At 65.5% G+C, this 56,167-nt stretch carries 58 protein-coding genes (2 of these 58 only partly in view); 26 read left to right on the top strand and 32 right to left on the bottom strand.

The window, feature by feature from the left end; genetic code table 11:
- Positions 1-627: the 5' end (the start) of an AsmA family protein gene (locus M2335_RS10825; protein WP_264594682.1), read on the bottom strand. 1,236 nt of this gene lie to the left of the window's left edge; the window shows 627 of its 1,863 coding nt (coding positions 1-627); its start codon is at positions 625-627; its stop codon lies beyond the left edge, outside the window.
- 186 nt (positions 628-813) lie between these two features.
- Between M2335_RS10825 and M2335_RS10820 the strand changes: the two genes are divergently transcribed.
- Positions 814-2,337, top strand: coding sequence for a proline--tRNA ligase (locus tag M2335_RS10820; RefSeq protein WP_264595402.1), 1,524 nt, complete (start codon positions 814-816; stop codon positions 2,335-2,337).
- 130 nt (positions 2,338-2,467) lie between these two features.
- Here M2335_RS10820 and moaB read toward each other — a convergent pair whose 3' ends face one another.
- Genes moaB through M2335_RS10805 form a run of 3 tightly spaced genes read right to left on the bottom strand, consistent with a single transcriptional unit; the run spans position 2,468 to position 5,563 of the window.
- On the bottom strand, positions 2,468-2,995 hold the full coding sequence (moaB, locus tag M2335_RS10815) for a molybdenum cofactor biosynthesis protein B (RefSeq protein WP_264594681.1): 528 nt from the start codon (positions 2,993-2,995) through the stop codon (positions 2,468-2,470).
- Positions 2,985-4,760 carry a lytic transglycosylase domain-containing protein gene (locus M2335_RS10810; RefSeq protein ID WP_264572582.1) on the bottom strand — a complete coding sequence of 592 codons (1,776 nt, stop codon included), beginning with the start codon at positions 4,758-4,760 and terminating at the stop codon, positions 2,985-2,987. The genes moaB and M2335_RS10810 overlap by 11 nt, the downstream gene beginning before the upstream one ends.
- The gene (locus M2335_RS10805; RefSeq protein WP_264594680.1) at positions 4,757-5,563 is read right to left on the bottom strand and encodes a hypothetical protein; all 807 of its coding nucleotides are present in this window, start codon (positions 5,561-5,563) and stop codon (positions 4,757-4,759) included. The genes M2335_RS10810 and M2335_RS10805 overlap by 4 nt, the downstream gene beginning before the upstream one ends.
- Positions 5,564-5,702: 139 nt before the next feature.
- Between M2335_RS10805 and M2335_RS10800 the strand changes: the two genes are divergently transcribed.
- Entirely contained in the window at positions 5,703-7,355 is a 1,653-nt protein-coding gene (locus M2335_RS10800; protein WP_264594679.1) for an electron transfer flavoprotein-ubiquinone oxidoreductase, read from the top strand.
- Between the two features lie 77 nt (positions 7,356-7,432).
- Here M2335_RS10800 and M2335_RS10795 read toward each other — a convergent pair whose 3' ends face one another.
- A complete protein-coding gene (locus M2335_RS10795) occupies positions 7,433-7,579 on the bottom strand; it encodes a lmo0937 family membrane protein (protein ID WP_181559368.1) in 147 nt (48 codons plus the stop codon).
- Positions 7,580-7,731: 152 nt separating this feature from the next.
- Between M2335_RS10795 and M2335_RS10790 the strand changes: the two genes are divergently transcribed.
- The 5 genes from M2335_RS10790 to M2335_RS10770 all read left to right on the top strand — a co-directional run bounded on the left by M2335_RS10790 (position 7,732) and on the right by M2335_RS10770 (position 13,912).
- A complete protein-coding gene (locus M2335_RS10790; protein ID WP_264594678.1) occupies positions 7,732-8,556 on the top strand; it encodes a 4-(cytidine 5'-diphospho)-2-C-methyl-D-erythritol kinase in 825 nt (274 codons plus the stop codon).
- A 45-nt stretch (positions 8,557-8,601) separates the two neighbouring features.
- Positions 8,602-9,318 (top strand): N-formylglutamate amidohydrolase, encoded by a 717-nt coding sequence (locus M2335_RS10785; protein ID WP_264594677.1) that lies wholly within the window; start codon positions 8,602-8,604, stop codon positions 9,316-9,318.
- A 92-nt stretch (positions 9,319-9,410) separates the two neighbouring features.
- Entirely contained in the window at positions 9,411-11,135 is a 1,725-nt protein-coding gene (gene ilvD, locus M2335_RS10780) for a dihydroxy-acid dehydratase (RefSeq protein ID WP_264594676.1), read from the top strand.
- 195 nt (positions 11,136-11,330) lie between these two features.
- Complete coding sequence (locus M2335_RS10775; protein ID WP_264594675.1) at positions 11,331-12,701, top strand: NAD(P)H-hydrate dehydratase; 1,371 nt, start codon at positions 11,331-11,333, stop codon at positions 12,699-12,701.
- Positions 12,698-13,912, top strand: coding sequence for a class I SAM-dependent RNA methyltransferase (locus M2335_RS10770; protein ID WP_264594674.1), 1,215 nt, complete (start codon positions 12,698-12,700; stop codon positions 13,910-13,912). The genes M2335_RS10775 and M2335_RS10770 overlap by 4 nt, the downstream gene beginning before the upstream one ends.
- Here the strand turns inward: M2335_RS10770 and M2335_RS10765 are convergent.
- The 6 genes from M2335_RS10765 to M2335_RS10740 all read right to left on the bottom strand — a co-directional run bounded on the left by M2335_RS10765 (position 13,902) and on the right by M2335_RS10740 (position 20,160).
- Positions 13,902-14,339: an MAPEG family protein gene (locus M2335_RS10765; protein WP_264594673.1), complete on the bottom strand. Its 438-nt coding sequence runs from the start codon at positions 14,337-14,339 to the stop codon at positions 13,902-13,904. The two genes, M2335_RS10770 and M2335_RS10765, sit on opposite strands and share 11 nt — an antisense overlap.
- A 64-nt stretch (positions 14,340-14,403) precedes the next feature.
- Complete coding sequence (locus M2335_RS10760) at positions 14,404-15,597, bottom strand: type III PLP-dependent enzyme (protein WP_181559376.1); 1,194 nt, start codon at positions 15,595-15,597, stop codon at positions 14,404-14,406.
- Positions 15,598-15,877: 280 nt separating this feature from the next.
- On the bottom strand, positions 15,878-17,218 hold the full coding sequence (locus M2335_RS10755; RefSeq protein ID WP_264594672.1) for a methyl-accepting chemotaxis protein: 1,341 nt from the start codon (positions 17,216-17,218) through the stop codon (positions 15,878-15,880).
- Positions 17,219-17,319: 101 nt separating this feature from the next.
- Positions 17,320-18,507 carry a carboxynorspermidine decarboxylase gene (locus tag M2335_RS10750; protein WP_264594671.1) on the bottom strand — a complete coding sequence of 396 codons (1,188 nt, stop codon included), beginning with the start codon at positions 18,505-18,507 and terminating at the stop codon, positions 17,320-17,322.
- 67 nt (positions 18,508-18,574) lie between these two features.
- A complete protein-coding gene (locus M2335_RS10745; RefSeq protein WP_264594670.1) occupies positions 18,575-18,952 on the bottom strand; it encodes a hypothetical protein in 378 nt (125 codons plus the stop codon).
- On the bottom strand, positions 18,952-20,160 hold the full coding sequence (locus tag M2335_RS10740) for a saccharopine dehydrogenase family protein (protein WP_264578684.1): 1,209 nt from the start codon (positions 20,158-20,160) through the stop codon (positions 18,952-18,954). Before M2335_RS10740 ends, M2335_RS10745 begins: the two co-directional genes overlap by 1 nt.
- Positions 20,161-20,213: 53 nt before the next feature.
- Between M2335_RS10740 and M2335_RS10735 the strand changes: the two genes are divergently transcribed.
- Positions 20,214-21,209 carry a threonine/serine dehydratase gene (locus M2335_RS10735; RefSeq protein ID WP_264594669.1) on the top strand — a complete coding sequence of 332 codons (996 nt, stop codon included), beginning with the start codon at positions 20,214-20,216 and terminating at the stop codon, positions 21,207-21,209.
- Positions 21,210-21,212: 3 nt separating this feature from the next.
- On the opposite strand, the gene cls is transcribed toward M2335_RS10735, so the two are convergent.
- The gene (gene cls / locus M2335_RS10730; RefSeq protein ID WP_264594668.1) at positions 21,213-22,622 is read right to left on the bottom strand and encodes a cardiolipin synthase; all 1,410 of its coding nucleotides are present in this window, start codon (positions 22,620-22,622) and stop codon (positions 21,213-21,215) included.
- A gap of 139 nt (positions 22,623-22,761) precedes the next feature.
- Between cls and M2335_RS10725 the strand changes: the two genes are divergently transcribed.
- From M2335_RS10725 to M2335_RS10715, 3 genes are read left to right on the top strand one after another with little or no spacing between them, the layout of a single operon-like run.
- A complete protein-coding gene (locus M2335_RS10725) occupies positions 22,762-23,967 on the top strand; it encodes a DUF3419 family protein (RefSeq protein WP_264594667.1) in 1,206 nt (401 codons plus the stop codon).
- Positions 23,968-23,979: 12 nt separating this feature from the next.
- Positions 23,980-24,642, top strand: coding sequence for a class I SAM-dependent methyltransferase (locus M2335_RS10720; RefSeq protein WP_413716144.1), 663 nt, complete (start codon positions 23,980-23,982; stop codon positions 24,640-24,642).
- A 52-nt stretch (positions 24,643-24,694) separates the two neighbouring features.
- Positions 24,695-24,967, top strand: a complete 273-nt coding sequence (locus M2335_RS10715) for a hypothetical protein (protein WP_264580013.1) — start codon at positions 24,695-24,697, stop codon at positions 24,965-24,967.
- 4 nt (positions 24,968-24,971) lie between these two features.
- Here the strand turns inward: M2335_RS10715 and recQ are convergent, their stop codons facing one another.
- From recQ to M2335_RS10640, 15 genes are all read right to left on the bottom strand, one after another.
- A complete protein-coding gene (recQ, locus tag M2335_RS10710) occupies positions 24,972-26,735 on the bottom strand; it encodes a DNA helicase RecQ (protein WP_264594666.1) in 1,764 nt (587 codons plus the stop codon).
- 133 nt (positions 26,736-26,868) lie between these two features.
- Entirely contained in the window at positions 26,869-27,108 is a 240-nt protein-coding gene (locus tag M2335_RS10705) for a sulfurtransferase TusA family protein (protein ID WP_264570065.1), read from the bottom strand.
- On the bottom strand, positions 27,092-28,525 hold the full coding sequence (gene der / locus M2335_RS10700) for a ribosome biogenesis GTPase Der (RefSeq protein WP_264594665.1): 1,434 nt from the start codon (positions 28,523-28,525) through the stop codon (positions 27,092-27,094). Before der ends, M2335_RS10705 begins: the two co-directional genes overlap by 17 nt.
- Entirely contained in the window at positions 28,525-29,853 is a 1,329-nt protein-coding gene (locus M2335_RS10695) for a PQQ-binding-like beta-propeller repeat protein (RefSeq protein ID WP_264594664.1), read from the bottom strand. The genes der and M2335_RS10695 overlap by 1 nt, the downstream gene beginning before the upstream one ends.
- 26 nt (positions 29,854-29,879) lie before the next feature.
- Complete coding sequence (locus M2335_RS10690; protein WP_264594663.1) at positions 29,880-30,587, bottom strand: tetratricopeptide repeat protein; 708 nt, start codon at positions 30,585-30,587, stop codon at positions 29,880-29,882.
- 90 nt (positions 30,588-30,677) lie between these two features.
- On the bottom strand, positions 30,678-31,550 hold the full coding sequence (gene panB / locus M2335_RS10685) for a 3-methyl-2-oxobutanoate hydroxymethyltransferase (RefSeq protein WP_264575997.1): 873 nt from the start codon (positions 31,548-31,550) through the stop codon (positions 30,678-30,680).
- A gap of 236 nt (positions 31,551-31,786) precedes the next feature.
- On the bottom strand, positions 31,787-32,008 hold the full coding sequence (locus tag M2335_RS10680; protein WP_264572605.1) for a hypothetical protein: 222 nt from the start codon (positions 32,006-32,008) through the stop codon (positions 31,787-31,789).
- 56 nt (positions 32,009-32,064) lie between these two features.
- Positions 32,065-32,793, bottom strand: coding sequence for a FliA/WhiG family RNA polymerase sigma factor (locus M2335_RS10675; protein WP_264572606.1), 729 nt, complete (start codon positions 32,791-32,793; stop codon positions 32,065-32,067).
- Between the two features lie 81 nt (positions 32,794-32,874).
- Complete coding sequence (gene flhA / locus M2335_RS10670; RefSeq protein ID WP_264584857.1) at positions 32,875-34,980, bottom strand: flagellar biosynthesis protein FlhA; 2,106 nt, start codon at positions 34,978-34,980, stop codon at positions 32,875-32,877.
- A gap of 9 nt (positions 34,981-34,989) precedes the next feature.
- The gene (locus M2335_RS10665; protein WP_413716143.1) at positions 34,990-35,817 is read right to left on the bottom strand and encodes a transglycosylase SLT domain-containing protein; all 828 of its coding nucleotides are present in this window, start codon (positions 35,815-35,817) and stop codon (positions 34,990-34,992) included.
- A gap of 177 nt (positions 35,818-35,994) precedes the next feature.
- The gene (locus M2335_RS10660) at positions 35,995-36,303 is read right to left on the bottom strand and encodes a hypothetical protein (protein ID WP_181559394.1); all 309 of its coding nucleotides are present in this window, start codon (positions 36,301-36,303) and stop codon (positions 35,995-35,997) included.
- 11 nt (positions 36,304-36,314) lie between these two features.
- Positions 36,315-36,602 (bottom strand): flagellar biosynthesis anti-sigma factor FlgM, encoded by a 288-nt coding sequence (gene flgM, locus M2335_RS10655; RefSeq protein ID WP_264570074.1) that lies wholly within the window; start codon positions 36,600-36,602, stop codon positions 36,315-36,317.
- Positions 36,603-36,655: 53 nt separating this feature from the next.
- Positions 36,656-37,213: a flagella basal body P-ring formation protein FlgA gene (locus M2335_RS10650; protein ID WP_413716142.1), complete on the bottom strand. Its 558-nt coding sequence runs from the start codon at positions 37,211-37,213 to the stop codon at positions 36,656-36,658.
- 64 nt (positions 37,214-37,277) lie between these two features.
- Positions 37,278-37,772, bottom strand: coding sequence for a flagellar motor protein MotB (locus tag M2335_RS10645; RefSeq protein WP_264587039.1), 495 nt, complete (start codon positions 37,770-37,772; stop codon positions 37,278-37,280).
- The gene (locus tag M2335_RS10640; protein WP_264594661.1) at positions 37,772-38,455 is read right to left on the bottom strand and encodes a motility protein A; all 684 of its coding nucleotides are present in this window, start codon (positions 38,453-38,455) and stop codon (positions 37,772-37,774) included. The genes M2335_RS10645 and M2335_RS10640 overlap by 1 nt, the downstream gene beginning before the upstream one ends.
- A gap of 265 nt (positions 38,456-38,720) precedes the next feature.
- Here M2335_RS10640 and flgB point away from each other — a divergent pair, with 265 nt between their 5' ends.
- The 14 genes from flgB to M2335_RS10570 all read left to right on the top strand — a co-directional run bounded on the left by flgB (position 38,721) and on the right by M2335_RS10570 (position 49,795).
- A complete protein-coding gene (flgB, locus tag M2335_RS10635; RefSeq protein WP_264572610.1) occupies positions 38,721-39,077 on the top strand; it encodes a flagellar basal body rod protein FlgB in 357 nt (118 codons plus the stop codon).
- 14 nt (positions 39,078-39,091) lie between these two features.
- Entirely contained in the window at positions 39,092-39,484 is a 393-nt protein-coding gene (flgC, locus tag M2335_RS10630; RefSeq protein ID WP_264570078.1) for a flagellar basal body rod protein FlgC, read from the top strand.
- Positions 39,481-40,158 carry a flagellar hook assembly protein FlgD gene (locus tag M2335_RS10625; RefSeq protein ID WP_264575991.1) on the top strand — a complete coding sequence of 226 codons (678 nt, stop codon included), beginning with the start codon at positions 39,481-39,483 and terminating at the stop codon, positions 40,156-40,158. The genes flgC and M2335_RS10625 overlap by 4 nt, the downstream gene beginning before the upstream one ends.
- Before the next feature lie 28 nt (positions 40,159-40,186).
- Positions 40,187-41,011: a flagellar hook-basal body complex protein gene (locus tag M2335_RS10620; protein ID WP_181559404.1), complete on the top strand. Its 825-nt coding sequence runs from the start codon at positions 40,187-40,189 to the stop codon at positions 41,009-41,011.
- A 32-nt stretch (positions 41,012-41,043) separates the two neighbouring features.
- Positions 41,044-41,784 (top strand): flagellar basal body rod protein FlgF, encoded by a 741-nt coding sequence (locus M2335_RS10615; protein WP_264594660.1) that lies wholly within the window; start codon positions 41,044-41,046, stop codon positions 41,782-41,784.
- Positions 41,785-41,807: 23 nt separating this feature from the next.
- A complete protein-coding gene (gene flgG / locus M2335_RS10610; RefSeq protein ID WP_264575988.1) occupies positions 41,808-42,596 on the top strand; it encodes a flagellar basal-body rod protein FlgG in 789 nt (262 codons plus the stop codon).
- Between the two features lie 2 nt (positions 42,597-42,598).
- Positions 42,599-43,306, top strand: a complete 708-nt coding sequence (locus M2335_RS10605; protein WP_264594659.1) for a flagellar basal body L-ring protein FlgH — start codon at positions 42,599-42,601, stop codon at positions 43,304-43,306.
- Between the two features lie 89 nt (positions 43,307-43,395).
- Positions 43,396-44,454: a flagellar basal body P-ring protein FlgI gene (locus M2335_RS10600; RefSeq protein ID WP_264574865.1), complete on the top strand. Its 1,059-nt coding sequence runs from the start codon at positions 43,396-43,398 to the stop codon at positions 44,452-44,454.
- Positions 44,451-44,780, top strand: coding sequence for a rod-binding protein (locus tag M2335_RS10595; RefSeq protein WP_264594658.1), 330 nt, complete (start codon positions 44,451-44,453; stop codon positions 44,778-44,780). Before M2335_RS10600 ends, M2335_RS10595 begins: the two co-directional genes overlap by 4 nt.
- Positions 44,777-46,114 (top strand): flagellar hook-associated protein FlgK, encoded by a 1,338-nt coding sequence (gene flgK, locus M2335_RS10590; protein WP_264594657.1) that lies wholly within the window; start codon positions 44,777-44,779, stop codon positions 46,112-46,114. Before M2335_RS10595 ends, flgK begins: the two co-directional genes overlap by 4 nt.
- A 20-nt stretch (positions 46,115-46,134) precedes the next feature.
- Entirely contained in the window at positions 46,135-46,968 is an 834-nt protein-coding gene (locus M2335_RS10585) for a flagellin (protein ID WP_181559412.1), read from the top strand.
- Positions 46,969-47,182: 214 nt separating this feature from the next.
- Complete coding sequence (gene motA / locus M2335_RS10580) at positions 47,183-48,046, top strand: flagellar motor stator protein MotA (protein WP_181559413.1); 864 nt, start codon at positions 47,183-47,185, stop codon at positions 48,044-48,046.
- A 10-nt stretch (positions 48,047-48,056) separates the two neighbouring features.
- A complete protein-coding gene (locus tag M2335_RS10575) occupies positions 48,057-49,205 on the top strand; it encodes a flagellar motor protein MotB (protein ID WP_264594656.1) in 1,149 nt (382 codons plus the stop codon).
- Between the two features lie 140 nt (positions 49,206-49,345).
- Positions 49,346-49,795: a hypothetical protein gene (locus M2335_RS10570; protein WP_264594655.1), complete on the top strand. Its 450-nt coding sequence runs from the start codon at positions 49,346-49,348 to the stop codon at positions 49,793-49,795.
- Positions 49,796-50,242: 447 nt separating this feature from the next.
- Here M2335_RS10570 and M2335_RS10565 read toward each other — a convergent pair whose 3' ends face one another.
- From M2335_RS10565 to M2335_RS10545, 5 genes are all read right to left on the bottom strand, one after another.
- The gene (locus M2335_RS10565; RefSeq protein ID WP_264594654.1) at positions 50,243-51,616 is read right to left on the bottom strand and encodes an ATP-binding protein; all 1,374 of its coding nucleotides are present in this window, start codon (positions 51,614-51,616) and stop codon (positions 50,243-50,245) included.
- On the bottom strand, positions 51,613-52,332 hold the full coding sequence (locus M2335_RS10560; RefSeq protein ID WP_264570088.1) for a response regulator: 720 nt from the start codon (positions 52,330-52,332) through the stop codon (positions 51,613-51,615). The genes M2335_RS10565 and M2335_RS10560 overlap by 4 nt, the downstream gene beginning before the upstream one ends.
- A 158-nt stretch (positions 52,333-52,490) precedes the next feature.
- Entirely contained in the window at positions 52,491-53,090 is a 600-nt protein-coding gene (locus M2335_RS10555) for an EF-hand domain-containing protein (protein WP_264594653.1), read from the bottom strand.
- 135 nt (positions 53,091-53,225) lie between these two features.
- The gene (locus M2335_RS10550) at positions 53,226-55,007 is read right to left on the bottom strand and encodes a diguanylate cyclase (RefSeq protein WP_264594652.1); all 1,782 of its coding nucleotides are present in this window, start codon (positions 55,005-55,007) and stop codon (positions 53,226-53,228) included.
- Positions 55,008-55,084: 77 nt separating this feature from the next.
- Positions 55,085-55,384: a chorismate mutase gene (locus M2335_RS10545; RefSeq protein ID WP_264570091.1), complete on the bottom strand. Its 300-nt coding sequence runs from the start codon at positions 55,382-55,384 to the stop codon at positions 55,085-55,087.
- 177 nt (positions 55,385-55,561) lie between these two features.
- On the opposite strand from M2335_RS10545, the gene M2335_RS10540 reads away from it, so the two are divergent.
- Positions 55,562-56,167, top strand: the 5' portion of a protein-coding gene (locus tag M2335_RS10540) for a polyprenyl synthetase family protein (RefSeq protein WP_264570092.1). Its footprint extends 408 nt past the window's final position; 606 of the gene's 1,014 nt are visible here — the first part of the coding sequence; it begins with the start codon at positions 55,562-55,564; its stop codon lies beyond the right edge, outside the window.

Raw genomic sequence — 56,167 nt, 5'->3', positions numbered from 1 at the left:
GAAGGGCCAGCTCTGGCCAGCGCGCATCGGTGCGCCGGTGAGGCGCAGCGTGACCGGTTCCCCTTCGACGGTGCCGGTGCCGGTGCCACGCAGGCCTTGCTGCGGATCGACCGACAGATTGACCTTGAACTGACGCTTCTGGAAGGCATCGCGATAATCGATCACAGCGTCATCGACACGGACCAAAGGCGTTTCCGAGCTGCCCTGGTCGTCCTTATTCGATTTGCTGCCGAGCGCGTCCCAGCTCTTGCGGCGATTCTCGTCGCGCACCAGCGTCAGCCGCACGCCACGGGCGGAGAGCAACTGCGGCCCGCCGCGCCCGAGCAGCAGTCCGATCACGGGCAGACGCAACCGCAACGCCTCGATCCGCGCCAGATCGCCTTCGCCGGCCCAGGCCGGCTGGGGCACACGGATATCCCGCACCTGAATCACGGGGCTGAACGAAAATGCGCTTTCCCGCGTCATCGATCCGATGGTGGCTTTGGTGCCGATCTGGTCGGACAGGCGCCGCTCGGCGGCATCCTTGAACCAGGAAGCGGGGAAGGTTGCAGCTAGTACCAACAGGGCCAGAAGCAGAACCAGCAGCGCGGCCGCGATCATCGCGATGATCCGGGTGCGGCGGGGCATAGTGCGAATCATCGACGAGAAGTGGGCCATTGGAGACGGGACGAGTGAGGTCAGGGAAAGTTCCCGGTCGTCGCCGGGCGTTCCTGCGCGAACACCTTGGTATTTTTTCGCGCCGCCACTAAAGACCGCCAAATAAACACCGCCGCAATTCCCAATCCAAATCCCGGAAGCCAGACATTGTCCAACATCAAGCACGCGTTGCCCGTCACCCGAGCCAAGGATTTCGCTGCCTGGTATCAGGCCGTGATCAGCGAGGCCGATCTGGCCGAGGAAAGCGGCGTGCGCGGGTGCATGGTCATCCGTCCGTGGGGCTATGGCATCTGGGAGCGCATCCAGAAGCTGATGGATGCGCGCATCAAGGCAGCTGGGGTGGAGAACTGCTATTTCCCGCTGTTCATCCCGCTCTCTTTCTTCGCCGAGGAAGCGGACCATGTCGAAGGGTTCGCCAAGGAAATGGCGGTGGTCACCCATCATCGCCTCAAGAATATCGACGGGAAGCTGCAGACCGATCCGGATAGCAAGCTGGAGGAGCCCCTAGTCGTGCGCCCCACGTCCGAGACGGTGATCGGCAAGGCGATGGCGCGCTGGGTGCAGAGCTGGCGCGATCTGCCGCTGCTCACCAACCAGTGGGCCAATGTCGTGCGCTGGGAGATGCGCACCCGCATGTTCCTGCGTACCAGCGAGTTCCTCTGGCAGGAAGGGCACACCGCCCATGCCGACGAATCCGATGCACGGACCGAGACGATGCGCGCGCTCGAAATGTACCGTGACTTTGCGGAAACAGAGCTGGCCATGCCGGTCGTCGCGGGCGAAAAGCCGGAGAATGAGCGCTTCCCCGGCGCGGTCGCGACTTATTCCATCGAGGCGATGATGCAGGATGGCAAGGCGTTGCAGGCCGGCACCTCGCATTATCTGGGCACGGGCTTCGCCAAGGCGGCGGGCATTCAGTACCAGAATCAGGATGGCCAGCAGGCCCTGTGCCACACCACGAGCTGGGGTGTGTCGACCCGCATGATCGGTGGCGTCATCATGGTCCATGGCGATGACGACGGACTGCGCTGCCCGCCGATGATCGCCCCGCATCAGGTGGTGATCGTGCCGATGCTGCGCGACACGGACGAGGATGCGGCGGTTATCGATTATTGCGCCGCGCTCGCCAAGGATCTGGGCGCGGTTGACGTGTTCCGCGAGCCGCTGCGGGTGCTGTTCGACAAGAAGCCGATCAAGGCCGCCCCCAAGCGCTGGGGCTGGGTGAAGAAGGGCGCGCCGATCATCGTCGAGGTAGGCGGGCGCGATGTGGCGGGCGGCAATGTTTCGGTCGTGCGGCGGGACCGGCTCTATAATGAGGCGGGCAAGCTGGCGAGCGAGGTCATGGCGCGGGATGCTTTCGTGGGGGCGGTCGCGGATATGCTCCGCGCGGTTCAGGACACGCTGCACAGCGAGGCGCGCGCGCGGCTGGAGGCGAACATCCGCCGCGACGTGAGCGAGCTGACGGCGCTGGCGGGTGCGTTCGGCGGCGACAAGCCCGGCTGGGTCGAAGTCGAATGGAGCAAGCCCACCGGCGCGGCGCTGGACAAGGTGGTCGCTTGGCTGAAGGGCGAGAAGCTGACGCTGCGCAACGTGCCAATGGATGCGGCGCCGGCGAGCGGGACGTGCATCTTCACCGGCGAGAAGGCTGTGGAGCGGGTTCTGGTCGGCCGCGCTTATTGAGGCGTAGGGGCGGAAAATCAGGCCGCCCCCCCAACTCCGCGTTCGTGTCGAGCGAAGTCGAGACACGTCTAGCACGGCGCTTATGTGTCTCGACTTCGCTCGACACGAACGGGATGTGGGTCGCTTGCGCCTATTTTTCCAACAACCGCGGCATCAATTCCACGAAGTTGCACGGCCGAAAGCGGCTGTCGAGCTGGTGGACCAGAATCTGGTCCCACCCGTCCTTCACCGCGCCCGTCGAGCCGGGCAGGGCGAAGATGTAGGTGCCGCGCGCCACGCAGGCGCAGGCGCGGGACTGGATGGTCGAGGTGCCGATCGACTGGAAGCTGAGCCAGCGGAATAGTTCGCCAAAGCCTGGGATGGCCTTGTCCTGCACCTTTTCCAGCGCTTCGGGGGTCACGTCGCGCCCGGTCACGCCGGTGCCGCCGGTGGTGAGGATGACATCGATCTGCGGGTCATCGATGCAGCGGTGGAGGTGCCCGAGGATCGTCTCGACCGAATCCTTGCTGATCTCGCGGGCCTTCAGCACATGGCCGGCAGCGGTAACCCGCTCGGCGAGCGTATCGCCGGATCGGTCGTCTGCCAGCGTCCGCGTGTCGGAGATGGTGAGCAGGGCGATCTGAACCGGGATGAAGACGCGGCTCTCGTCAATAGGCACCGGCGGCAGTCCCGTGCGGGGTGACGCGGACGGCGACGTCCTTGCTGCCATCCGGGAAGCGGACCCACAGGCCCTGCGCCATGGCCGAGAGTGCCGGGGAGCGGCCGCCTTGCTCGTCCATCTGGTAGATCCAGTAATTGCGCAGCACGGCGTTCAGATAGGCGCGGGTCTCGTAATAAGGCACGGATTCGATGAACAGCAGCGGATCGCCCTCATCACGGATCTGCACGTTCCAGCGCTCGATGGGGGTGGGGCCGGCATTATAGGCTGCGACGACCTTGGGCAGCAGTCCGCCCGTGGCCGGCATCTGGCTGAGCTTGCGCAGATAGGCCTGGCCGAGCGCGAGGCTGACGGCCGGATCGTAAAGCTGATCGGGCGTAACGGCCATGCCGCTGGAGCGGGCAAGCTGCGCGCCCGTGCCCGGCAGGACCTGCATCAAGCCGCGTGCATCGGCTGGGCTGCGTGCATCGGTCTGAAAGCGGGATTCCTGCAGGGCGTGCGCGAAGACCAGCGCGCGCTCGACTTGCCAGCCATTGCTCGGTGACCATTCCGGGCGCGGATAGCGCGCATAAGCGGCTGACTTGCGCCCGCTTGGCGAGCGTTGCGCGAGCCAGAGCTGGGTGGTCGGCAACGAGAGGTCGCTGGCGAGATGCACGAGTGCGCTATAGCGCGTGTCGTCGCTCAGCGCCGCTTCGTGGCGTAGCACGGCATCGGCCTGCGCGCTCCGGCCCAGAGTAGCGAGGATCACGGCGTTGCGGACATTGCCGCTGCCCGCGAGCAGTGACCAATCCTGCGACGACACATTCTCGCGCTTGAGCGCGGTGCTGAAGCCGAGGCCGAGCGTTTCGCGGGCCAGCAGGCCGTAGAAGCTCTCTTCATCGCGCGCCGCGCTGCGCAGCAGGGCATTGACCCGCTCGGGCTTGCGGTCGGCCATCATGGCGCGCGCCGCCCAGAAATAGCTGCGGCTGCGCAGGTCCGCGTCGGACGTGCTCATCGCGGCATGATAGAAAGAGTCGGCGGCGGCAGCCCATTGCTTCTCGCGCCAGGCGGCGAGGCCCATCACCCAGTAAGACGGTGCCACGAATTCGCCGGTGCCGCCATTGACGGCCAGCGCGCCCATGCGGCGGGCATTGGCGGTATCGCCGCAGATGAAATAGGACCAGGCGAGGCGCTGACGCAATTCGGTGCGGCCATCCATGCCGAGCCCGGCCTCGGCGGAGGCGAGCAGGGCCTCGCCCTGATTGGGCTGATCGTCCTTGATGTACTGGAGCAGCGTGCCGCGCAGCTGATCGGCTGCGGCATCGCCCTTCACGGAGCGGAGCATCTGCCGCTGGGGTGAGGTGCCGGTCCACATGAGTTGGCGCGTGGCCGGCCGGTCCGGCAGCGTCTGCGCGCCCCGCTTACGGGCCAGCGAGGCGATGCGGTCGTTCTGCGGAAGGTTGGGCGTCTTGTGCAGCAGGTCGAGCAGGTCGAACAGCTCGACGCGGGGGCTATCCTTGGCGAGATACAGCTCGGCAAGCAGATGCGGGCGCATACTGTCCGCCTCGGAGAGGCCGAGAATGGCACTGCGCGCCTCGTCCCAGCGCTTGCCCTCCAGCATGGCGAGAATGGCGCCATATCGGCCTTGCTCATCCTGGCTCGGCGTCGGGATGGCGGAGGCTGCCGCCGCCGGCTGGGCTACCGCCAGTGGGCCAGCGAGCGCGCACAGCGACAGGGCCATGAGCAGCGACCGGCGCACACGGGATCGGGAAGGGGACCTGTTCATTGCGTCAACAATCCATGGAGCATACGCACGCTCTGCCAGCTTCTGGCCTTGGCAAGCGGCCGGTTCATCAGCAGATCAGGCACCGCGAGGGCGACCGTATCCACGCTGCCATGCGGCAGGTCAATCTTTTCAAGCTCCACCAGGCCGGGTCGCCAGCGCTCGCCGAGCATGGCACGGCCGATCCGGTCACCCAGCAGGATGATCGCGCCCGGCTGGACCAGATCGAGATAGCGGCTGATCCGCGCAGCGAGCTGGGGGAGCAAAGCGGCATCGAGATGACCGCCCGGCGGACGGCGCAGAGCCAGCGGCAGACAGGGCGCCTGTGCGGGCTCAAGGCCGAGCGTGCCGAGGATCGAGGCGATGAACCGCTGCTGTTGCGGCTCGAGAAGCTGGGCCAGATCGGTTGCACCGGCGGCCGGCATCTCGACGAGGAGAACGAGGCGCGGCGCGTGCAGGGCGGGGAGCGCGATCCGCTCGCCATGCCAGTCGACTTCCGGCTGGCCGGCATCCTGCGCAATCCACTCGAGGAAGCCCGGTAAATCTCCCGGCATCGTCTTGGGCGCCTGATCCGTCGTACGGGTCTGCACGGGGGCGGCCTGCGGCGCCGGCGCATCAGCAGGCGCATCAACGGCCGGCCTCGCGGCAACGTCTGCTGCGCCACTGGCTGTGTTGGAAGAGCGTCGCCAGAATGGAACGGGTTCGCCATCCCGCCAGCGTCGGGGCGCCTCGTCGGTGGCGCAGTCCAGCCCCGCTTCCCGCCACCAATGCGCATAGGCATAGGCCGCCTGCTCCGGCGTCATCATGTCCTGCTCACCCATGGGTTTACAGAGACAGAGGTTGACGGCGCGGTCAACTCTGCCGCATCGCTGGCGACTGTAAAGCGTGAAAATATTGCGGCGACCGGACGGAACTCCAGAACGTCCGCCGCATAGGGAGGTAGACATGTCCGAACGGGAATCCATGCCCTATGACGTGGTGATCGTAGGCGGAGGCCCTGCAGGCTTGAGCGCGGCGATCCGCCTCAAGCAGCGCGCCCAGGCGGCGGGCAGCGAGATCAGCGTCTGCGTGCTGGAAAAAGGCTCGGAGATCGGCGCGCATATTCTCTCCGGCGCAGTGATCGATCCTCGGGCGCTCAATGAGCTGCTGCCCGAGTGGCGGACCAGCGACTGCCCGCTGGCGCAGGTACCGGTCACCGAGAACCATCACTGGATGCTCAGCCGCTCGGGCAAATTCGCAGTGCCGCATCTGCTGACGCCGGGGTTCATGCACAATAAGGGCACGTATACCGGCTCGCTGGGCTCGCTGTGTCGCTGGCTTGCCGAGCAGGCGGCGGGGCTGGGCGTAGAAATCTTCCCCGGCTTCCCCGCCGCCGAGATCCTGTACGATGAGAATGGCGCCGTGAAAGGAGTCGCGACCGGCGACATGGGCGTGGCCCGCGATGGCAGTCGCAAGCCGGATTATCAGCCCGGGCTGGAGCTTCATGCCCGCTACACGCTGTTCGCAGAAGGCGCGCGCGGCCACCTCACCAAGCAGCTCAAGGCCCGCTTCGATCTGGAAGCGGACAGCGATCCGCAGACCTATGGCCTGGGCTGCAAGGAATTGTGGGATATCGATCCGGCCAAGCATGTGCCCGGCCGGGTGATCCACACGCAAGGCTGGCCGCTGACCGATGCCTATGGGGGCGGCTTCCTGTATCATCAGGCGAATGGTCAGGTGGCGCTCGGCTTCGTGGTCGGGCTGGGCTACAAGAACCCGTATCTGAGCCCGTTCGAGGAATTTCAGCGCTGGAAGCAGCATCCGGACATCCGCGCGGTGCTGGAAGGCGGCAAGCGCGTCTCCTATGGCGCCCGGGTTATCAATGAGGGCGGCTGGCAATCCATCCCAAAGCTGGTGATGCCTGGTGCGGCGCTGATCGGCTGCTCGGCCGGCTTTGTGAATGTGCCGCGCATCAAGGGCACGCATACAGCGATGAAATCCGCGATGCTGGCGGCCGACGCCGTGGCGGATGCGGTCGCCGCGGATCGTTCCGGCGATGTACTGGATGCCTACCCAGCCGCGCTGGACGAAAGCTGGATCGTCAAGGAGCTGAAGCTGGTGCGCAATGCCGGCCCGGCGCTTGCCAAGTTCGGCAATATCTTAGGCACGCTGTTCGCCGGCATCGATATGTGGATGCGCACACTTGGCATCGGGCTGCCGTTCACGCTGCGCAACAAGGCCGATCATACCAAGCTCTGGCGCAAGGATGCCGTCCGCAAGATCGCCTATCCCAAGCCGGATGGGGTGATCAGTTTCGACCGCCTCTCGTCCGTCTTCCTCTCGGGCACCAATCATGAGGAGGATCAGCCGGTCCACCTGCAGCTCAAGGACCCGGACGTGCCGATCCGCTACAATCTGCCGCTCTATGACGAGCCGGCCCGGCTCTACTGCCCTGCGGGCGTCTATGAGGTGGTGGAGGATGGCGCCGGAAATCCGCGCTTCCAGATCAACGCGCAGAACTGCGTCCACTGCAAGACCTGCGACATCAAGGACCCGACCCAGAATATCAACTGGGTGGCGCCCGAGGGCGGCGGCGGGCCGACTTATCCGAACATGTAGCTGCGCCTATACCCTCGCTGACGCATAGAAAAACGGGGCCGATCAAGGCCCCGTTTGTTCATCGATCATTGGCGCGATCAGAGAGATCGGCGACCGGTGATGAGCTGGAATACGAACACCACGCCCGCGATGAGCAGAAGGATGTGGATCAGGCCGCCACCGACGTGAAGGACGAATCCAAGCAGCCACAGAACGATCAGAATACCGATGATGGTCCAGAGCATGGAGGTCCCTTTCAACACAATGTTTTGACGATAGGGAGACGGTTTTCGGACGGAATGGTTCCCGTCGCCCTCGGAGTGCGCGGCGTGCCCTTATCACGCAGCCAGCATATGTAGGCGAGACAGCGGCGTTCAGAGCGGCTAAGAGCGCGGCCGTGCTCAGAGAAACCGCCTACGCCAAACTCAACCTTGCCCTTCATGTCCGCGCGCGCCGCGCCGACGGCTATCATGAACTGGAAAGCCTGTTCGCTTTTTGCGCGGATGGCGACGGGCTGAGCGGCACGCTCCGCGAGGACGGCGAGATCGCGTTGCGCATCGAGGGGCCGTTCGCTGATGGCTTGCCGACCGATGAGCGCAATTTGGTGATGCGCGCGGCGCATGCCTTGCAAGCCGTGACTGGCGGCCATCTGGGCGCCGATCTGCTGCTCGAGAAGCACCTGCCGGTTGCTTCCGGCATCGGAGGCGGCTCGGCCGATGCCGCCGCTGCGCTTCGGCTGCTGGTGCGGCTATGGGACGTGCGGCCGATGGAGATCGATTTCCCGGCCATCGCCTCGGCGCTGGGCGCCGATGTGCCTGCATGCCTGGGCTCGGCCACCGTATTCGGGTCGGGCGTGGGTGACCGGCTGGAAATCATCGATCTCGATCTGGCGGAGACGCCCGTGTTGTTGGTCAATCCGCTGATCGCCTGCCCGACCGGGCCTGTGTTCGGCGGATGGGACGGCATTGACCGGGGCGCGCTGGACCCGCTGGCATGGACGCGGGGCCGCAACGATCTGGCGGCGAGCGCTATGGCTCTAGTGCCGGAAATCGAGGACGTGCTGGCGGTGCTGCGCGCGCAGCTTCCCCAAATTGCCCGCATGTCCGGCTCCGGTGCGACCTGCTTTGCCGTTTTCGCGAGCGAGGCCGAGCGGGACGCCGCCGCCGACCGCATCATCGCCGACCATCCCGACTGGTGGGTGATGACCAGCCTGCTGCGCTGAACGCGTGGTCTTTTGGCCGGCCGCAAACTGCGCTAGGCCATGGACATGACTGCTGCGTTTCAAATCCTGGGCGATCCGTCCGCACCGATTCTGATCATCGCCGATCACGCCTCCAATCATGTGCCGGAGGATATCGATCTCGGTCTGCCCGCTGCCGTGCTGGAGGAGCATATCGCGGTCGACATCGGCGTCGCGCAGGTCGCGCGGCTGCTGGTGGATCAGGGCGGGTGCTGCGCCATTCTGGGCGGCGTTTCGCGCCTTGTGATCGATTATAATCGCGAGGCGGATTCGGCCGGGCTGGTCCCGGTGCATAGCGATGGCCACCATATCGAGGGCAACAGCACCGCCGAAGTCGCCGACCGTCTCGTGCGCTTCTACGATCCCTATCATGCCGAGGTCGCCGCGCTGGCCGGGCAGGGGCATCGGCCGTTCCTGCTCTCGTTGCACAGTTTTACGCCGCAATTGCGCAGCCGGCCCGAGGAGGCGCGCCCATGGGGCATCGGCGTGCTCTACAATCAGGACGATCGCGGCGCGCGGATCGCCATCCCACTGCTGGCCGCCGCCGGGCTGGTGGTCGGCGATCAGGAGCCCTATTCGGGCAAGCTGCTCAATGCGACGATGAACCGCCATGCCGAGGCCCGAGGGCGGCCCTATCTTGGCATCGAGATGCGGCAGGATCTGGTGAGCGACGGCGCCGGTCAGGCGCGGCTGGCGGGCATCATCGGCCCGGTGCTGCGCGCCTGCCACGCGGCCTTTTCCTGAGAGCGGCTCGCAACAGGCGTGTTTTGCGCCCTCCATGCTTGCAAGCCGCCCCGCAACGGGCCTAGAGCGCTGCCCGCAGGAAGGTGAATGAAATGACCCACAGCTTCGACAAATCCAAACTCCCCAGCCGCTACGTCTCCGTTGGCGTCGAGAGCGCCCCCCACCGCAGCTATTATTACGCGATGGGCTGGAAGGAAGAGGATATTGCCAAGCCGTTCGTAGGTCTCGCCTCCGCCGGCAATGACAGCGCGCCGTGCAACACCACACTGGATACGCAGGCCAATTGGGCGCGCGAGGGCGTGATGGCTGCGGGCGGCACGCCGTTCCGGTTCAACACCATCACGGTGACCGATGGCATCGCCATGGGCCATCAGGGCATGAAGAGCAGCCTCGTCAGCCGCGAGGTCATCGCGGACTCGGTCGAACTCTCGGTGCGCGGCCACTGCTATGACGCGCTGGTGACCTTCGCCGGTTGCGACAAGTCGCTCCCCGGCATGATGATGGCGATGCTGCGCCTCAACGTGCCCAGCATCTTCGTCTATGGCGGCTCCATCCTTCCCGGCCAGTATAAGGATCGCGAGGACCTGACCGTCATCGACGTGTTCGAGGCTGTCGGGCGGTTCGCCGCCGGCAATTGCCCGCTCTCGGAAGTCACCGCCATCGAGAAGGCGGCCTGCCCGGGTCACGGCGCATGCGGCGGCCAGTATACCGCCAACACCATGGCCTGCGTCGGCGAGGCCATCGGCCTGTCGCTGCCGAACAGCAACATGGTGCCGGCGCCCTATAAGAGCCGTCAGGAAATCGCTGTCGCGGCAGGCAAGCAGATCATGGAGCTGCTCAAGATCAACCTGCGCCCGCGTGACATCTGCACGCGCGAAGCCTTTGAGAATGCCGCCCGCATCGTCGCGGCGACCGGCGGTTCCACCAATGGCGCGCTGCACCTTCCGGCCATGGCCAATGAATGCGGCATCGACTTCTCGCTGTTCGACGTGGCCGAGATCTTCAAGACGACGCCGTACATGGCTGACCTCAAGCCGGGCGGCAAATATGTCGCCAAGGACATGCATGCCGCCGGCGGCATCTACATGCTCATGAAGTCGCTGGCCCAGACCGGCCTGCTGCACCTCGATTGCATGACCGTCACCGGCAAGACGCTGGGCGAGAATATCGACGAGGTAACGTGGAACCCGGACCAGAAGGTCATCTACGACGCCAAGACCCCGATCACGCCGACCGGCGGTGTCGTCGGCCTCAAGGGCAGCCTTGCGCCGGAAGGAGCGATCGTGAAGGTCGCGGGCATGAAGCGCCTGCAGTTCACCGGCATCGCGAAGGTGTTCGAGCGCGAGGAAGAGGCCTTCGCCGCCGTCGAGGCGCAGCAGATCGTAGACGGCGATGTCGTCGTGATCCGCTACGAAGGCCCCAAGGGCGGCCCCGGCATGCGCGAGATGCTCTCGACCACCGCTGCGCTTTACGGGCAGGGACTGGGCGAGAAGGTGGCCCTCATCACGGACGGGCGCTTCTCGGGCGGCACGCGCGGCTTCTGCATCGGCCATGTCGGCCCGGAAGCAGCGGACGGCGGCCCCATCGCGCTGGTCGAGAATGGCGATACGATCAGCATCGATGCCGAGGCCGGCACGATCGATCTGGTGGTCGACGAAGCCGTGTTGGCCGAGCGCCGGGCGAAGTGGCAGCCGCGCCAGAATGATTATCAGGCGGGTGCCCTGTGGCGCTACGCGCAGAATGTCGGCCCGGCTTGGCAGGGCGCGGTGACGCATCCCGGCGCCAAAGCGGAGAAGCATGTCTTCGCTGATATCTGACGTATACGCCCCCTTCCTGTTCAGAGGAGGGGTGGCGTGCGCTTTGGCGCGCCTCTTGGGGCAATCACACCGCCGTGCTCCTGCGAAGGCAGGAGCCCAGGGCGTATGCGACTGTTCTGACCGCCCTAGGCTCCTGCCTTCGCAGGAGCACAGTGGTGGATCAGGAAACCTACGCTCTTCGCGATGCAGTCAGCAATGACCGCCGCGCCCATCCTCACCGTCGCCCAGATGCGCGCAGCCGAGCAGGCGCTGTTCGATGCCGGCACAGATCCCTACGCCCTGATGCGCCGGGCCGGCGAGGGCGCGGCGGAAGTGATCTTCCGCGCGGGCGCGATGCGCGATGTGCTGGTGCTCTGCGGCCCCGGCAACAATGGCGGGGACGGCTTCGTCATCGCCCGTGCCCTGCGCGATCTGGGCGTGCCCGTCCGCGTGGCGGCGCTGGGCGAGAGCGGAACGGACAGCAGCCGCAAGGCGCGCGCCGATTGGGGCGGCCCGGTCGAGGATATCATGCTTGCCGAACCGGCGACGCAGTTGGTGGATGCGCTGTTCGGCATCGGCCTCACGCGCGGCCTGTCGCCGGAGCTGGCGGTGCGGCTCGGCGCCTTGGTGGAGGCCGCGCAACTGAGCTACGCCATCGACGTGCCAAGCGGCGTGGAGAGTGATGCCGCGCTCGCGCTCTCCCCAGTGCCGGTCTTCACCCATTGCCTCTCGCTGGGCGCTTGGAAGCCCGCCCATATGCTGATGCCGGCGCTCGGCTTCGCCCATCAGCGCTGGCTTGTCGACATCGGCATCGAGGCGCCGGTGGACGCCGTGCGGGTTCTTCAACCGCCATCGATCCGGCCTCCGGACCGTGATGCCCACAAATATTTGCGCGGTCTGGTCTGCGTCGTGGCCGGCGCGATGCCGGGCGCGGCCGCGCTCGCAGCGGAGGCGGCGGCGCACAGCGGTGCTGGCTATGTGCGGCTGATCGGGCAGACTGCGCCGGCCAGTCCCCAAAGCCACGCCATTGTGTGCAGCGAGCACTTCGAGGTGGATCGCGCCAAGGCGCTTCTCGTCGGCCCCGGCCTTGGGCGCGATGATGTCGCATGGCGCACGCTCCTCACGGCCTTGAGGGCAGGGGTGCCGACCGTCGCCGATGCGGATGCTTTATGGCTCATGGGCACGCGCGGTCGGCCGGAAGCGCCACCTCCTGCCGTCGTCACTCCGCATGAAGGCGAGTTCCGCCAGTTGTTCGGCGAACAATCGGGCAACAAGATCGATCGCACCCGCGCGGCGGCGGCCGATATCGGTGCCGTCGTGGTGCATAAAGGCGCGGACAGCGTGATCGCCGCGCCCGATGGACGCTGCGTCGTCGCCCCGCCGGCTTCGGCATGGCTCTCGACCGCCGGCACGGGTGATGTGCTCGCCGGCTTGTGCGCGGGCCGTCTGGCGGTTACGGGCGATGCCTTCACCGCTGCCTGTGAGGCCGTCTGGCTGCATGGCGAGGCTGGCCGCCGTGCCGGCGCGGCCTTCATTGCCGACGATCTCGTCGGTTGCCTTCCTGCTGCCCTTGCGAGTGCCTCATGACCAGCCCCGATCCCGATCTTATCGTCCGCATTGCCGCGCGAGGCGATGGCGTGACGGCGGATGGCCGCCATGTGGCGCTGAGTGCGCCGGGCGACCGTCTGCGCGCCGATGGCAGCATCGAGGCCGGCCCGCATCATGTGACGCCGCCGTGCCGGCATTTCCCGCAATGCGGTGGCTGCCAGCTCCAGCATCTCTCTGACGACGCCCTCACCGATTATGTGGGTGACCGGGTCGCGGGAGCGCTGGCCGGGCAGGGGCTGAGCGCGCAGGAGGTCGCGGCGCCGCACGTCTCGCCGCCGCATAGCCGTCGTCGGGCCAGCCTGCGGGCGCTGCGGCTCGGCAAGCGCATCCAGTTCGGCTTCTCGGAGCAGGGCAGTCATAAGCTTATCGATCTGCGCGAATGCCCGGTACTGGACCCGCACCTTTTCGCGCTCGTCGCCCCACTACGCGCGCTCTTTGCGACGATGCTGCCGGATCGCCAGCCCGGCGAGGCGGATTTGACGCTGGTGGACCAGGGCGTGGATGTCGTCCTTTCAGGCCTGCGGGTCGATGGCCTCGCGCATACCGAGGCGCTGCTTGAGTTCGCCCGGGAGAACCAGCTCGCCCGGCTCATCCTGATCGATGACGATGCCCCGATGACCATCTGGGAGCCGGAGCCGGCGACGGTGCGCTTTGGCAAGGTCCTCACTGGCTACCCGCCACGCGCCTTCCTGCAGGCGACGCAGGACGGGGAGGCGGCTCTGGTTGCCGAGGTGCGTCAGGCATTGGGGGGCGCAGCCATGGTGGCTGACCTGTTCGCGGGTCTCGGCACCTTCGCCCTGTCCGTCGCCAATGATGTGCCGGGGCGCAAAGTCTATGCGGCGGAGGCCGCCCGCGATCTGGTGATGGCCCTGCGCGGCGGGGGCAATCGCCTGCCCGGTCGCATCTTCCCGGAGCATCGCGACCTGTTCCGCCGTCCGCTCACCCCGGCGGAACTCAACCGCTTCGATGCCGTCGTGCTCGATCCGCCTCGTGCCGGCGCGCGCGAGCAGGTGGCGCAGATCGCGGCCTCACGGGTGCCGCTGATCGTCTATGTCTCCTGCAATCCGGCCAGCTTCGCGCGGGATGCAGTGATGTTGGCCGAGGCAGGCTACCGCATCGAGCGGGTGAAGCCCGTCGGCCAGTTCCGCTGGTCGACCCATGTCGAGCTGGTCGCGACCTTCAGGCGCTGAGCCGTAGCGCGGCGAGCAGGCCGTTGACGGCCAGCACCGCCAGCAGGATCGACGAGAGGAAAAACAGGCTGGCGCGCACCGGAATGGTGTTCACCTTCGCTTGCCACACGCTGTGGACGATGCGGATGCCCACATAGGCCCAGGCGAGGGCGATGTTGGCCGTCGTGCCCTGGCCGAGTAGCGCCAGGCCGATCGCCGTCACGTAGAAGATCGTCGGCTGCTCCATCAGATGCGCATAATTGTGCGCCGGCCAGTTGATCTCGCGCGGCAGCATCCGGTCGAGATCCTGCCCGCGTCCGCCGCGTGCCTGCTCGGGCGAGATTTTGAGCTTGCTGAGCGCCGGGAGCCGCAGCGCGACCATCCAGATGAGCATCACGATGGACCAGAGCACCAGCGCAAACACCGGCAGCAGCAGATTGACCGACATGAAAAAGCCTCCCCGAAACTTGTCCGGGGAGGCTGTCTCATTCTGCCAGGCTTGGCAATCCGCTTTAGCGGCGCAGTTGCACCACGTTGGACTGCTGCGGGGCCGGCTCTTCCTCACGGTAGAGGCTCGCCATCGGCTCGTCAGCGACCTGTGCGACGCTCTCCGCGCCGAAGCCGTTGAAGTCGGTGCGCATGGCATTGCCATAGGCGCCGAGCATCCCGATCTCGATATAATCGCCCGCCCGCACGTCAGCAGGGAGCATGAACGGGCCGGCCATATGGTCCATGTCGTCGCAAGTCGGGCCATAGAAGCTGAAGGCTTCCTGATCCGCCTCATTGGCTTCGGCGCGCAGCAACTGCACGGGGAAGCGCCAGCCAAGATGCGCAGCATCGAACAGCGCGCCATAGGCGCCGTCGTTGATGAACAGCTCGTTGCCGCGACGCTTTTCCACGCGCACGAGCAGCGAGCTATATTCCGCGCACAATGCCCGGCCCGGCTCGCACCACAGCTCGGCCGAATAGGAAATCGGCAGGCTCTCGAAGGCGCGGTGAATGGCCGAGAAATAATGGCCGAGCGGCGGCGGCTCCATGCCGGGATAGGTGGAGGGGAAACCGCCACCCACATCCACGATGTCCACCGTCACCGATGCATCGACAATCGCGGCGCGCACGCGCTCGATCGCCTGCACATAGGCGTGGGGCGACATCGCCTGGCTGCCGACGTGGAAGCAGATGCCGAGCGCATCGGCCGCCTGACGGGTGGCCTGCAGCAGCTCGCGCGCATCGGCGAGATCGCAGCCGAATTTGGAGGCGAGGCTCAGCTTGCTGTGCTCGGAGGAGACGCGCAGGCGCACGCACAGCTCAAGGTCCGGCGCGCCACGGGTGGCCCGCACGATCTTCTCCAGCTCCTCGAGCGAATCCAGCGAGAAGGTCCGCACGCCATGCTTGAAATAGGCCTCGCGAATGGCTTCCTCGGCTTTCACCGGATGCATGAAGCAGAGCTTGGCCTGCGGCAGCGTCCGCGCGACCAGCCGAACCTCGGCAATGGACGCGACATCGAAATGCGTGATTCCAGCCGCCCACAGCGTTTCCAGCAATGCGGGCGAGGGATTGGCCTTGACGGCATAGAGCGAGCGCCCCGGGAACTTCGTCGAGAAGTATCGAGCTGCGCGGGCAGCTGCCTGCGGGCGAATAAGCGTTACCGGTGCTGCCGGTTTGAGGGAGAGAGCTACCCCCAGCGCGCTATGATGCTTGTACAACTCAAGGGACCTCCAGTGGATTGCAGTCGAAAAGAGCTGCCTTGCGGTGGAAGTCCCATGGGGCAGCAGGGGTGCGCATATATGACCTGCGGACCCCCCTGTAAAGATCGGGGGGCAAAATTGAGTCACGCGCTGCGGCGCTGGAAAGTGCCGGAAAGTCTGGCTTTTTCGTAATGGCGCTGCAGCGATGGCGCAATTTCGGTGCAGGATCGGACGTGTCGCAAACCCGCCGGATCGGGTGGCGCGGTTGCGGCGAGTCGAATCTGAGCGCGAATGCGCTTCAATCAGCGGCGCCGTCGCGCATCGCGATGTCGCTCAGGAACCGCTCCACCCGCCGCGAGAGGCTGCTCGATGAGTCGCTCAGATCATGAGCCGTCCGTGCCAGATCCTGCGCGCCTTCAGCAGCGGATCGCGCATTGCCGGAGATGCGCACGATATGCGCCTCGATGTCCTTGCTGGCCGAGGCCGCCTGTTCGGTGCCGGCGGCGAGATGGAGGGAGAGGGCTCGCTGCGCGCTGACCGTCGCGGTGACGCCATCTGCGATCTGCTTGACGCTGGCGATGACGCGCTCGAGGCCCGCTTGTGCCCCGGTCACCGCCGCGACCGTGCCTCGAACCGTCAGCGCATGGGTGCGAATATCCTGCGCAGCGGCGCCCGTCTTCTGGGCAAGGGCGCGCACTTCATTGGCGACGACGGCAAAGCCGCGCCCGGCTTCTCCAGCCCGCGCCGCTTCGATCGAGGCGTTGAGCGCGAGCAGCTTGACCGATCGGGCCAGCGTTTCGATCGTGACGGTGATCGTTTCGATGGATTGCGTGGCCTGATCGAGCGCCTGCGCTTGCGCGGCGCTGGCGTCCACTCGGGAAACGGCTTCGGCGGCGACAGCCCGCGCCTGCTCCGTTTCCTGGTCGAGCCGCCCGAGCGATTGCACCAATGCGGCGCTGGAGCGCGCCACCTCGTCCATCATCGCGCCGGTCTGGCCGGCGGCGGTGAGCACGTGCAAGGCGTGGTCGGTATTGTCCTGGCTCCGGGTGGCGGTGCCGTTGGCCGTATCCTGGAGCAGCGAAGCCATATCGCCAAGCGCCGTAGAGAGGCTCTGGATGTCCTGCTCGAAGGCCGCGCTCACCGCGCGTAGTCGCGCCAGTTCCGCGTCGCGCGCGCGCCGCTGCCGCACCTCCTGCGCGTTGATCGCCCCGAGAATGGCGGCATTCGGGACGAAGCCGGCATAGCGGCCCCCGCGCGTCACGATAATCGCTTCCTTGCCACCGTCGCGCGCATGGACGGCGAGCAGGCCGGCAAGGCCTTTGTCCATCTCGACCACCGGACAGTGCTGCATCCGCTCGCCAAAGGCGATGGTGATGCCGGGATTGCTCAGCAGGGCATAGCCATAGGGGTTGAAGAGGATATTGCGGACATCCTCCTCATAGATGGCGCCAATTGGGCGATCCGCCTGATCGACCAGCGGGAGAAGCCGCAAGCCCATGTGCTGGCGAAACAGCGCGACAATCTCCATGGACGAGGCGCCTTGCCGCGCCTTGATCTGTTCGCTGCCCGGCATCCGCAGCCGGGCGACAGCGTCCTCGTCATCCTGTCCGTCGATCTGGAAAGAGGCCGCATGCATCATGCCACGCCTCTAGAAGCCGGACGGTAAACTTTTGGTTATCCAGTTCGAATGAGGCGAGGGAATTCAAGGGCTTATTGTGACAGTTTTATGTCATTTCCATGTCAGCTCAGCCGGCCCTTGAAGTCCTCATAGCTGAACTGGCGGATTTCTTGCAGTTCGTCCGTCTCGCTGTCCCACAGCCAGATGAAGGGCAGCGGCACGCCGTTGAAGGTGTTGGTCTTCACCATCGAATAATGCGCCTGATCGAGGAAGGCGATGCGACGGCCCGGCTCGGCGGGGACGGGCAGGCCATAGTCGCCGATGATGTCCCCTGCGAGGCAGGAGGGGCCACCCAGCCGCACCAGATCGCCACCGGGTTGCTCGCCGAGCATGGCGGGGCGATAGGGCGCCTCGATCACGTCCGGCATGTGGCAGGTGGCGGAAATATCCACGATGGCCACCGGCATGCCGTTGTCGATCACGTCGAGAATCTCGCCCACGAGGATGCCCGCATCCAGCGCTACGGCCTCGCCCGGCTCCAGATACACGTCGAGCCCGGTCTCACGGCGGACCTGCTGGAGGAAGGCGACCAGCTCATCGCGCTGATAGTCGGCGCGGGTGATATGATGGCCACCACCGAAGTTCAGCCATTTGAGCTGAGGAAAGAAGCGCTTGAGGCTAGGCTCGACCGAGGCCCATGTCCGGCCAAGCGGCACGAAATCCTGCTCGCACAGCGTATGGAAATGAATGCCGTCCACGCCCTCAAGATGCTCAGGGAGTAGCTGGTCGATGGGGAAGCCGAGCCGGCTGTTGGGCTGGCAGGGATCATATTTCGCCACCTCGCCCTCGGCATGGAGCGGATTGATCCGCAGCCCCACGTCAAAGCTCATGCCCTGCGCGCGCTGCGCGTCGAGAATGGGCCGGAAGCGCGCGTGCTGGCCGGGCGAATTGAAGATGATATGGTCAGAAAGCACGCAGATCTCGGGCAGGTCCGCCGCCTTGTAGCCAGCGCAATAGGTCGCGACCTCGCCCTTCTCATCCAGCCCGGTATATTCTTCGCGGCCCAGTCGGGCCTCGTAGAGGCCGGAGGCGCAGATGCCGTCGAGATAGGCCGAAACAGTCGGCCCGAGCGACCACATCGAGAAGGCCTTGAGCGCGGCCAGCATCTTGATGCCACCCCGGTCCCGCACGTCCTTGAGGATCGTCAGGTTGCGGCGGATGGCGGCGGCATCGACCACAAAGGCGGGCGAGGGCACGCGATTGAGGTCGAAGCGCGCAAAGGCGCCGGGGTCGCCGGCTCGGGTTTCCATGGGGTCAGCTCCGCTCAAATCATGTCATGGCGCGGCTGCAACCGCCGCGCCTTCATCGATGCACCGATCAGTCGATGCACATAGACCGAACGACCTTGCCGCCATCGAGTTCGGCAAAGCATCCGAATAATTTGTTGTCGGCCTGGCAGCGGCCGGGCGCCTTCTGCTCATCGAGCGGCAGCGCGCCGTTCTTGCCGGGCTGGGCGAGACAGCGGCCCTGACAGTCCTTCTTCGAGGCGCAGCTCTTGCCCGCATCCGCATAGGGCACGACGCACATGACTGTCTGCGCGCGTCCCCGTGCCTGCAGCGAGCCGCCCTGGCGCGCGCAACTGTTCAGCTCGGAAGACGGCACGCCATCGACCAGGCCGATCTGCGGCGCGCAGCCTCCCAGAGCGAGCGTCAGGACGGCGCTCGCCAGCCCGATGCGGATGCGCAGGGCGCCCATCAGAAAGGCAGCGGTCCGTCGAGTTCCTTCACCTGCCACGGCAGGCCATGCTTGTTCAGCATGTCCATGAACGGGTCGGGATCGAGCTGCTCGATGTTGAACACACCAGCGCCGGACCACAGGCCCTGCAGCATCAGCGCCGCCCCGATCATCGCCGGCACGCCCGTGGTGTAGCTCACCGCCTGGTTGCCGGTCTCGGCATAGGCATCCTCATGGTCGCAGATGTTGTAGACGTAGAGGGTCTTGTCCTTGCCGTCCTTGCCAAGGCCGGTGGCAATATCGCCGATGTTGGTCTTGCCCTTGGTCGTCGGGCCAAGGCTGGCGGGCTCGGGCAGCACGGCCTTGAGGAACTGCAGCGGGATGATCTCCACGCCATTGTAGATCACCGGGTCGATCCGCGTCATGCCAACATTCTGCAGCACTTCGAGATGCTTGAGATAAGCATCGCCGAAGGTCATCCAGAAGCGGATGCGCTTGATCTCGGGCAGATGCTTGGCAAGGCTCTCCAGCTCCTCATGATACATGAGGTACATGTTCTTGGGCCCGACCTGCTCGAAGTCGAAGCTCTGCTTGTAGGAGAGGGCGGGGGTCGTGACCCACGCACCATTCTCCCAGTGCCGTGCGGGCGCGGTCACTTCACGAATGTTGATCTCGGGATTGAAGTTGGTGGCGAAGTGCTGGCCATGATCGCCCCCATTGCAGTCCAGAATATCGAGCGTGTCGATCCGCTCGAAATGATGCTTCTTGAGCCAGCTCGCGAAGACGCTGGTGACGCCGGGATCGAAGCCGGAGCCGAGCAGCGCCATGAGGCCGGCATCCTTGAACCGGTCCTGATAGGCCCACTGCCAGCTATATTCGAAATGCGCCTCATCGCGCGGCTCGTAATTCGCCGTGTCCATATAATTGACGCCCGCAGCAAGGCAGGCATCCATGATCGCGAGATCCTGATAGGGCAGGGCCAGGTTTACGACCAGCTTGGGGCCGATCTGCTTGATGAGCGCGGTCGTTGCGGCCACGTCGTCGGCGTCCAGCGCATAGGTGCTGATGGCAACGCCCGTGCGCTCTTTCACGGAGGCGGCAATCGCATCGCATTTGGAGACCGTGCGGCTGGCGAGGTGAATGTCGCTGAAGATGTCCACATTCATCGCCATCTTGTGGACCGCGACCGATCCGACGCCACCTGCGCCGATGACCAGCACCTTGCTCATCTGTTAGTCTCCATGAAGTCGAATCGACAAGCGCCTGCATATAGGGGGGCTCTGTGACAGAACAAGAATTGCTCGATCCGCTTCGTGCGCCGAGCCGCGAAGGCGTGTTGCGCGCGGCGGACAAGATTGCCGCGCTGCTGCCGCCCACGCCGCTTTTGCCTCTGGAGGTCCAGGGGCGGACGATCTGGTGCAAGGCGGACATGCTCCAGCCCATCGGTGCCTTCAAGATCCGGGGCGCCTGGCATCGGCTCAGCGATCTGACGGCGGAGCAGCGGGCGCGCGGGGTGGTCGGCGTCTCCAGCGGCAATCACGCGCAGGGCGTGGCTTGGGCCGCCCGGCGGCTCGGCATCGCCGCGACCATCGTGATGCCGAGCAATGCGCCCCGCGCCAAGCTGGCGGCGACCCTGGCGCTGGGCGCCAAGGTCCATCTCTATGATCGCGCGAGCGAGGATCGCGACAGCATCGCTGCCGATCTGGTCGCGACGACCGGCGCGACCCTCGTTCATGCCTATGGCGATCCGTGGATCATCGAGGGGCAGGGCACGCTCGGGATTGAAGCGACGGCGCAAATGAAGTCGCAACTCGGGCGCGGACCCGATCGCATCGTTGCCTGCTGCGGGGGCGGGGGCCTCTCTGCCGGTCTCGCGCTGGCCTGCCCGGATGCGGAGCTCTATCTCGCCGAGCCGGAAGGCTATGACGATCTGCTTCGCTCGCTCGCCGTCGGCAGCATCCAGTCGGTGGACGACCTGGCCTTACCTACCGATTGCGACGCGCTCCAGACGCCGCGCACCTTCCCGATCAATTTCGCGGTGTTGCAAGGCCGGGCCAGCGGCGGTGCCGCCGTGACGCCGATGGAGGTCGCGCAGGCCATGCGGGTGGTCTTCGAGAAGCTCCATCTGGTCGTTGAGCCCGGCGGCGCTGCGGCGCTGGCTGCCGTGCTCGCGGGCAAGGTGCTGGTGACCGATGCGACGCTCGTTACCCTCTCGGGCGGCAATGTCGACCGGGAGACGTTCACCCGCCTGCTGGAGCTCGCCGACCGGGCGGGCTGAGGCTCACAGCAGCGAATCCACCAGCCGGGCGATGTTCTCGGCGAGCCGCCGGGTGCGCGAGCGCGCGCGCCATGCTGCCGGCGTCAGCGTCGTGGAGGCGGCGAGATAGCCGTCATGAATTGCCAGCACCTGCGCAATCGAGGTGGCGTCATAGATCAGCAGGCTCGCCTCTTGGTTGAGCTGGAACGAGCGCAGGTCGACATTGCTCGATCCCACCACGGCCAGCTGGTCATCGATGCTGAGCGTCTTGGCGTGGAGCAGTTCGTTGGGGAACAGGTGGATCGAGACGCCGGCGTCCAGCAGCTCCTGATAGAAGGAGCTTTGCGAGAGGCGAACGAGCGGCTGATCCGCCACGCGCGAGAGAATGAGGTCGACCTTGACCCCGCGCGCCACCGCTGCGCCCATGGCGCCGAGCACGTCCTCGCCCGGCACGAAATAAGGGCTGACCATGACGACGTGCTGGCGCGCCTGATGCAATTGCCAGACCAGCAGCGTCTCGAACCCGGCGAGCGGATAATCCGCGCCGCTCGGCAGCAATTGCAGGCATGCGGTCCCGGCGGTGTCCGTCGGGGCAGGGGAGGCGCCGGGCGGATCGCCAGACTCCAGCGACCAGTCGGCACGCACCAGCGCCGCCATGCTGGCGACGACTGGCCCCGTCACCCGCGCGACCAGTTCGCGATTGACCACGCCGGGCCGGAAATCGCGCGCGACGATGTTCTGGGAGCCGGCATAGCCGATCCTGTCGTCGATCACGAAGAGCTTGCGATGATTGCGCATATCGCGCCGGGTTCGCGCCCGGATCAACCGCAACGGCAGCGTTTCGCACACGCGCACCCCCTTGGCGCGTAGCAGCGCCTGCGTCCCGCGCCGCCATGGGCGCGAGCCGACCGGATCGAACAGCACCCGCACGTCCAGACCGCGCTGGACGGCCCGGCCGAGCGCGGCGGCCACGCGCTGGCCCACGGCATCGTCGGCGAAGATGTAGACGAGCAGGTGGACGGACTGTTCGGCGGCATCGATATCCGCGACGAGCCGGTCCACCACCGCATCATAAGCGTCGATAAGCGTGATGGCATTGCCGTCAGTGGCGGGCATATGGCCCAAAGTGCGTGCGAGCGCCGCGATGGGCTCCGCATCGGCAAGCGCGGGCTGATGCCGCTGCTGCGCTTGCGCGGTCGCGGCGAAGAAGGGCTGCAAGGCGCCGAACCGCTCGCGCCGCCACGCCGGGAAGCGCGGACTGCCGATGGCGAGAAACAAGAGCAGGCCGGGCACCGGCAGGAAGAAGATCAGCAGCAGCCACGCCCGCGCCGCCGCAGGTGTCCGCCGCAAGGGCACGACGGCAAGCGCGCCGAGGCGGATGAGCCATTCCAGCGCGTACCAGATCTGATCGAGATGGGGTGATGACCCTGCCATGCCCGATCCTAGCGTGAGCGCTCCGCCAGAGCCAAGACCATTGCACGCAGCCTCGTCACCAATCTGCCATCGCGCGGTCACGGGCCTGACATGCATGGCGCCTAGCGGGGCGTCAGGTGGACCAACAGGGGAGCCGTTCATGCCGCATGTCATCGATCGCGCCGTCATCAATCATGAGGCGACCACGCGCGAAGGCCTTCTCGAACGCGCCTTCGCCTTCGCGTTTCGGGGCCTGGTCTATGCGCAGATCTGGGAAGACCCGGTGGTGGACATGGCGGCGCTGGCGATCACGCCGGAGAGCCATGTCGTGACCATCGCCAGCGGCGGCTGCAATGTGCTCTCCTATCTGACCGCCGATCCTGCGCGCATCACGGCGGTCGATCTCAACACGGCGCATATTGCGCTCAATCGGCTGAAGCAGGTCGCGGCGCAGCAATTGCCCGATTATGCGAGCTTTCACCGCTTCTTTGCCGAGGCCGACAGCGCGGAGAATCTTCGGGCCTATAAGGCCTATATCCGCCCGCATCTGGACGAGACCGCGCGCCGCTATTGGGAAGGGCGCGATCTGGTGGGGCGCCGCCGCATCGGCATGTTCCGCTCCGGCGCATACAAGCGCGGGCTGCTCGGCGGCTTCATCGGTGCGGCGCATCTGGTGGCGCGGCTGTACCGCATTGATCCGCGCGAACTGCTGGCCGCCCGGGACATGGATGAGCAGCGCCGCATCTTCGAGGCGCGACTGGCGCCGATCTTCGAGCGCAAATTCATCCGCTGGCTGACCGACCAGCCCGCCTCGCTCTTCGGCCTCGGCATTCCTCCGGCGCAATATGATGCGCTTGCCGGCGATGAGAAAATGGCCGCCGTGCTGCGCAAGCGGCTTGAGCGGCTCGCCTGCGACTATGATCTCAAGGCCAATTATTTCGCCTGGCAGGCCTTCGGGCGCGGCTATGGCCGCCATGCGGATGCGCCGCTGCCGCCCTATCTCCAGCAGGATCATTATGAGGCGGTGAAGGCGCGCGCCGACCGGGTCGATATCCGTCACGCCAATATGACTGACTGGCTCGCCCAGCAGCCGGATGCCAGCGTGGATCGTTATGTGCTGCTGGATGCGCAGGACTGGATGAACGACGCGCAGTTGATTGCGCTCTGGTACGAGATCACCCGCACAGCCCGCCCCGGTGCGCGGGTGCTCTTCCGCACGGCGGCCGAGCCAAGCCTGCTGCCGGGGCGCGTGCCTGATCAGATTCTGGAGCGATGGCATTATCATGGCGAAGACTCGCTGCGCTTCACCCGCGCCGACCGCTCGTCCATTTATGGCGGCGTGCATCTCTACAGTTTGAAGGGCTAGGCTGTGTCGCACATGGACCGCATCGGCGCGGCAAGCGAGCGCCATGCCGGCGCGATGGATGCGCAATATGCGCTGCAGCGGCATGTCTACGACATCACCCGCAAATATTATCTGCTGGGGCGGGATCGGCTAATCCGCGATCTGGCCGTGCCCGCTGGCGGATCGGTGCTGGAGATCGGTGTGGGCACCGGGCGCAATCTCGCGCTGGTCGCCCGGCATTATCCGCAGGCGCGGCTCTTCGGGCTCGATATCTCGGCGGAAATGCTCAAGTCCGCGCAGCGCAATATTGCGCATGCGGGGGCGCACTCGCGCACGCTGCTGGAGCGCGCCGATGCCGCCCGGTTCGACCCGCAGGCCTTGTTCGGCGAGCCGGGCTTTGACCGGGTCTATATCAGCTACAGCCTCTCGATGATCCCGCAATGGGAGGCCGCGCTGGCGCAGGCGCTCTCGGTCGTCGAACCGGGCGGGTCGCTCCATATCGTCGATTTCGGCCAGCAGGAGCGGTTGCCCGCCTGGTTCCGGGCGGCGTTGCGGGGCTGGCTCGATCGCTTTCACGTCACGCCGCGCGAGCCGCTCTTCGCCGTGGCCCACGGCCTTGCCGCGACCTATGGCGCGGACCTGTCCTGCCGTGCCCTGTATCGCGGCTACGCCTGGAGCGTGACGATCCGGCGGTGAGCGCCGTCGATTTCGGCTGCGTCCGGGCCGTGCCTGCCTTATGCTGGCGGCCATGGATTTTCATGACCTGATGCTGCGCTATTTCGGCAAGACCGAACTGGAAGAGGTGCCTCCCGAGGCGATGGGCGCCGGAATCGAGCGGATGCGCGTCGATTTCGGGCTGGAGAAGGATCCGGGCCGGCGCTTCGGCCTATGGGCGCTGATGCACATGCTCGGTGGCGCGCCGGACCTGGACGTGGCCTTCAAGGACCCCGCCGAGCGCGCGGCCGCCCGCAATTTCATGGATATGGCCGCGCGGCTCACTGACGCCGACGAAACGGGCTGATGAATTAGCCGAAGCGGCGAAGGGCGGCGAAGAAGGCCTCGCCATAGGCCTCCAGCTTGCGCTCGCCGACACCGCTGACCAGCGCCATGTCCCGCAGCGACTTGGGGCGGATCGCGGCCATGTCGCGCAAGGTGCTGTCATGGAAGATGACATAAGGCGGCACCCCGGCCTCCTGCGCCAGCGTGCGGCGGCACTCGCGTAGGGCCTCGAAAACCGGGTCGTTGACGGGGTTCTCCCCCTTGTCGCGGCCACGCCGGCGTTCCTTCTTCGGCTGGATCACCAGCTCGACGCGCTTCTCGCCCTTGAGATAGCCGCGCGCCGCTGGGCCGAGCGCCAGCCCGCCATGGTCGGTGGTGGTCAGCGCATCATGCACCTGCAGGGCGCGGGCGACCGGCTTGATGAGCGCGGCCTCGTCGCCCTCGATAATGCCGAAGACGGACAGGCGATCATGCCCGCGCTGGGAAATCCGGTCATTACCCCGCCCGGTCAGCACGGCTTCGAGGTGACCGAGGCCAAAGCTCTGGCCGGTGCGGTGGACGGCCGAGAGTAGCTTCTGCGCCGTTAGCGTCGCATCGATGCTGGCGGGCGGCGAGAGGCAATTGTCGCAATTGCCGCAGGTGGGTGGCGGGTTCTCGCCGAAATGGCGTAGCAACACCGCGCGGCGGCAACGTGCCGTCTCGACCAGCGCGCCCAACGCAGCGATCCGCGTGCGCTCGCCGGCCTGACGTTCCGGCTCCACCTCGCTGATCCGCTGGCGTGCGCGCATGAAATCCTCTGCGCCCCACAGCAGCGTCGCCGTCGCCGGATCGCCATCGCGGCCGGCACGTCCGCTCTCCTGATAGTAGCTCTCGATGGACTTGGGCAGGCCGGCATGGACGACGAAGCGCACGTCCGGCTTGTCGATGCCCATGCCGAAGGCCACAGTGGCGACCATCACCATCTCTTCGCTGGCGAGGAACGCGGCCTGATTGGCGGCGCGCAACTCGCCGGGCAGTCCCGCATGATAAGCCAGCACCGGGCGCCCCTTGGCACCGAGCGCCTCGGCAAGCTGCTCGGTCGAGGCGCGGGTTGGTGCATAGATAATGCCGGGGCCGGGATTGGCCGCCAGAATATCGGTGAGCTGACGACGCAGGCCATCGCGCGGCTGCACGAGGTAACGGATATTGGGCCGGTCGAAGCCGGAGATAATCAGCCCATCGGCTGGAATGCCGAGCTGGGTGAGAATATCCTCGCGGGTATGGGCATCCGCTGTGGCGGTGAGCGCGAGCCGGGGGACATCGGGGAAGGCGTCGAGCAGCGGACGCAGCAGGCGGTAGTCGGGGCGAAAATCATGGCCCCATTCCGAGACGCAATGTGCCTCATCGATCGCGAAGAGGCTGAGGCGAGACCGCTCCAGCAGCGCGCGGAATCCGTCGCCCGAGGCGCGCTCCGGCGCCACATAGAGCAGGTCCAGCTCGCCAGCGACCAGCCTGTCCTGCGTCTCGCGCCAGTCGGCATCCACCGACGTGAGGCTCGCCGCGCGAATGCCGAGCGCTCGCGCCGCACGCAACTGGTCGTGCATCAGCGCGATCAGCGGCGAGACCACAACGCAGCAGCCGGGCAAGGCGAGCGCAGGCAATTGGTAGCAGAGCGATTTCCCCGCGCCGGTGGGCATGATCGCGAGCGTCGGTCGGCCCGCCAGCACCCGGTCCACCACTTGCGCCTGCACGCCCCGAAAGGCCTCGAAGCCAAAGACGCTTCGGAGCAGGGCGGCGGGATCGGCAAGCATCGGGCGGCTATAGGGTGGGGAGGGGTGAGGGGGAAGGGCAGAATGGCCCTGCCGACCGTTCATCATCTGTCAGTGCGGCAGAACAGGTGGTTCCTGCCAACGAAAAGCCGCAAAACGGCCGCATCTCATTCGCTTATGTTTCCTCTGCGCCCTCGCGGCTCAGCGCATACTCCACATGGCTCTCGGCCTCGTGAACGCCAATCGTCCAGCCATTGGATTGCGCCAAGGCCGGTACGTCAATTTTCGCCACCGGATCATCGGCCAGCAGCAATACGGAATCATGGTCGCGCATCGCGCGAGCGGCGCGCAGGACGGGCCACGGGCATTTCAGCCCCCGGGCGTCGATGCGCGCCGGATCACTTCTTTTTGTCAAATGGGTTCCGTGCGCTACGCAGGTTTAGCCGGATTGGCACGCCCGAAAAGTCGAGCGCCTTGCGGATGCCATTCACGAGATAGCGGCTGTAGCTCTCCGGCACCTCATCAAGACGCGACCCGAACACCACGAACGTTGGTGGCCGGCTGCGCGCCTGGGTGATGTAGCGCATCTTGATCCGCTTGCCGCCCGGTGCCGGCGGCGGATTGGCTTCCAGCGCCTCATCGAACCAGCGGTTAAGCAGGCTCGTCGGCACGCGCTGCGACCAGCGGCGGCGGGTATCGAATGCCGCTTGCAGCAGATCGTCAATGCCCTTGCCGGTGGCGCCGGATACAGTGAGCAGCGGCACGCCGCGCACCTGCGCAAGCCCGTCTTCCAGCGCCTTGCGGACGCCCTGATACAGCGACGAGCCATTCTCGGCCACGTCCCACTTGTTGAGCGCGATCACGAGCGCACGGCCCTCGCTCAGCACCTTATCGGCAATGCGCAGATCCTGCGCCTCAAGCCCAAGCGTGGCGTCGAGCATCAGCACCACGACTTCCGCGAAATCCACGGCATGAAGCGCATCGGCGACAGAGAGCTTCTCCAGCTTCTCCTGCACTTTTGCGCGCTTGCGCATGCCGGCGGTGTCGATCAGCCGCACCGCGCGCGCCACGCCGTCGGGCGCGTGCCAGGTCCAGTCCACGGCGATGCTGTCGCGCGTGATGCCGGCTTCCGGCCCGGTGATCAACCGCTCTTCGCCCAATATTCGATTGATGATCGTGGACTTGCCGGCATTGGGCCGCCCCACGATGGCGAGCTTGAGCGGCGCGCTGTCGTCCAGCTCGTCCTCGTCCCCCCCATCATCGTCGTCGCCCTCGACGGGTAGGTCCGGCTCGTCCGCCTCGACATGCGGGCGGATCGCCTGGAACAGGTCGGCAAGGCCCTGGCCATGCTCGGCGGAAAAGGCCACCGGCTCATCAAAGCCGAGCGAAAAAGCCTCCATGATGCCGGGGTCGGCAGCGCGGCCCTCGGCCTTGTTGGCGAGCAGCACCACCGGCGTGTTCCCGGCGCGCAGCCAGCGGGCGATATGCTCGTCGAGCGGCGTGATGCCCGCGCGCGCGTCGATCATGAACAAGGCGACCGAGGCACCCTGAACCGCCATTTCGGTCTGCGCGCGCATTCGGCCCGGCAGGGTCTGCGCGTCGTCTTCCTCGAAACCGGCGGTATCCACGATGCGGAACTTGAGGCCAAGCAGTTCGGCATCGCCCTCGCGCCGGTCGCGCGTGACGCCGGGCTGGTCATCGACAAGCGCGAGCTTCTTGCCCACCAGCCGGTTGAACAGCGTGGACTTGCCCACATTCGGGCGGCCGACGATGGCGACGACCGGAAGGCTTCCGGGCGGCGTGTCGCGGTCTGGGCGTTGCCTTTTTGCCATCAGCGAAACGCGAGGATGCGTCCCTCGTCCGTCAGCACGTAAAGCATGTTGTCCGCGACGATGGGCGGCAGGGTGAGGCCCTGCTTGAGGTCGCGCTCCTGCAGCACCTTGCCGCTCGTCGGATCGACGAACGCCATCGCACCTTCGGTGGAGACGAGGATGAGCTTGCCGCCCGCGAGGATCGGGCCGCGCCAACGGATTGGGCCGGTCTTCTTCTTCGGCTTGCGCCAGGCCGGCAGATCGCTGATCCACCGGATCTTGCCGGTGGCGCGGGTGATGGCGAGCAGCTGGGACTTGTCGGTCACCACGAACACCCAGTCGCTCACCACCAGCGGGGTGGCGATGCCGCCGATGTTCAGCTCCCACAGGCGCTGCCCGCTCACCAGCTCATAAGCTGCCATGCGGCCGCCTTCGCCGATGGCGAACACCTGGCCCCGGTCGACCACCGGATCGGCGTCGATATCGGTCAGCATGGCGACTGAGGTGGAGATGCTGGTGCGGCTGAGCGCATCGCCCCACAAAGCGCGGCCATTCTCGTAGCGATAGGCCGTCAGTTCGCCCGAGCTATAGCCGGCGATCACCGAACCCTGCGCCGCCGCCGGAGCGCCGACGCCGAACACGCCCGTCGCTTCCAGCGTGCCGCTGTCCGTCCACACGACCGCACCGTCTGCCTGCGAGAGCGCGAAGAGCTGGTTGTCCTGGCTCATCACATAGGCATTGCCGTTGGAGAGCGTGGGCGCACCGCGCAGCGGGCCGCCTGGCTGCACCTTCCAGATCTCGGCCCCGTCCGCAACGTTCAGCGCCGCGACAGACCCGGCGCCGGACGTGGCGAACAAACGGTCGCCCTCGACACTGACGCCGCCACCGAACTGCACCTGCGAAGGCTGGTTGGGCGAGCGAATGCTCTTCGACCAGAGCCGCGCGCCGGTCTTGGCGTCGAAGGCGGAGACGGTCGCATCGATGTCGATCACGAACAGCTTGCCGCCTGCGACGACCGGCGCTGCGGCCAGCCGGCTGCGCGAGCCGCCGCCGGTCACCGACGCCGACCAAACCTGCTGGATATTGTCGCCGAGCGCGACATGGCCGATGGCCTTGGCGGCATTGCCACCGGATTGCGCCCAAGCCGGGTTCACGACCGGCGGCGGCAGCGTCACCACCTGCGATGCCACGGCGTCGTCCACGGCCAGCACATTGTTGCTGCCCAGAATGGAGGTGCGGTCGCCATGCACGGGGGTCTTGGGGCCGCTCTTCCCGCCGCATCCGGTCAGGAGCAGAAGGGCCGCAGGAATGCCGATCCAGGCGGCGCGATATGATGTGGGATTACGCATCCTCGTGGGTTTCTCTTTCAATGGAATCAGGAGGCAGGCGTGTCAGCGGTCGGCCCGGCTTGCTTGGGCGTCGTCGCCGATCCAAGCATGCTGGCCATTTGTCCGGCGCGCAGCTTGATGGATTCAGGCACCAGCGGATCGTTAGCCATCTCTTTGAAGATCTTGCCGGCCTGATCGCGCTGGCCAGCTTTGAGGTGAGCGATGGCAGTGAGTTCGCCGGCGCTGCCGAACCAGCTATTGCCCGGCATCGCCAGGGGCTTGAGCGCGGCGATCACGTCCTGCGGCTTCATGCTGTCGAAGGCGAGGGCGGTGCGGCGCATCAGCGCGGCGTCCTTGGTCGCGGCGGGCGCCTGCGCGTCGGCCAGAATGGCGTCATAGGCGGCAAGCGCGGTCTTGGCGTCATTGCGTCCGCCTGCCAGTGCGGCCCTGAGCATTTCCGCCTGCGCCCGATAGCCCGGGCCACCTTCGGCCATGATCTGCTTGTACACCCCATCGTCCAGCGTGGCCCGCTGGGCTGCGCTCATCAGCCGGGCGAACTGCTCGCCATTGGCCTCGGCCTTCTGGGTCTGGTGGTGCTGCCAGTAGAGCCAGCCGCCAAAGGCAGCGAGGCCGAGCACGACGACAGCGATGACCAGACGGCCGTAATTCTTCCAGAAGGACAGCAGATCGTCCTGCCGCACGGCATCGTCGATCTCGCGGAGCAGGGCCTCGTTCTGATGTGGCGTCAGGGCCAAGTCTCTATCTCCAGTCGGCTGAAAAAGCGCAGGGGCGCATGAAGGGATTTTGTGGCCGCGGACCTTAGCGGCGGATGAACTCCGCGCAAATCACTTTTTGGCGCCATAAAGCTGGGCCTCGCCGGGGAAGCTGCGTGCGCGCACCTCCTGCGCATATCGGGCCGCCGCATCGCTGATCGTCCCGGCAAGATCGGCATAGCGCTTCACGAAGCGCGGCGTGCGCTCGAACATGCCGAGGAGGTCTTCAGTCACCAGCACTTGCCCGTCGCAGGCTGCCGAGGCGCCGATGCCGATGGTGGGGCAGGGCACGTCTCCCGTGATCTCGATAGCCAGTTCCTCGATCACGCCCTCGATCACCATCGCAAAGCAGCCGGCGGCGGCGACGGCGCGGGCATCGTTGCGGATTTTGGCGGCTTCGGCAGCATCGCGGCCGCGCGGCCCATAGCCGCCGAGCGCGTTCACCGCCTGCGGCGTAAGGCCGACATGGGCGCAGACCGGGATGCCCCGCTCGCTCAGAAAGGCGATGGTCGGTGCCATGGCCTCGCCGCCTTCCAGCTTCACGCCGGCAGCGCCGGTTCCCTTCATCAGGCGGGCGGCGCTTGCGAAGGCTTGCTCCGGCGAAGCCTCATAGCTCCCGAACGGCATGTCGATGATGACGGCGCTGTGATAGCTGCCGCGCACGACCGCAGCGCCATGGGCGGCCATCATCTCGAGCGTGACGGGCACGGAGGACGGCAGGCCGTAGATCACCTGCCCGAGCGAGTCGCCCACCAGCAGCAGGTCGCAATGGGGGTCGAGCAACTGCGCCTGCCGTGCCGTGTAGGCGGTCAGCATCACGATTGGCGAGTCGGTCACCCCATCGACCTTGCGCGCGCGGATGGCGGGAATGGTCAGCCGACGCATCGGCGCCGGCGTGGGGTTCGCCCGGCTGGTCGCCGTATCGAGGGTGTAAGTGGCGGACATGGCCACGCTTTAGCGCAACCGCAGCGGTTCGCCTAGGCTGCGCGGGTGAAACCCACAAACATGCTCGCCTCAGAGGAGGGGCTGGGGGTGGTGGCGATGCGCCAGCATCGCAAACTTAGAGAGTGGCCGCGCGGGCGCGACACCACCCCAACCCAACCCCTCCTCTGAAGAGGAGGGGCTAAATCTGCTCGATTTCAACGACGTTTGAATTGAGGCGGCGCACTGTCCGCAAACGCTCACTTCTTATCGACAGCACCTTGGGCCGCATCGCCCACATCCTGCGCTGCATCGCCGACTTGCTGCGCCGCCGTGGACACGGCGTCGTTCTTGTTATCCTGGCTCTGCAGCAGGAAGTAACCGCCCACCGCGAGGATCAGCAGTGCCACGATCGCAATGATCGCGGTTGCGCTGCCGCCGCTCGAGCGCTCGACGATTACCGTTTTGGGTTCTTCGGCCATGTCATCCTCCACCTGATTGATGGCGGAGAAACGATCATCCCGCAGCGCGGTTCCGATCAGAGGAAGGCGCTGAGGCGTCCCCGCAGCTTGTCGAGCGCAGATTTCTTGATTTGGCACACCCGGGCCGCACCGATGTCGAGCGTCAGTCCGATTTCCTCAAGGTTCATTTCCTCGACGAAGTAGAGCTGCAGAACCATCGCCTCGCGCTCGGGCAGTTCCTTGATGCAGGCGGAAACCGCGCGCTTGAGGGATTCCCGCTCCAGCACTTCCTCGGCGCCCTCGGTTGCATCGGCGAACCACATCGACTGGTCCGAATAGACCTCGTCCATGCTCTGGTGTTGGGCCATATCCGTCCCGTCGGCAAGCTCGCGCCAGCCAGCGGCATCAAGACCCAGATGCGCGGCCACTTCGCTATCCGCGGGCGGACGACCGAAACGTTGCTCCAGCGCGCGACGGGCATCCTGAATGGTCTTGCGGCGCGCCATCGCCGAGCGACACAGGGTCGCATGGCGGCGCAGATGGTCGATCATCGCGCCGCGCACGCGCATCTGCGCATAGGTCGCAAAGCCGAAGCCGCGATCCTCGAAGCTGTTGGCCGCCTCGACCAGCGCGACCATGCCGATCTGCAGCAGATCCTCGATCTCGATGGCGCTGGAGACGCGGCCATGGACATGCCAGGCGATCTTGCGCACCAGCGGCATATATTGCTGCGCCAGCTGATCCGGTGAGACACCGGGCCGGCGACCGTAAGTCAGGGCTGCAACCTCAAGCTGTGCGCTGTGCATGGGTCTCATCTACGCTGAAAGGTTTAACCGGGAATTTCCGAGCAGGGCGGAGGCGTGTGCGGATTATGCTGCGCAATATCGTCATGCCGCCTGCAGCCGCTCGACCTGATGGATGCGTGTCTCGTTTCCGACCACTGCGACGACTTCCACAGCCTTGCCATCCGGGATTTCCAGGAATGAGAGCACCGGAACGTCGGGCAGATGCGGGCGGAACAGGCGGGATAGGGCGCGGCGCGCCACCGGCGAGGTCACGATCGCAAAGCTGCGGGCCTGTGCCATCAGCGGACGGGCCGCCTCGCTGACCTGTTCGATGAGGCGTTGGGCCAGCGCCGGCTCGATGGGATGATGGGCATCCGCGCCGACGCGCATGGCCTGGGCGAGGAGGCTTTCCAGCTCGCCATCGAGCGTGAGCACTGGCAGCGGCGCCTTCACCGGCACGATGCTCTGGATGATGAGCGAGCCGATCCGCTGGCGCACTGCCTCGATGAGCGCGTCGGTAGACATGTCCCCGCGCGCAACGATCACCATGGCTTCGGCGATACGGCGAAAGTCCTTGAGCGGAATGCCCTCGATGAGCAGCCCGCGGCACAGCGCGGCGATCTGCGCGAGGCTCAGCGGATTGGGCGTCAGGCCATCGACAAGTTGCGGCGTGACTTCGCGCAGCGTGTCGAGCAGCTTCTTGGCCTCGTCCATGCCGAACAGCTCAGCGGCGTTCTGCAGGATGAGATGATTGATATGCGTCGCGATCACCGTCGAGGGGTCGACGACGGTATAGCCGGAGACGACCGCTTCGCTGCGCCGCTCCATCGGAATCCACACCGCGTCGAGCCCGAACGTCGGGTCCTGCGCAGCGCGACCCTCGATCCGCTGGGTGATGTCGCCGCTATCGAGCGCCAGCAGGCTGTCCGGGAAGATCTCATCCTCGCCAACCACGACGCCGGCGATGGTGATGCGATATTGGTTCGGGCCGAGCGCGAGATTGTCCTTCACCCGGATCATCGGCACCACAAAGCCCAGTTCGCGCGAGAGCTGGCGGCGAATGCCGGTGATCCGGCCGATCAGCGGCGCCTCCTTGCGCTCATCGACAAGGCTGATGAGGCCATAGCCGATCTCCAGGCCGAGCGCGGCGCCGTCGGAAACGTCGCTCCACTCGATGTGGGCAGGATTTTCGACCACCGCCGGTTCCGCCGGCGCCTCGCTGCGGGCCTTGGCGGCCTTGCGCAGCTTCCACGCGATGAACCAGGCGAGGCCGGCAGCAGGAAGGATGATGAGGTGCGGCATGCCCGGTACGATGCCGAGCACGGTGAGAATGCCGGCAACCGGAACCCAGGCGCGGCTGTGGCCGAACTGGCTGGAGATCTGGCCGGAGAGGTCATGCTCGGACGTGACACGGGTCACGATCGCGGCTGCGGCAATGGAGAGCAGCAGCGCCGGCACCTGCGCCACGAGCGCGTCGCCGATGGCCAGCAGGATGTAGGTCTGCGCGGCTTGCCCGATGGAGAGATCATGGCTGACCAGACCCAGGGTGATGCCGCCTAGGATATTGATGACGAGGATCAGCACACCGGCGACGGCGTCGCCCTTCACGAACTTGGAGGCACCGTCCATCGAGCCGTAAAAGTCAGCTTCGGTCGCGACTTCCTGCCGGCGGACCTTGGCCTGCTCGGCGGTCAGCAGGCCGGCGTTGAGATCGGCATCGATGGCCATCTGCTTGCCGGGCAGGGCATCGAGGGTGAAGCGGGCGGAGACTTCCGACACGCGGCCCGCGCCCTTGGTGATCACCACCAGGTTGATGATCATCAGGATCGCGAACACAAAGATGCCGACGACATAATCGCCGCCGATCATGAAATTGCCGAACGCCTCGATCACATGGCCGGCCGCGTCCGATCCATTATGGCCGTTGACCAGCACAATGCGCGTCGAGGCGACGTTGAGCGCGAGGCGCAGCAGCGTGGCGAGCAGCAGCACGGTCGGAAAGCTGGAGAAATCGAGCGGCTTGGCGGCGTTCAGCGCGATCATCAGCACCGCAAGGCTGATCATGATGTTGCCGACGAAGCCGATATCCAGCAGCAGCACCGGCACCGGCACCACCATGAACATGACGAGCAGCAGGATGGCGAAGGGCAGAGCTGCCCCGCGTGCCGAGTTCTTCCAGATGCTGCCGTTGATGTCGTTGCGCGTCATGGCTGGCAATTACCTTCCGAGGGTGGCGAGCATGAGGTAGGCAAGCCGCGCGGTTTCAGCGCGCGGCGCGAATTCGGGATAGGGCTGCTTTTCGCTCAGTGTCTGGTTCATCGTCAGCCGCTCCTGCGCGATGCGGACATAGTCGGCGGGCATCACGGTCTGCGTGCCGTCCATCGCCATATCGCTTGCCGCACTGCCGGCGGCCTGTCCGCCCGCCGCCAGCTTCTGGGCAAAGCTCGAGCGGATGTCCGTCAGGCTGCGGGCATTGCCCTGCCGGTCGAAGAACACCGAGGCATTGGCCCGCGCGGCGGCGGGAAACAGAGCGGCGCCGGAAGCATCCGGTGCCTGCGCCATGGTCGTGAGGAATTTCGCTGCGCCGCCTGCCCCCAGAAAATGGGCGAGGTAGAGATCGACCGCCTCAGCCGGTCGGCCGATGCGCTCTTCAAGATAGGCGCGATTGTCGGTGGCCAGCTCCGCCGCCATGATCGAGGCCGTCTCGGGATGATTGCGCAGGTCGAGGATTTGCTGGCGCAGGGCCGGGTCCGAAACCACGTACCGCCCGTTCGCCGTGCGCTCAATGGCGTTGGACGCCCAGTCCATGCCATATTTCGCGCCATGGTCGTTGACGATGGAAAGCCAGCTCTGGTCGATAAACTGGTAGAGGCCTGTCGCACTGGAGGTGCGCGCGCGCGCCGTCGGGTTCAGCGCGCTTTCCACATGCGCCTGGCTCATCAGATAATTGAAATCCACACCGGTGCGACTGCTGGCCTTGGCAATGGCCTGCGTCACCCTGGCGGCATTGCTGCCCTGGGCCGAGTTGGTGGTCAGTCCATTCACGGACATGGCGACTAATGATCTCCCGTTGGTACCGAGGATCAAAAAGCAAGATGCGTGCCAGAATTGGTTAACGGCGGATCGGGATTTTTGGCGCGATCACGACGCGCGGCGACAGGCCCACAGGGCGCACTGGGCTTTGGTAGGAAAGTCGAAATATCCGGGGTCGAGGCCGAAGCCTCAGCCGGCGCGCTGGTACAGCGGCTGGGGCACGTCCAGATCGCGATCGGCGATGGCGCCGTGCATCTGCGTGGTCATATCGCCGAGCAGGCAGGCGAGCATGCGCGAGGAATCCAGCTCCTCGATCAGGTCGCTAAACCGCGCCTTTATCGCAGGATCACGCTCCCAGGTCTCGATGGATTTGATCGCATCGAGCGAGATGCGGAACAGGTCCATTGCCGTTTCGATGGCCTGCGGGTCGGCGCTTTGCATGGCAACCCGGAGCGACCCGGTCGCGGCCGCGAAATTCTCGATGATGGACAGGTTCATTTGGGGCACGTTCAGGCGCGCAGATGAGGAAGATCGAGGTCGATCATGCGATCGGCGATCTTGTCGGCATCGACCGGATATTGGCCCGAAGCAATGGCCTGCTTGACGCGGTTGATCCGGTCCATGTCCACCGGGGCGCCCTGCGCGGCCATGCGCGCGGCGGGGGTGGCTGCCGATTCCGCCGCTTTCGCAGGCGCAGGCTCGGCGCTGACTGGCGCAGCGGAGCGGGCTTGTGCAGCGTCGCGCAGCTTGGCTGCCTCAACTGCGGCGCTCGTCGCCTGGCCAACAGACTTGATCATTCCAACGTCCTTTCTGTCCAATCCGTACTATAAACGGACCAGTTCAGGAAAGTTTAAATGCCGGGAATACGAACAACGCCCGTCCGCTCGACACGGGCCATGACGGGGGTGGCGCGCGGTTCTTCGCGCACGCGGATCAGCGCGCCGGGCGCGCCGTCCTCATCAGCGATCATCATGCGGGAAATGCTGAAGCTCTCATTGCCCGCGACCAGCTGAACCGGGTCGCCCTTCTTGACGACCGGCGCGCTGTTTGTGGCCTCGGAAAAGCGGCCGTTTTGCTGCGGATTGCCGGCCTGCCGGTTGACCAGCAGCGGCACGCGGATGCGCCAGCCCAGACTAGGGCAGGCGACCGTCGCGGCGTTCATCTGCGGGGTTTCGACCGTCGGCGTCTGCGGGCAGGGTGCCAGTTTCAGGCGGCGATCGATGGGCGCCAGTGGGCCGCCAGGCTGGCCGAGATTGGCGCCGAGGCTGGCCGCAACCAAGCTGTCCAGCCGGTCCAGATTCTCGAAACTCTGCGCCTTTGCCGGCGCGTGGATGCTGGTAAGCGCGATCGCGCCGAGCAGCAGGGCTGCGATGAGGGCAGCGCGCTTGGGGAAGGTCAGGCGTTCAATCGTCACGTCACTTGCTCCGATGCATGGTCGGAACAAACACAGCAAGGTCCGTGCCAGACGCATGTTACCGGTCGGCTTCAGCCAGTTCGGTGATCCTGATAGTCTGCTTGCCGGGTGCGCTGTCATCAGCGCGTTCGGCGAGGCCTGCGATCCGCAGGCGCTTTTCCGGCACTCCGGCGGCGACCAGGGTTCGGGCGACGGCGCCGAGGCGCGCTGCCGCCAGATCCCAGGCGTCGAAGCGATGATCGCCGGAGTCGAGGCCAATGGACTGAATTCGCACGATCTTGTTCTCGTGCATGATGGGTTCTGCCGCTTTCAGCAGAGCGGCGCGACCGGCGGGGTTGAGCAGAGCCTCGCCAGGCTCGAACAGCTCTTGCGCGACGAGATCGGCCTGGCGCGGCGCCTCGAACGCGCCGAAGTAGCTGCCAATCCCCGCCAGCGCCGTCTCACGCGTGGTCTGGTTGGACTGCAGCAGCGCGAAGAAGGCGAGCAGCAGCAGGCACAGGTCCGCGAAGCTCAGCGCCCAGCGCGCGCGGTTTTGGCGCGGCTGCGCCGACATCAGGCGACCTCGCGAATGCTGGCACGCTGGAACGGATTGGCTTCCCGACGGGCGATAGCGATCATCCGGTCCGCCATGGCCTGCTGCCAGCCAATCTCCCGCTCGGAGAGTGCGGACAGGCGGTTGGCGATGGGCCCGGCAATGGCGTTAGCGAGGATCAGGCCGTGCAGCGTCGTCATCAGCGCTAGCGCCATGAACGGGCCGATAGCCGCCGGGTCGCTCATCTGCGCAAACATGCCGATCAGGCCGACGATCGTGCCTGCCATGCCGACGGCCGGCGCGGCATCGGCCAACGCGTTCCAGAAGGCGATGACCCGCTCGTGACGGGCACGGCGATCATGGATCGCCTGATGGACCCAGAGCGCGAAATGCTCGGCATCTGCGGCATTGGCGAGGGTGGTGAGGGTCTGGTTGACGAAGGAGTGGGTGCTTTCCAGCCGGTCGGCGCGGGCCAGGCCCTTGAGCTGCGCGACAGCCTCGACCTTGAACAGCAGGGCGCGGGCATTGTCGCGTTCATCATCCGGGCGCGCGGTCAGCAGCGGGCGCAGGGAAGCCAGGGCGCGAAAACCCGTGCCGAACCCGACCTGCGCCAGTGCGATCATGATCGCGCCGCCCAGCACCATCAGCAGGGCCAGCGGCGCGAAGACGTGGCCGAGAATATCCAACCCCACAACATCCGACATGGTCCCGCTCATCCCCCCATGCTGCCGGGCGCACGTGCGCACCGGCAAAACTCTGCCGCCAACCGGCAAAACATTGCCACCCTTGCCGCCCGCCTGCGCAAAAGGCGCGGAAATCCTCATGTCCGCGCGGCCTCGGCCGGCGGCAATTTGGTTTGGCACGGCATTTGCAATCCATACCCGTGGGCATGGGTCGTGCCGGAACCGGACCAGTTTCAACCGGTCAGAACGGATGCGGCCCACGGACTTTTAGGGAAGGCACGAAAAAATGTCGTTCGACGACGCATTGTTCGGCATCCATGGCAAGGCACTGGCGCTGCGCTCGCAGCGGCTGGAGCTGCTTGCCTCCAATATCGCGAACGCCTCGACCCCCGGGTACAAGGCGCGCGACATCGATTTCGAGAAGGCGCTCGCCAGCGCCACCAGCCAGCAGGGCTCGGTGACCGGCGCGCTGGAAACGGCGATGGGCTATCGCGTGCCGCTGCAGGCGAGCAGCGATGGCAACACCGTCGAGATGTCGACGGAGCAGACGCTCTTCGCGGAGAATGCGGTGAAGTACCGCACCACGCTCTCCTTCCTCGAGGGCCGGCTCAACACCATCACGCGCGCGCTGCGGGGAGAATGAGCATGGACAAGCCCATGAACGTTTTCGACATCGCCGGGCGCGCCATGTCCGCCCAGCTCGTGCGCCTCAACGCCACCGCCTCCAACCTCGCCAATGCCGGGTCGGTCACGGGCAGCGAGGACAAGGCCTATCGCGCGATCCGCCCGGTCTTCTCCACCGTGGTCGAGAAGCCCGGCGTCGCCACGGTCAAGGTCGATAACGTCGTGACCTCCGACACGCCCGCCACCAAGCGGCACGAGCCCGGCCATCCGCTGGCCGATGCCAATGGCGATGTATGGGAAGCCGGTGTCGATACCAGTGCCGAACTCGTCGAAATGGTCGAGAGCGCGCGCATGTACCAGAACAATGTGCAGGTCCTTCAGACCGCCAAATCCCTCATCCTCGAAACAATCAGGCTCGGCAAATGACAGCAGTGACGACGACCAGCAGTCCCTGGGCGGTGGATAGCAACACGGCGTTCACCAACCGGAACCTTGCCGAGACGAGCGCGAAGTCCAACGCCTCGATCGACATGAACGGCTTCCTGCGCCTGCTCACCACGCAGATGCAGCATCAGGACCCGTTCCAGCCGATGGACAACAATCAGATGGTCACGCAGATGGCGCAGATGTCGTCGCTGGCCTCGCAGTCGCAATCGACATCCCTGCTCAGCCAGATCGCGGACTCCGTGTCCGGCGCGCGCCTCTCCGATGCCGCAGGCTGGATCGGCAAGTCGATGCTGGTCGAGAGCAACATCGCCACGCCCGACCGCACCGGCGCTTATGCCGGCGAGATCGCGCTGGGCGCCGACGCCTCGAACGTATCGATCGATCTGGTCGATGCCAGCGGCAAGGTCGTCCAGAGCTTCGATCTCGGCGCCCAATCCAAGGGCAATGTGCCGTTCTTCTGGGACGGCCGGGACGATGCCGGCAATGTGATTGGCGGGCAGGCGCTGCAGGTCAAGGTGCGCGGCGCGACGCCGGCCGGCATCGCGACCTGGGCCAGCATCGCCGCCGTCCAGTCCCCCGCGAGCGGCGGAAACGCCCAGCTCATGACCGCCCTCGGCAATTTCTCGCCCGAAGACGCGCTGCGTCTCGGCTGATCCCTGAACTTCACAAGGAGCATCCACCATGTCCTTCTACATTTCGCTTTCCGGCCTCAAGGGCGCCCAGACCGACCTCGGGGTCGTCGCCAACAATGTCGCCAACGTGTCCTCGCTCGCCTTCAAGAAGAGCAAGGCAACCTTCGGCGACATTTATGCGAGTGGCGGCGTCGGCGCGGGCGGCAATGGCGTCCGTCTCGTCGATGTGAAGCAGCAGTTCACGCAGGGCACGCTGGAGACGACCGACAAGACGCTGGATCTGGCCGTCACCGGCGAAGGCTTCTTCACCGTCAAGAGCGCCTCGCCTGACCAGACGATCAGCTACACCCGCGCCGGTGCCTTCACGATGGACAAGAACCGCTTCATCGTCGATTCCACCGGTGCCCGCCTGCAGGTGCTGCCGACCAACGCGACCGGCGATGGCACGCCGACCAGCACGGCGGCCGGCGATCTCTCCGATCTGGAAATCCCCAGCGCCCATCCGGACGATGCCAGCATTCCGCTCACCGCCATCGCGATCTCGGCCACTGGCGTCGTCAGTGCGACCTTCGGCGATGGCTCGGTGCGTAACCTCGGCGTCGTGGCCATGGCCTCATTTCCCGCGCAGGAAGAGCTGCGGCAGATGGGGGATTCGCACTGGATTTCCTCCGGCGACAGCGGCGAGGCGAGCTACAGCGCCGGCAATAGCGGCATGGTCGGCGCGGTCCGCTCGGGCACGCTGGAGCGCTCGAACGTGGACATCACCGAGGAGTTGGTCGCGCTGATCTCCGCGCAGCGCAACTTCCAGGCGAATTCCAAGGCGATCGAGACCGCCACCGCCATGACCCAGACTATCATCAACATGCGGACCTGATCGCGAAGATCGACCGGACCCGGAGCTGAATCATGGATCGTCTCACCACCATTGCCCGCACCGCGATGCGCGGCACGATGGCTCGCCAGGCGGCGGTCGCGAACAATCTCGCGAACGTCAACACCAGCGGCTTTCGCGCCGAGATCGCGAACGCCTCGACCCGCTGGGTCGGCGGCGGCGCGTTCCAGAGCCGCGCGGAGCAGGTGGGGCAGGTCATCGCGGCGGACATGAAGGCCGGCACGGCGGTGCAGACCGGCAATACGCTCGACATCGCGGTGGATGGTGACGCCCTCATCGCGGTGCAGGCCAATGACGGGTCGGAAGCCTATACAAGGCGCGGCGATCTCAAGCTGAACGAGAGCGGCCTGCTGACCACGGGCGATGGCTATCCGGTGCTGGGGGAGGGTGGCCCGATCACCCTGCCGCCTGCCGACAGCGTCAACATCGCCAAGGATGGCAGCATCTGGATCGTCCCGCAGGGCGGCCAGATCGATCAGCCGCAGCAGGTCGATGTCATCAAGCTGGTGAATGCCAAGGGATCGACGATCGCCAAGTCCACCGACACGCTGTTCCGCGAAGTGAATGGCGGCGCCTTGCCGCAAGACCCGATGGCGACCGTGACCAGCGGCGCCCTCGAAGGCTCGAACGTGAATGCCACCACGGCGCTTGTCCAGATGATCGAGGCGAGCCGCGCGTGGGAAAACCAGATCAAGATGATCGACACCGCCAAGGAGATCGACTCCGGCGGCGCGAGCCTCATGCGGCTCGATTGACGGATAGATAGGGGACCAGACCAATGACCAGCAGCGCACTTCATGTCGCCCGCACCGGCCTTGACGCACAGGACGTCAAGATGCGCGTCATCGCCAACAACCTGGCGAACGTGAACACGGTCGGCTTCAAGCGCGACCGCGCCAATTTCGAGACGCTGGCCTATCAGCAGGTGATTGCGGCGGGCACGCAGGCGGACAGCCAGAACCGGCTCGCCATCGGCCTCAACCTCGGCACCGGCGTGCAGCTCACCGGCACCGAGCGGATCGATACCCAAGGCACGATGAACACCACCGGCAACACCTATGATCTCGCGATCGAGGGGGCCGGCTTCTTCCAACTCCAGCAGCCCGACGGCACGATCGCCTATACCCGGGCCGGCAATTTCAAGACCAACGCGGAAGGCCTGCTGGTCTCGCCGGATGGCCTGCCGCTGGTGCCGCAGATCCAGCTTCCCGAGGGCGTGAGTGCCGTCACCATCGGCAACGACGGGACCGTCTCGGCGACCGTCGCCGGGCAGCAAGAACCGGTCGAGCTGGGCGCGATCGAAACCGCGCGGTTCGTCAATCCCGCTGGCCTTCAGGCTGTCGGTGGCAACCTGCTGCTGGAGACGGCGGCCTCCGGCGCGCCTCAGGTCGGCGCTGCGGGCCTCGAAGGTCGCGGCACCATCCGCCAGGGCGCGCTCGAACAATCGAACGTCAACACCGTCGAGGAGCTGGTCACGATGATCGAGACCCAGCGCGCCTATGAGATCGCCTCGAAGATGATCAAGGCGACCGACGAGATGCTCCAGTACGTCAATCAGCAGCTTTGAGCATGACCATGCAGTATCGCCGCGCTTCCATCCTCATCCTTGCCCTCACGGCGACCAGCCTCGCCGCACCGGCGTCTGCCGGTCTGTTCGGCAAGAAGCAGGAGCCGCTCGAAAACCCGGCCTATCAGGTCACCTATCCGGGCGACGCTGGCAGCGCCGCGCCGGTGCGGCCCAATGGCGGCATCTTCCAGGCTTCGGCTGGCTATTCCGCGCTGACCAACGGCGCGCGGGCAGCAAGCGTGGGCGATGTCATCACCATCCTCCTCGTCGAGCGGACGCAGGCGAGCAAGAGCACCAGCGCAAACACTAATCGCGCCGGCAGCATCGGCCTCACACCGCCCAGCACCGGGCCGTTCAGCAAGTTGTTCAGCGGCAGCGACATCGCCTCGGGCGGCACGCAGGGCTTCACCGGCAAGGGCGATGCTGCGCAGTCGAACGCGCTCTCCGGCGAGATCACCGTCACCATCGCACGGGTCTATCCCAATGGCACGATGCTGGTGCGCGGGCAGAAGGCCCTCACGCTTAATCGCGGCGACGAATACGTCCAGATCTCCGGCCTTGTCCGGCAAGCGGACATCGGGCCCGACAACCGCATTCTCTCGACGCGCGTCGCCGATGCGCGGATTACCTACACCGGCAAGGGAGAAATCGCCCGCGCCAGCCGTCAGGGCTGGCTACAGCGCTTCTTCTCCATGATCAGCCCGTTCTGATGGAGCTTTCAGCCATGATCAGGCCTTATCCTTCCTTGCTCCGTCGGCTGGTGGTCTCCCTGGCCCTGCTGGCGTTCGGGCTCTGCCTCATGATCGCCACCTCGGCCCATGCCCAGCGCATCAAGGACATCGGCACCTTCGAGGGGCTGCGGTCCAACCAGCTTGTCGGCTATGGCGTTGTGGTTGGCCTTGCCGGCACGGGCGACGACAGCCTCGATTATGCGACGCAGGGGGTGAAAGGCGTGATCTCGCGCTTCGGCCTTACTTTGCCGCCGGGCGTCAATCCCTCGCTCAAGAATGCCGCAGCCGTGCTGGTCACGGCAGAATTGCCAGCCTTCGCCAAGCCTGGCCAGCGGCTGGACGTGACCGTCTCCGCGCTCGGCAAGGCCAAGTCGCTGCGCGGCGGCACGCTGGTGCTGACCCCGATGCGCGGCGCCGATGGCGAGATCTACGCGATGGCGCAGGGCAATATGGCCGTCGGCGGCTTCGGCGTCTCCGGTGCCGATGGCTCGCAGCTTTCCGTCAACGTGCCTTCAGCCGGCCGCATCCCCTCGGGGGCCTCTGTCGAGCGCGCCGTGGCCACCGGGTTCGAGACTAGCCCGACGATCAATTTCAACCTCGCGGAGGCGGACGTGACGACCGCGCTGCGGGTGGCCGACGCGATCAACCTCGCGTTCGGCGATCAGCGCGCCCGTGCCGTGGATGGCGTCTCCATTGCCATCGATGCGCCGCCGGGCGCCGAGAGCCGCGTGATGATGATGGGCCTCATCGAGAACATTCAGGTCAAGCCCGCCGATCCGCCCGCAAAAGTGATCGTCAACGCGCGCAGCGGCACCGTCGTCATCAACGGCAATGTGCAGATCACCCCGGCCGCGGTGAGCCATGGCAAGCTGACCGTGACCGTGACGGAAGCGCCGCGCATCGTGCAGCCTGCGCCGCTCTCGCGCGGGGTGACGGCGGTGGAGGAATCCAGCCAGCTTTCCGCCCATGAAGAAAAGAATCCGATGTTCCTGTTTAAAGGTGGCGCGTCTCTGGCCGATATAGTCAAGGCGGTGAATGCCGTGGGTGCCTCCCCCTCGGACCTTCTCGAGATCCTGAGCGCGCTCAAGCAGGCCGGCGCCATGCGGGCGGAGCTGGAGGTGATATGACGCAGGTCTCAGGGATCGGCTCCGGTCAGGCGGCCTTTGCCGCCGCCATGCAGGGCACGCAGGCGCAGGCCACGCCCCCGATATCGCCAAGAGCCAGCGACGATCACGCCGCATTGCAGAAGGCCGCCAAGGCATTCGAGGCCGTGTTCACGCGCCAGCTCCTCTCCTCCATGCGCCAGGCGAGCCTGGGCGAAGAGATTGGCGGCGGCAGCGGGCTCGACCAGTTCCGCGAGATGCAGGACGCGCATATGGCCGAGGGGCTCGCCACCAAGGGCGGCCTTGGCATTGCCGAACTGATCCTCCAGCAGCTTGACCATAAACCGTGAGCAGCGATCTTCTCCAGATCGGCGCTTCCGGCACGCGCGCCTATCAGGCGGCGATGGGAGCAATTGCCGACAATATCGCCAACGCGGAGACGCCCGGCTACAGCCGCCGGACGATCGCGCTCAGCGAGTCCGCCGCCGGCAATTCGCCGATGCTGCTCTACAAATCGAGCGCCTCTTTCTACGGCGTGCAGATCGGCGGCGTGGTGCGCGCGTCTGACCAATATCTGGAAGCGGCAGCGCGTCAGACGACCAATGCGCTGGGCAGCGTCAATCAGCGCGCCCGCTGGATGTCGGACATCCAGACCGCCCTCAACGATGGCGAACTGGGCGTTGGCCAGCGTTTCACCGGCCTGTTCGCAGCAGTGGAACGGCTTGCGTCCAACCCCACAGACACGACGCTGCAGGCGGACGTGCTGTTCTCGTTCGAGCAGATCAATGCAGCGTTTCAGCAGAGCCACAATGATCTGGTCTCGATCCGCAGTTCGATCGGCAACACGGCCACCAATGAGGTGGATTCGCTCAACGATGCGTTGCGCCAGCTCGGCAATGCCAATGAGGGCCTGCGCCGCGTGCCTGAGGGGACGGCCAGCCATGCCAGCCTGCTGGATTCGCGCGACCAGGCCCTGAGCGAGATTGCCGAGCGGCTGAACGTGACGGTGACCTTCGGCGCCAATGGCGTCGCGAACATCAGTTACGGCAGCGAGACGCTCGTCGAGAACAATCAGGTGAAGACGCTGACGGTCAGTCAGGCGGCCGACGGCATTTTGAGCTTCGGGCTGGCGGACGGCACGGCGATTGCCACCCCGACAGGCGGCGCGCTGGGCGGCATCGCCACCAGTGCCGAGGTCGTGCGGGACAGGATCGACGCGCTGAACGACCTCGCGAGCCGCTATGTGAGTGAAATGAATGATTGGCACACCAGCGGTTATTCGTCGCCCGGTGTCGCCGGCCAGACACTGCTAAGCATGGGGGCGGATGCCAGCTCGCTTTCGGTGCTGGTCAGTTCGCCGGCTCTGGTCGCGCGCTTCTCCGCCGATGGCACGGCGAACGGCAATCTGTTGGCCATGACCGCGCTGCGCGGCAGCGGGTCCATCGAGGATGAATGGACCGGCATCATTGCGACCCATGGCAGCATCGCCAACAGCACGACCAAAGAGCAGACCGCGGCCGAGAGCCGCAACACCATGGCGCAGCAGGCGCGCGCCGATGTGGCCGGCATCAATCTCGACCGGGAAGCGGCCGAATTGATCCGGCTCCAGCAGGCCTACCAGGCATCGTCCCGCGTGATCCAGGTCGCGCGAGAGATGTTCCAGACACTGATTTCCGCATTCTGACGCAATAAGGGCAATCCATCATGGTTTTCATCACCACGCAGTCCATCACTGCCGAGATTACCCGCCAGCAGCGGCTCGCTGCGGATATTGCGGGGGAACAGACCAAGATTTCGACGACCAAGAAGATCAACCAGCCTTCGGACAATCCGCATGACTGGGTGCAGATCTCGCAGGTGGGGCGGCGCCAGTCGATAAACGCGGCGTGGAAGGGCAATCTGACCTTCGCCGAATCCCGCGCGACGCAGGCCAGCACCAATCTCAATGAGGTCAACAATCTCATGACGCGCGTGACCGAGCTGATCGTTACGTCCACTTCGACTGCCGACGGATCGACCGGGCGCGAGGCGGTGGCCAAGGAACTGGAAGGCATTCGCGCCACGATCAACGATCTCCTCAATCAGACCGATTATCAGGGCACGCCGGTCTTCGATCATCCCAGCGCCGTGCTGATTCCTCTGGGCGCAGGGCTGAACGTGGAAGCCGTGCCGACCCGCGCGAGCATCATGGAGAATGCGGTGGGCAGCCGGTCGATCGATCAGGTGATCTCCGACATCATCAATGTGGTGCGCACCGGCACAGAGGCAGACCGCTCCGCTGCCCTGCAGGATGCCCGCACCGCGCTCGACCATGTCATTGTCGCCCAGTCCGTACAGGGCGTTCGCTCGCAGCGGCTGGAAGACATTGGTGGCCGGCTCACCAATTCCGATCTGGCGCTGACTGAGCGTCGCTCGGCGCTGGAAGATACGGACATCACCGAGACCAGCGTGAAGCTGCAAAGCAAATTGCTGACGCTGGAAGCCGCTCAACTGGCGTTTGCGCGGATCAATCAGAAGTCGCTATTCGATCTTTTCTGATCCTGTTCGAAGAGAGGCAAATCTGGCGGTCCGCAGGCTTTTGGCTGCGGGCCGTTTTTCTTGTTCGCGCCGGCAGAAATTTCGAAAAATCGTAATCGTCATCTTTCGCTAACCCTGTCGCTAAACCCTGTTTCAGCAGAGCCGTTCTAGGAAGGGATGAAGGGACCAAAAGCAGCTGTGCGCGGTCCCGTTTTATGAACATGCGGGGATCAGAATGTTCGCTGGTATCGGTCTTGTCGTTCTGCTGGTCATGGTCTTCGGGGGCTTCATGCTCACCGGCGGCGCCATTGGTCCGGTGCTTCATGCGCTTCCGCACGAAATGCTCATCATCGGCGGCGCCGCGGCAGGCGCGCTGATCATCGGCAACAGCGGCGCGGATTTGAAGGCGCTGGCCGGCGGCGTGATGACCGTCTTCAAAGGCCCCAAGTTCAAGAAGCAGGATTATCTCGACTGCATCTTTCTCGTCAGCAAGCTGATGAAGACGCTGCGGGTCGAAGGCCCGGTCGCGCTCGAACCGCATATCGAAGACCCCAAATCCTCTGCGATCTTCGCCGAATATCCCCGGCTCATGGCGGACAGCGCGCTCATCCACCTCATCTGCGATACGCTGCGGCTGGTGGTCGTCTCATCCGGCACGCTCGATCCGCATGCGGTCGAGGACGTCATGGATAATGCGCTCAAGACCCACCACCATGAGGCAGTTCGTCCTGCCGACAATCTCCAGGGCCTGGCGGACGCGCTGCCGGCCCTCGGCATCGTCGCCGCCGTGCTCGGCGTGGTCAAGACCATGGGCTCGATCGACAAGCCGCCGGAAATTCTGGGCGGCATGATCGGCTCGGCGCTCGTCGGTACCTTCCTCGGCGTGTTGCTGGCCTATGGTATGGTCGGGCCGTTCGCCAGCCGCGCCAAGCAGGTGATCGAGGCGGATGGCGCCATGTATCATGTCGTCAAGCAGATCATCATCGCCTCGCTCCACGGCCACCCGCAGCCGCTGGTCATCGAGGCCGCGCGCTCCAACCTCATCCACGCGAACCAGCCGGCCTTTGCCGAAGTGTTCGACGGCATGCGCGGGCGTTGAGGGCTAAGCCATGGCATCGGCCGCAAAGAAACCGGTGAACGAGCCTGAACCCAGGCCAATCATCGTCAAGAAGATCATCGATGGCGGCCATGGCGGCCATCATGGCGGCGCCTGGAAGGTGGCCTATGCCGACTTCGTGACGGCGATGATGGCCTTCTTCCTGCTCATGTGGCTGCTCGGCGCGACAACCGAAAAGCAGCGCAAGGGGCTGGCCGACTATTTCACGCCTACACTCGTCCAGATGAAGATGGATAGCGCCGGCTCCAGTGGCCTGTTCGGTGGCGACAGCCTCGTCAGCAAGGAAAATTATCCGACGACGGGCGGGCAGGGCAATCTCGCCATCACCATCCCGCGCGATGCCACGGGCACCAAGGATGTCGGCGGCGAGGATCTCAAGAACCAGGATCGCCAGAAGTTCGAGAAGCTCAAGCAGGAGCTGGAGCAGAAGCTCGAGCGCACCGAAGCGCTCCGCAAGCTCCGCAAGCATGTGCGCTTTACCGAGACGCTGGAGGGCCTGCGCATCGATCTGGTGGATGAAGCCGATTTCGCGATGTTCGCCATCGGCACGGACAGGCTCGTGCCGGAAGCCCGCGCGTTGCTCTCGCAGGTTGCCGAGGCGGTGTCCGAAGTGCCGAACGATGTGATCGTGCGCGGTCACACCGATGCACTGCCATATGCCGCAGGGCGCAACATGAATAACTGGCTGCTCTCGTCATCCCGTGCCGAAGCCACTCGCGCCGTGCTCGCACAGGGCGGCATCGGAGCGGATCGCTTCGCGCGCATCGAAGGCGTGGCGGATCGCGAGCCCTTCGTCGCTGACAACCGCTACGATCCGCGCAACCGGCGCATGTCGGTGATCCTGGCGTGGAGCAAGGACTCTCCCGCCGGGGGGGCGGTCGCCAATGCCGCAGACGCGCAGCCCGCGGCGCCGGCTCCCAAAGGCCCCGAGCAGGCCAAGATCGACCGCCGCATCCTCGTGCGCGACCAGCGTGTCGCCATGGCGGAATCCGAAGTGCGCAAGCTGGACCTCGGCCGAACCGCGCTCCCCCAGGGCGCGACGGTGATCAATGCAGACTCGATTCCCAAGCGCAGCTCCAACACCCCTCCGGGCAAGACCGATCTTACAGCCCGCACGACGGGACTGATGGACCAGCATTGATGCGGTGATGGGCCTGCCATGCGAGGCGACATGGTGCATCTAGGAGAGGAAAGGGCCACTATTGGGACCGTGGCGAAAAAAGCGGACTGACCGGATATGATGTCATTGCGGACATTCGCTTTATATCCTTTATTCGGGCGATGGAGACACTTCCCGAACCGCCGCCCTCACACGAGCAGATCATAATTCAGAAGCTCGTGGCGTGCGGTCTTTCCCCGCACGGCCTCGAGGTATCATACGAGGACGATCTACAGTCCTATGAGATCATCATCAGGGCTTCGGCGAATGTCGCGCCGGAAATGTTCGCGTGCATACGCGAGGCTTCGGCAGGCGAGATCGTGACGTTCGATGACCTAGAGCAGATCAACAGCTATCATGCTTTTGTGGAAGAAGCGTTAGCCCCCGAAATGGTGGCAAGCGCAGAAGCCGAGCTTTCCAAGCTTGGCTTGCTTGACGGGTTCCCCCGCCGTCCAGACTTCGCGAACGATGCTCTCTTCGTAGAAGCATTGGAAACGCACTGCGGTTTTCAGAAGGGAGAAGCAATCCGTCCATTTGGCGATGCGTTTGCCATTCACTGCCGCCCGAGATAGCAGGCGATTTCCAAGCTTTTATTGATCGTTCCTCTCGCCTACTTGCCGCTATCAAGTTGGCGAGCGCAAGGGGGGAAGGAAAGTTTGGCTTCGTTGGGAACGGCCCCGCGCCTTCATCTGAATGACAAAGGGCGACGTGCGCATCCCACGCCAAACTTGTCGAGGGCCTGTCGTCGGTTCGTCAAAAGCGAGCCTAACAGATGTATTGAATTTTGTTTATTATAACAGTGGGTTGACCGGGCGATGACATTTCAGGCGGTCTCTCCGTTCGATTTGATTAGCTGCTGAGCCTTTTGAAGCAGTGGCCAGTGCTATGATTCGATAGGCTCTTGCAGCGCACCTCAGACACTGGTCGGCACCAACGGCAAAATCGGGGGCAGTTGATCACCGAGGCTTAGCGACGTTCGCCCATTTTAGGCATTCCGTCCCACCGACGCGACTCCATCCTCACGCCAGCGGAAAGCTCAACTCCGCGACCAGCCCGCCCTCAGGCCGATTGCGCAGTTCCAGTCGGCCCGATTCCGCCGACGCGACCGCGCGAACGATGGCCAGGCCAAGGCCGGTACCGCCGGTGTCGCGGCTGCGTGAGGCTTCCATGCGGGTGAAGGGTTGCAGCATGTCCTCGATGCGGTCCTCCGGGATGCCGGGGCCTTCGTCGGTGACGCAGAGCGTGGCGCGTTGGCCTTCGATCCGCAGCGAGACGTGCGCGCGTGCGCCATATTTGACGGCATTCTCGATCAGGTTGGTGAGCGCTCGCCGCACGGCGCGGGGATGGACGTTGACGATGGCGCGCGGCATGTCGCTTCGCTCTACCGGCACGCCCATATCCTCGAAATCGTCGATGGTCGCATCGGCCAGCGCGGCCAGGTCCATGCGCTGCGGTGGTTCGCGGTCCCGGCCGACACGCGCCAGCGAGAGGATGTCGTCGAGCATCTTCTGCATGTCTTCGATGGTCGCGACCATGCGCTCGCGATCCGCCCCCTCGGCGACCGATTCCACCCGCACCCGCAGCGCCGTGAGGGGTGTGCGCAGATCATGGCCGATGGCGCCGAGCATATGGTCCTTCTCCTCCAGCATGGAGCGGATACGGTCCTGCATGGCGTTGAAGGACGCCGCGAGGCGCCGCAAATCCTCCGGCCCGGTTTCGATGACCGGGGCGGCGCCCTCCGGTGTGCCGACCCGGGCGGTGGCCTGGGTGAGCGCGTGAAGCGGGCGAGCAAGGCGTCGGGTGAACCAGACGAGCGGCATCAGCACGATGCCATAGAGGAACAGCGACTGCATCACGATCTGACGCAGGATCGGCTGGGCGACCGGCGCTGCGCGTGTGTAGACGGTGATCCAGCGGTCGGGCCGGAGTTGCACGCTCAATTGCACCTGCAGCCGTGGTGCGCGCCGGTTGGGCGGCTGGAGCAGATCGCGCGCGCGCTCGCGCCCATCCGCGCCGGGCCGGGCTTCCGCAATGGCGACCCGGACCGCGAGCGGCACCAGCCCGGCCGAGCGAAACAGCTCGTTGGCACGCACGGCCACACGCGGCGAGTCGGCACCCTCACGGCGCGGCGGTGCATCGGTGACGACGATGCCGCGGGCAGCCCGTGCGCGATGCCAGGGGGATGGCGCGTCCCGTTGATCGAGCGCCTCAAGGATGCGGATGACGCCCGGGGCGGCGGCAATCGTCACCCACTGATTGCGCTGCATCATGTAATAGAAGCTGAACCCGATGAGCTGCACGGCAAACAGGGAGGCCGCGACGACGAGGATTGTCTGCCCCGCCAGCGTTCTGGGCCGCAGCCAGCCGGTAAAGGTGCGCAGGCTGAGGGTCATTCGCGCGCCACATCGGCGGCGAACATGTAACCGCCGCCCCACACGGTCTTGATGAGCGTTGGCGAGCGGGCGTCATCTTCCAGCTTGCGGCGCAGGCGGCTGATCTGGTTGTCGATGGAACGGTCGAAGGCGTGGGCTTCCCGGCCTTGCGTGAGATCGAGCAACTGATCGCGGCTGAGCACCTGGCGCGGATGCGTGACGAAGGCATGGAGCAGCCGGTAATCGGCCGTGCTGAGCGGGATCGCGACTTCGTCTGGGCCGGTCAGCGTCCAGTCGTCAGCGCTGAGCGTCCAGCCCTCGAAGCGGTAGAGGGATGCGCTTGCCTGCGGTTCGCGGGCGGTGCCGTTGCCGGTGCGGCGCAGGATCGTCTTGATCCGCGCCACAAGCTCGCGTGGAGAGAAGGGCTTGAGCACATAATCGTCCGCGCCCATTTCCAGCCCGACGATGCGGTCGGTCTCTTCAGTGCGGGCGGTGAGCAGGATCACCGGCAGCTCGCCCTGTTCGCGGATCGAGCGGCAAAGGCTGAGGCCATCCTCACCCGGCATCATGATATCCAGCACCACCAGTTCGATGGCGCTGCCGGCGAGGATCTTGCGCGCGTCGGCCGCATTCCCGGCATCGGAGACGCGAAAGCCGGCCCGCTGGAGATATTGCCCCAGCGGCTCGCGAATGGCCGCTTCATCGTCGACGAGGAGGAGATGGGGCCGTGCGGACATCAAAGCGCTTTCGCAAAATCGGTGGGATGCAATTCTCTGCCCTGCTTGGGTCTTGAGGTCCATCCCTCAGCCGCCTGAAAGGGGCAGGCGACCGAGGGCAGTAGGGATGGCCGACCCGGCGGCATGGGAGTTGTCTCCGCCGGATCGGCCAAGTGGGCTCAGCGCACCGGGGGCGTTTGCGCAGGCCGTTGATCGGTATTGCGGCGCTCCATCATGGCTTTCCGGCCGGCCTGCCGTTCCTCGGGCGAAATCTTGCCGTCGCGGTTGGTGTCCATTCGGTCGAAGCCGGCAAGGCCTGCCTGGATGAAGGTGGCGCGGGGGATCGGCTTGTCACGATAGGCAGCGAGCTCGCGTCCCATCATCATCATGCCGCCACCCATGCCGGGGCCGCCATGGCCACGCCGTTTGCCTTCATGGCCGCGTCGCTGATGGCCGCCGGCCATCGCGCCGGCTTCCGCAAATTCGGCTTTCGAGATTGAGCCGTCCTTATTGGCATCGAGGCGGGCGAACATCGCATCGCGCATCTTGTCGCGATTCTGCGCCTGATGGGCCTTACGCTCCTCAACCGAGAGCACGCCGTCCCGATTCGTGTCGGCGGCATCGAACATGGTCGCGAGGCGCTTTTCAAGAGACGCGCGATCCATCGGGGGACGGGCTTCGCCGCGCTGGGGCGGCTGCGGTGCCGATTGAGCGATTGCCATGGTCCCGATGGACAGCAGGCCGACGCTGGAGAGCGCGATTGCGGTGAGACGTTTCATAGACTTGAATTCCTGGTCTGCCGGCGCCGGGGGGTAGCGCCATGACCATGATATAGCGGGGACTTGTCGCGAGACTTTGTCGCGGGCAGACGCAAATGTCACAAAATGTCGCCATTTCGCGGCCGACCTTGCGGATCAGGCGGCGACCACCCGATTGCGACCGCCGCGCTTCGCCTGGTAGAGCGCGATGTCCGCCTCATGGATGAAATCCTCGGCACTTTGTCCCTGCCGGTAGCGCACGACGCCGCAGCTGATCGCAGCCCGCAGGCTGTTGCCCGAGGGCAGGGCAATGGGCTCGCTGCTGACCGCGGAGACGATCCGGCCGCAGATTTCCTGCACACGATCCCAATTCGAGGTGGCGAGGAGCACCACAAACTCGTCGCCACCCATGCGCCCGACCGCGTCGCTCGCCCGGACCTGGCTCGAGATGCGACATGCGATTTCCCGCAGCACGGTATCGCCCATCTGGTGGCCGCTATTGTCGTTGATCAGCTTGAACCGGTCGATGTCGATCACGGCTAGGCTGAGGGTGCCCGGTGTCGCCTTCACCAGCGCCTGCTCCAGCCGCTGATGGAAGCCGGCGCGGTTGAGCAGACCGGTCAGGCTGTCCGTCGTGGCGGTGCGGGAGAGCCACAGTTCCTGCTTCTTGCGCTGCGTGATGTCCTGCACAGTGGCGATCGTCCCGATGCACCGGCCGCACTCATCGAAATGGGCGCGGAATGTCGCCTCCATCCAGGCGTCACGCAGCTTGAGGGTACGGAACTCGGCAATCTGGCTGGTGCTCACATCCTCAAGCGCCGCGCTATGCGCGCGGGTCAGATCATATTGGCCTTCCTCCGAAATGTCGGAGAGCCCTGCGCCGATGAGCGCGTCGAACGGGCGGTCGAGCAGCAGTTCGCGGGTGCCCACGACCCGCGTGCAGACGCCTTCGAGGTTGAAGGCCAGCAGCAGAACCGGAGAGGCTGAGGCGAGCAGGTTCAGCGACTGTTCGTTCTGGCGCATTCGCTCGATCGTCGCCTGGCGGCTGGCGAGCATGGCCGAGATCGGCACCTGCACCACGATGAGCAGGGCGATGAACATCTGGATGCCGTAGAGGTGATGGGCCGCATGATGGCTGTGCATCACGGGCGAGCCATAGCCGCCCATCATCGCTGCGCCGCCGATGACGGTGACGATGGCGAGGGCGATCTTCGTCGCCATCCACCCGCTGCGCAGCAGAACGAGCAGCATGGGCGGAACGACGAGCAGCAGATGCGATGATTCCGTCGAGAAGAAGGCGATGCTAGCCGCACCGGCGGTGAGAGCGAGCAGCGCCGCGACTTCCAGCCTGCGTTGCCGGGTCTGGATGGCGAGGCTGCGCTTCATCTCGCCGTTGAACATGGCGAGGAAGACCGGCGTGAAGATCAACAGGCCCAGAGCATCCGCCAGGAACCAGCGCGCATAGGCTTCGCTGAGCGGATGGGCATTGTTGGCCCAGGCGCCGAGCCCGCCGAGAAAAGCGCCGCAAGCCGGGCCGACCAGCCCGGCCCAGATCAGGACATGAGGGAGAGCCTCCGGGTCCGAAAAGGCGTGGGCGCCATTCCTGTGCAGCTTGAGCCCGGCCACCGCGACGGCGATTTCCAGCCCATTGGCGAACCCGTAGACCAAAGCCGTCTGGAGATTATTGCCAGCCGGCAGGCCAGACAGCACATTGGCGACCATACCCGCAATGATGAGGGCAGGGGCCTGCCGCGCGGGCCGGGCGAGCACGAGCGCCAGCAGGAAAGCGTTGGCGATCCAGACGGGCGCGACCATGCCATTCGTGGTCTTGAGCGATATGGTCGCGTAGGAAATCACGAAATAGCCAAGGCCCGCCAGCACCGGCAGGCCGGCATGGCGGATGAAGGCGTAAAGGATTTGGCGCTGGCTTTGCCCCATGGCCCATCATGGCCCGGCGCAGGTTGTTACCTGGTTAACGCAGCGGGAACAATCTGGCGACGTTAACCTCGGGCGCCTCAGGCGCCAGCGGCATCAGCCTCGTCGGCGCGCATCTGCTCGTGATGCCGGATGACTTCATCAATGATGAAGCGCAGGAACTTCTCGGTGAAATCCGGGTCGAGATTGGCGTCGACTGCCAATGTGCGCAGGCGGGCGATCTGCCGGGCTTCGCGGTCCGGGTCAGCGGGGGGCAGGGCGGACTGAGCCTTGTGCTCACCGACCGCCTTGGTGATCTTGAAGCGCTCTGCCAGCATGAAGACCAGCGCCGCGTCGATATTGTCGATGCTTTCGCGGTAGCGCCTGAGCGTTTCGTCCATTCCGGGTCGTCTCCCTGAGCCTCTGGGGCATTGTTCCTGTGGCCTGATCTCGCTGGGGCGAACCAGGCTGATGAGGGGCCGGGCAGCGCCCGCAACGGCGCATCACTTGCCGCTCCGGGCGCACAAGGCAAGCCAATTTGCTTGCCAAAGCGCGGTCATCTGGTCAGAGCACCGCGCATGAGCGCCACGATCCACCACCTGCCCCGCCAGGGCGCGCCATCCCTCCAGCCGATGCTGAGCCTCGTTGCGGAGGATATGAACCGCGTCAACGAAGTCATCCTCGCGCGAATGCAATCGCGCATTCCGCTGATCCCGGAGCTGGCCGGGCACCTCATCGCCGGCGGTGGCAAGCGGCTGCGCCCCATGCTCACGCTCGCCTGCGCCCGGCTGCTCGATTATGCCGGCACCCGGCACCACAAGCTGGCGGCGACGGTGGAGTTCATCCACACCGCCACGCTGCTGCACGATGATGTGGTGGACGGCAGCGCCATGCGCCGCGGCAAGCAGACCGCCAACATGATATGGGGCAACAATGCCTCGGTTCTGGTCGGTGATTTCCTGTTCAGCCGGTCCTTCGAGTTGATGGTCGAGGATGGCAGCCTCAAGGTTCTCAAGATCCTCTCCAACGCATCTGCGGTGATCGCCGAGGGGGAGGTCAATCAGCTGACCGCCCAGCGTCGGGTCGAGACCGACGAGGACCAGTATCTCGACATCATCGGTGCCAAGACCGCAGCCCTGTTCGCCGCGGCCTGCCGGATCGCCGCCGTGGTTGCGGAGCGCCCC

The organism is Sphingobium sp. B12D2B, assembly GCF_025961775.1.
In the GTDB taxonomy this organism is placed as follows: Bacteria; Pseudomonadota; Alphaproteobacteria; order Sphingomonadales; family Sphingomonadaceae; genus Sphingobium.
Note: the sequence above shows the minus strand (reverse complement) of the source record. Positions and strands in the feature narration are given on the sequence as shown.

Bases quoted from the DNA above. Each gene is read 5' to 3' on its own strand.
- M2335_RS10565 (WP_264594654.1), bottom strand. From the start codon at position 51,616: ATGACCCTCAGCCTGCGCACCTTTACCGGCTGGCTGCGGCCCAGAACG.
- flhA (WP_264584857.1), bottom strand. From the start codon at position 34,980: ATGACGCGCAACGACATCAACGGCAGCATCTGGAAGAACTCGGCACGC.
- M2335_RS10545 (WP_264570091.1), bottom strand. From the start codon at position 55,384: ATGGACGAAACGCTCAGGCGCTACCGCGAAAGCATCGACAATATCGAC.
- M2335_RS10620 (WP_181559404.1), top strand. From the start codon at position 40,187: ATGTCCTTCTACATTTCGCTTTCCGGCCTCAAGGGCGCCCAGACCGAC.
- flgM (WP_264570074.1), bottom strand. From the start codon at position 36,602: ATGATCAAGTCTGTTGGCCAGGCGACGAGCGCCGCAGTTGAGGCAGCC.
- M2335_RS10560 (WP_264570088.1), bottom strand. From the start codon at position 52,332: ATGTCCGCACGGCCCCATCTCCTCCTCGTCGACGATGAAGCGGCCATT.
- recQ (WP_264594666.1), bottom strand. From the start codon at position 26,735: ATGCTTGCCGATCCCGCCGCCCTGCTCCGAAGCGTCTTTGGCTTCGAG.
- cls (WP_264594668.1), bottom strand. From the start codon at position 22,622: ATGGCAGGGTCATCACCCCATCTCGATCAGATCTGGTACGCGCTGGAA.
- M2335_RS10625 (WP_264575991.1), top strand. From the start codon at position 39,481: ATGACAGCAGTGACGACGACCAGCAGTCCCTGGGCGGTGGATAGCAAC.
- motA (WP_181559413.1), top strand. From the start codon at position 47,183: ATGTTCGCTGGTATCGGTCTTGTCGTTCTGCTGGTCATGGTCTTCGGG.
- M2335_RS10810 (WP_264572582.1), bottom strand. From the start codon at position 4,760: ATGAACAGGTCCCCTTCCCGATCCCGTGTGCGCCGGTCGCTGCTCATG.
- der (WP_264594665.1), bottom strand. From the start codon at position 28,525: ATGGCAAAAAGGCAACGCCCAGACCGCGACACGCCGCCCGGAAGCCTT.
- M2335_RS10805 (WP_264594680.1), bottom strand. From the start codon at position 5,563: ATGATGACGCCGGAGCAGGCGGCCTATGCCTATGCGCATTGGTGGCGG.
- M2335_RS10555 (WP_264594653.1), bottom strand. From the start codon at position 53,090: ATGAAACGTCTCACCGCAATCGCGCTCTCCAGCGTCGGCCTGCTGTCC.
- flgB (WP_264572610.1), top strand. From the start codon at position 38,721: ATGTCGTTCGACGACGCATTGTTCGGCATCCATGGCAAGGCACTGGCG.
- M2335_RS10765 (WP_264594673.1), bottom strand. From the start codon at position 14,339: ATGTCGGTCAATCTGCTGCTGCCGGTGTTTGCGCTGGTGCTCTGGTCC.
- ilvD (WP_264594676.1), top strand. From the start codon at position 9,411: ATGACCCACAGCTTCGACAAATCCAAACTCCCCAGCCGCTACGTCTCC.
- M2335_RS10745 (WP_264594670.1), bottom strand. From the start codon at position 18,952: ATGGGCGCCCTGCGCATCCGCATCGGGCTGGCGAGCGCCGTCCTGACG.
- M2335_RS10725 (WP_264594667.1), top strand. From the start codon at position 22,762: ATGCCGCATGTCATCGATCGCGCCGTCATCAATCATGAGGCGACCACG.
- M2335_RS10575 (WP_264594656.1), top strand. From the start codon at position 48,057: ATGGCATCGGCCGCAAAGAAACCGGTGAACGAGCCTGAACCCAGGCCA.
- M2335_RS10605 (WP_264594659.1), top strand. From the start codon at position 42,599: ATGACCATGCAGTATCGCCGCGCTTCCATCCTCATCCTTGCCCTCACG.
- M2335_RS10750 (WP_264594671.1), bottom strand. From the start codon at position 18,507: ATGGAAACCCGAGCCGGCGACCCCGGCGCCTTTGCGCGCTTCGACCTC.
- M2335_RS10770 (WP_264594674.1), top strand. From the start codon at position 12,698: ATGACCAGCCCCGATCCCGATCTTATCGTCCGCATTGCCGCGCGAGGC.
- flgC (WP_264570078.1), top strand. From the start codon at position 39,092: ATGAACGTTTTCGACATCGCCGGGCGCGCCATGTCCGCCCAGCTCGTG.
- M2335_RS10600 (WP_264574865.1), top strand. From the start codon at position 43,396: ATGATCGCCACCTCGGCCCATGCCCAGCGCATCAAGGACATCGGCACC.
- M2335_RS10550 (WP_264594652.1), bottom strand. From the start codon at position 55,007: ATGGGGCAAAGCCAGCGCCAAATCCTTTACGCCTTCATCCGCCATGCC.
- M2335_RS10800 (WP_264594679.1), top strand. From the start codon at position 5,703: ATGTCCGAACGGGAATCCATGCCCTATGACGTGGTGATCGTAGGCGGA.
- M2335_RS10585 (WP_181559412.1), top strand. From the start codon at position 46,135: ATGGTTTTCATCACCACGCAGTCCATCACTGCCGAGATTACCCGCCAG.
- M2335_RS10615 (WP_264594660.1), top strand. From the start codon at position 41,044: ATGGATCGTCTCACCACCATTGCCCGCACCGCGATGCGCGGCACGATG.
- M2335_RS10695 (WP_264594664.1), bottom strand. From the start codon at position 29,853: ATGCGTAATCCCACATCATATCGCGCCGCCTGGATCGGCATTCCTGCG.
- M2335_RS10795 (WP_181559368.1), bottom strand. From the start codon at position 7,579: ATGCTCTGGACCATCATCGGTATTCTGATCGTTCTGTGGCTGCTTGGA.
- M2335_RS10715 (WP_264580013.1), top strand. From the start codon at position 24,695: ATGGATTTTCATGACCTGATGCTGCGCTATTTCGGCAAGACCGAACTG.
- M2335_RS10720 (WP_413716144.1), top strand. From the start codon at position 23,980: ATGGACCGCATCGGCGCGGCAAGCGAGCGCCATGCCGGCGCGATGGAT.
- flgG (WP_264575988.1), top strand. From the start codon at position 41,808: ATGACCAGCAGCGCACTTCATGTCGCCCGCACCGGCCTTGACGCACAG.
- M2335_RS10570 (WP_264594655.1), top strand. From the start codon at position 49,346: ATGGAGACACTTCCCGAACCGCCGCCCTCACACGAGCAGATCATAATT.
- M2335_RS10640 (WP_264594661.1), bottom strand. From the start codon at position 38,455: ATGTCGGATGTTGTGGGGTTGGATATTCTCGGCCACGTCTTCGCGCCG.
- M2335_RS10660 (WP_181559394.1), bottom strand. From the start codon at position 36,303: ATGAACCTGTCCATCATCGAGAATTTCGCGGCCGCGACCGGGTCGCTC.
- M2335_RS10785 (WP_264594677.1), top strand. From the start codon at position 8,602: ATGACTGCTGCGTTTCAAATCCTGGGCGATCCGTCCGCACCGATTCTG.
- M2335_RS10680 (WP_264572605.1), bottom strand. From the start codon at position 32,008: ATGGCCGAAGAACCCAAAACGGTAATCGTCGAGCGCTCGAGCGGCGGC.
- M2335_RS10675 (WP_264572606.1), bottom strand. From the start codon at position 32,793: ATGCACAGCGCACAGCTTGAGGTTGCAGCCCTGACTTACGGTCGCCGG.
- M2335_RS10595 (WP_264594658.1), top strand. From the start codon at position 44,451: ATGACGCAGGTCTCAGGGATCGGCTCCGGTCAGGCGGCCTTTGCCGCC.
- M2335_RS10775 (WP_264594675.1), top strand. From the start codon at position 11,331: ATGACCGCCGCGCCCATCCTCACCGTCGCCCAGATGCGCGCAGCCGAG.
- panB (WP_264575997.1), bottom strand. From the start codon at position 31,550: ATGTCCGCCACTTACACCCTCGATACGGCGACCAGCCGGGCGAACCCC.
- M2335_RS10645 (WP_264587039.1), bottom strand. From the start codon at position 37,772: ATGTCGGCGCAGCCGCGCCAAAACCGCGCGCGCTGGGCGCTGAGCTTC.
- M2335_RS10740 (WP_264578684.1), bottom strand. From the start codon at position 20,160: ATGAGCAAGGTGCTGGTCATCGGCGCAGGTGGCGTCGGATCGGTCGCG.
- M2335_RS10755 (WP_264594672.1), bottom strand. From the start codon at position 17,218: ATGATGCATGCGGCCTCTTTCCAGATCGACGGACAGGATGACGAGGAC.